At 71.9% G+C, this 57,671-nt stretch carries 46 protein-coding genes and 1 riboswitch (1 of these 47 running past the window's edge); of the genes, 22 read left to right on the top strand and 24 right to left on the bottom strand.

Annotated elements, in window-relative coordinates; translation table 11 throughout:
- The 5 genes in view from BMZ82_RS17405 to BMZ82_RS17385 are tightly spaced (at most 56 nt apart) and all read left to right on the top strand, a layout consistent with a single transcriptional unit that may run on beyond the window.
- A protein-coding gene (locus BMZ82_RS17405) for a chorismate-binding protein (RefSeq protein ID WP_093776704.1) crosses the window boundary here: on the top strand, positions 1-393 show its end. The gene continues 1,899 nt to the left of window position 1, outside the view; 393 of the gene's 2,292 nt are visible here — the last part of the coding sequence; the start codon falls outside the window, past its left edge; it ends in the stop codon at positions 391-393.
- Positions 390-1,997 (top strand): benzoate-CoA ligase family protein, encoded by a 1,608-nt coding sequence (locus tag BMZ82_RS17400; RefSeq protein WP_093776702.1) that lies wholly within the window; start codon positions 390-392, stop codon positions 1,995-1,997. The genes BMZ82_RS17405 and BMZ82_RS17400 overlap by 4 nt, the downstream gene beginning before the upstream one ends.
- Positions 1,998-2,053: 56 nt before the next feature.
- Positions 2,054-3,658: a class I adenylate-forming enzyme family protein gene (locus tag BMZ82_RS17395; RefSeq protein WP_093776700.1), complete on the top strand. Its 1,605-nt coding sequence runs from the start codon at positions 2,054-2,056 to the stop codon at positions 3,656-3,658.
- A complete protein-coding gene (locus BMZ82_RS17390) occupies positions 3,655-4,833 on the top strand; it encodes an FAD-dependent monooxygenase (protein ID WP_093776698.1) in 1,179 nt (392 codons plus the stop codon). The genes BMZ82_RS17395 and BMZ82_RS17390 overlap by 4 nt, the downstream gene beginning before the upstream one ends.
- Before the next feature lie 16 nt (positions 4,834-4,849).
- Entirely contained in the window at positions 4,850-5,668 is an 819-nt protein-coding gene (locus tag BMZ82_RS17385; protein ID WP_093776696.1) for an aminotransferase class IV, read from the top strand.
- Between the two features lie 65 nt (positions 5,669-5,733).
- Here BMZ82_RS17385 and BMZ82_RS17380 read toward each other — a convergent pair whose 3' ends face one another.
- From BMZ82_RS17380 to BMZ82_RS17355, 6 genes are all read right to left on the bottom strand, one after another.
- Positions 5,734-6,219, bottom strand: a complete 486-nt coding sequence (locus BMZ82_RS17380; RefSeq protein WP_093776694.1) for a carboxymuconolactone decarboxylase family protein — start codon at positions 6,217-6,219, stop codon at positions 5,734-5,736.
- A 7-nt stretch (positions 6,220-6,226) separates the two neighbouring features.
- The gene (locus BMZ82_RS17375) at positions 6,227-7,171 is read right to left on the bottom strand and encodes an ABC transporter substrate-binding protein (protein WP_093776692.1); all 945 of its coding nucleotides are present in this window, start codon (positions 7,169-7,171) and stop codon (positions 6,227-6,229) included.
- Between the two features lies 1 nt (position 7,172).
- Positions 7,173-9,137, bottom strand: a complete 1,965-nt coding sequence (locus BMZ82_RS17370) for an ABC transporter permease (RefSeq protein WP_093776690.1) — start codon at positions 9,135-9,137, stop codon at positions 7,173-7,175.
- Complete coding sequence (locus tag BMZ82_RS17365) at positions 9,137-10,309, bottom strand: quaternary amine ABC transporter ATP-binding protein (protein WP_093776688.1); 1,173 nt, start codon at positions 10,307-10,309, stop codon at positions 9,137-9,139. Before BMZ82_RS17365 ends, BMZ82_RS17370 begins: the two co-directional genes overlap by 1 nt.
- A complete protein-coding gene (locus BMZ82_RS17360) occupies positions 10,309-11,862 on the bottom strand; it encodes a GMC family oxidoreductase (protein WP_093776687.1) in 1,554 nt (517 codons plus the stop codon). The genes BMZ82_RS17365 and BMZ82_RS17360 overlap by 1 nt, the downstream gene beginning before the upstream one ends.
- Positions 11,863-11,938: 76 nt before the next feature.
- The gene (locus BMZ82_RS17355) at positions 11,939-13,474 is read right to left on the bottom strand and encodes an aldehyde dehydrogenase family protein (protein ID WP_093776686.1); all 1,536 of its coding nucleotides are present in this window, start codon (positions 13,472-13,474) and stop codon (positions 11,939-11,941) included.
- A 251-nt stretch (positions 13,475-13,725) separates the two neighbouring features.
- Between BMZ82_RS17355 and BMZ82_RS17350 the strand changes: the two genes are divergently transcribed.
- Entirely contained in the window at positions 13,726-14,286 is a 561-nt protein-coding gene (locus BMZ82_RS17350) for a hypothetical protein (RefSeq protein WP_093776684.1), read from the top strand.
- A 62-nt stretch (positions 14,287-14,348) separates the two neighbouring features.
- Here BMZ82_RS17350 and BMZ82_RS17345 read toward each other — a convergent pair whose 3' ends face one another.
- The 5 genes from BMZ82_RS17345 to BMZ82_RS17325 form a co-directional block, all read right to left on the bottom strand.
- On the bottom strand, positions 14,349-15,551 hold the full coding sequence (locus tag BMZ82_RS17345; RefSeq protein ID WP_256251960.1) for a DUF5954 family protein: 1,203 nt from the start codon (positions 15,549-15,551) through the stop codon (positions 14,349-14,351).
- Between the two features lie 184 nt (positions 15,552-15,735).
- On the bottom strand, positions 15,736-16,725 hold the full coding sequence (locus BMZ82_RS17340) for a malate dehydrogenase (RefSeq protein WP_093776682.1): 990 nt from the start codon (positions 16,723-16,725) through the stop codon (positions 15,736-15,738).
- A 331-nt stretch (positions 16,726-17,056) separates the two neighbouring features.
- Positions 17,057-17,995: a helix-turn-helix domain-containing protein gene (locus tag BMZ82_RS17335; RefSeq protein ID WP_093776680.1), complete on the bottom strand. Its 939-nt coding sequence runs from the start codon at positions 17,993-17,995 to the stop codon at positions 17,057-17,059.
- A 143-nt stretch (positions 17,996-18,138) separates the two neighbouring features.
- Positions 18,139-18,612, bottom strand: a complete 474-nt coding sequence (locus BMZ82_RS17330; protein WP_093776887.1) for a DUF3017 domain-containing protein — start codon at positions 18,610-18,612, stop codon at positions 18,139-18,141.
- 64 nt (positions 18,613-18,676) lie between these two features.
- Positions 18,677-19,534: a bifunctional methylenetetrahydrofolate dehydrogenase/methenyltetrahydrofolate cyclohydrolase gene (locus BMZ82_RS17325; RefSeq protein WP_093776678.1), complete on the bottom strand. Its 858-nt coding sequence runs from the start codon at positions 19,532-19,534 to the stop codon at positions 18,677-18,679.
- A gap of 266 nt (positions 19,535-19,800) precedes the next feature.
- Here BMZ82_RS17325 and BMZ82_RS42535 point away from each other — a divergent pair, with 266 nt between their 5' ends.
- The 5 genes from BMZ82_RS42535 (at position 19,801) to BMZ82_RS17305 (ending at position 24,559) form a co-directional block, all read left to right on the top strand.
- The gene (locus BMZ82_RS42535; RefSeq protein WP_093776676.1) at positions 19,801-20,448 is read left to right on the top strand and encodes a hypothetical protein; all 648 of its coding nucleotides are present in this window, start codon (positions 19,801-19,803) and stop codon (positions 20,446-20,448) included.
- A 169-nt stretch (positions 20,449-20,617) separates the two neighbouring features.
- Positions 20,618-21,397 carry an FHA domain-containing protein gene (locus tag BMZ82_RS41840; RefSeq protein ID WP_371271242.1) on the top strand — a complete coding sequence of 260 codons (780 nt, stop codon included), beginning with the start codon at positions 20,618-20,620 and terminating at the stop codon, positions 21,395-21,397.
- Positions 21,394-22,980 carry a protein kinase domain-containing protein gene (locus BMZ82_RS17315; RefSeq protein WP_256251958.1) on the top strand — a complete coding sequence of 529 codons (1,587 nt, stop codon included), beginning with the start codon at positions 21,394-21,396 and terminating at the stop codon, positions 22,978-22,980. The genes BMZ82_RS41840 and BMZ82_RS17315 overlap by 4 nt, the downstream gene beginning before the upstream one ends.
- A gap of 149 nt (positions 22,981-23,129) precedes the next feature.
- The gene (locus tag BMZ82_RS17310; protein ID WP_093776672.1) at positions 23,130-24,056 is read left to right on the top strand and encodes a hypothetical protein; all 927 of its coding nucleotides are present in this window, start codon (positions 23,130-23,132) and stop codon (positions 24,054-24,056) included.
- Positions 24,057-24,085: 29 nt separating this feature from the next.
- Positions 24,086-24,559 (top strand): hypothetical protein, encoded by a 474-nt coding sequence (locus tag BMZ82_RS17305; RefSeq protein WP_093776670.1) that lies wholly within the window; start codon positions 24,086-24,088, stop codon positions 24,557-24,559.
- A gap of 122 nt (positions 24,560-24,681) precedes the next feature.
- Here the strand turns inward: BMZ82_RS17305 and purH are convergent, their stop codons facing one another.
- On the bottom strand, positions 24,682-26,277 hold the full coding sequence (purH, locus tag BMZ82_RS17300) for a bifunctional phosphoribosylaminoimidazolecarboxamide formyltransferase/IMP cyclohydrolase (RefSeq protein WP_093776668.1): 1,596 nt from the start codon (positions 26,275-26,277) through the stop codon (positions 24,682-24,684).
- A complete protein-coding gene (gene purN / locus BMZ82_RS17295) occupies positions 26,274-26,939 on the bottom strand; it encodes a phosphoribosylglycinamide formyltransferase (RefSeq protein ID WP_093776885.1) in 666 nt (221 codons plus the stop codon). Before purN ends, purH begins: the two co-directional genes overlap by 4 nt.
- A 234-nt stretch (positions 26,940-27,173) precedes the next feature.
- Between purN and BMZ82_RS17290 the strand changes: the two genes are divergently transcribed.
- Entirely contained in the window at positions 27,174-27,935 is a 762-nt protein-coding gene (locus BMZ82_RS17290; protein ID WP_093776666.1) for a hypothetical protein, read from the top strand.
- Positions 27,936-28,190: 255 nt separating this feature from the next.
- Here BMZ82_RS17290 and BMZ82_RS17285 read toward each other — a convergent pair whose 3' ends face one another.
- Complete coding sequence (locus BMZ82_RS17285; protein ID WP_093776664.1) at positions 28,191-29,900, bottom strand: cell division protein PerM; 1,710 nt, start codon at positions 29,898-29,900, stop codon at positions 28,191-28,193.
- Between BMZ82_RS17285 and BMZ82_RS17280 the strand changes: the two genes are divergently transcribed.
- On the top strand, positions 29,883-30,980 hold the full coding sequence (locus BMZ82_RS17280) for an RNA polymerase sigma factor (protein ID WP_371271245.1): 1,098 nt from the start codon (positions 29,883-29,885) through the stop codon (positions 30,978-30,980). The genes BMZ82_RS17285 and BMZ82_RS17280 overlap by 18 nt on opposite strands.
- A gap of 108 nt (positions 30,981-31,088) precedes the next feature.
- On the opposite strand, the gene sucD is transcribed toward BMZ82_RS17280, so the two are convergent.
- From sucD to BMZ82_RS17250, 5 genes are all read right to left on the bottom strand, one after another.
- Positions 31,089-31,976: a succinate--CoA ligase subunit alpha gene (gene sucD / locus BMZ82_RS17275; protein WP_093776660.1), complete on the bottom strand. Its 888-nt coding sequence runs from the start codon at positions 31,974-31,976 to the stop codon at positions 31,089-31,091.
- Positions 31,977-31,997: 21 nt separating this feature from the next.
- Entirely contained in the window at positions 31,998-33,176 is a 1,179-nt protein-coding gene (gene sucC / locus BMZ82_RS17270; protein ID WP_093776658.1) for an ADP-forming succinate--CoA ligase subunit beta, read from the bottom strand.
- Positions 33,177-33,481: 305 nt separating this feature from the next.
- A complete protein-coding gene (locus tag BMZ82_RS17265) occupies positions 33,482-34,624 on the bottom strand; it encodes a VWA domain-containing protein (protein ID WP_093776883.1) in 1,143 nt (380 codons plus the stop codon).
- A gap of 17 nt (positions 34,625-34,641) precedes the next feature.
- Positions 34,642-37,464 carry a DUF5682 family protein gene (locus BMZ82_RS41835; protein WP_256251968.1) on the bottom strand — a complete coding sequence of 941 codons (2,823 nt, stop codon included), beginning with the start codon at positions 37,462-37,464 and terminating at the stop codon, positions 34,642-34,644.
- 103 nt (positions 37,465-37,567) lie between these two features.
- On the bottom strand, positions 37,568-38,668 hold the full coding sequence (locus tag BMZ82_RS17250; RefSeq protein WP_093776656.1) for an ATP-binding protein: 1,101 nt from the start codon (positions 38,666-38,668) through the stop codon (positions 37,568-37,570).
- A 165-nt stretch (positions 38,669-38,833) separates the two neighbouring features.
- On the opposite strand from BMZ82_RS17250, the gene BMZ82_RS17245 reads away from it, so the two are divergent.
- Together BMZ82_RS17245 and BMZ82_RS17240 are read left to right on the top strand one after the other, a co-directional pair.
- Entirely contained in the window at positions 38,834-40,546 is a 1,713-nt protein-coding gene (locus tag BMZ82_RS17245) for an SWIM zinc finger family protein (protein ID WP_371271240.1), read from the top strand.
- 67 nt (positions 40,547-40,613) lie between these two features.
- Positions 40,614-42,242 carry a DUF5691 domain-containing protein gene (locus tag BMZ82_RS17240; protein WP_093776654.1) on the top strand — a complete coding sequence of 543 codons (1,629 nt, stop codon included), beginning with the start codon at positions 40,614-40,616 and terminating at the stop codon, positions 42,240-42,242.
- Positions 42,243-42,330: 88 nt separating this feature from the next.
- On the opposite strand, the gene BMZ82_RS17235 is transcribed toward BMZ82_RS17240, so the two are convergent.
- Positions 42,331-42,750: a coenzyme B12-dependent isobutyryl CoA mutase small subunit gene (locus tag BMZ82_RS17235; protein ID WP_093776881.1), complete on the bottom strand. Its 420-nt coding sequence runs from the start codon at positions 42,748-42,750 to the stop codon at positions 42,331-42,333.
- Positions 42,751-43,176: 426 nt separating this feature from the next.
- On the opposite strand from BMZ82_RS17235, the gene BMZ82_RS17230 reads away from it, so the two are divergent.
- Positions 43,177-44,187, top strand: coding sequence for an esterase/lipase family protein (locus BMZ82_RS17230; RefSeq protein ID WP_093776652.1), 1,011 nt, complete (start codon positions 43,177-43,179; stop codon positions 44,185-44,187).
- A 206-nt stretch (positions 44,188-44,393) separates the two neighbouring features.
- A complete protein-coding gene (locus BMZ82_RS17225) occupies positions 44,394-45,896 on the top strand; it encodes a M23 family metallopeptidase (protein WP_093776650.1) in 1,503 nt (500 codons plus the stop codon).
- Between the two features lie 75 nt (positions 45,897-45,971).
- Here BMZ82_RS17225 and pcrA read toward each other — a convergent pair whose 3' ends face one another.
- Positions 45,972-48,509 carry a DNA helicase PcrA gene (pcrA, locus tag BMZ82_RS17220; protein WP_093776648.1) on the bottom strand — a complete coding sequence of 846 codons (2,538 nt, stop codon included), beginning with the start codon at positions 48,507-48,509 and terminating at the stop codon, positions 45,972-45,974.
- Between the two features lie 327 nt (positions 48,510-48,836).
- A riboswitch (cyclic di-AMP (ydaO/yuaA leader) is annotated at positions 48,837-48,994 on the top strand.
- Between the two features lie 7 nt (positions 48,995-49,001).
- Here pcrA and BMZ82_RS17215 point away from each other — a divergent pair.
- Positions 49,002-50,210, top strand: a complete 1,209-nt coding sequence (locus tag BMZ82_RS17215; RefSeq protein ID WP_093776646.1) for a C40 family peptidase — start codon at positions 49,002-49,004, stop codon at positions 50,208-50,210.
- A 154-nt stretch (positions 50,211-50,364) separates the two neighbouring features.
- On the top strand, positions 50,365-51,420 hold the full coding sequence (locus BMZ82_RS17210) for a tellurite resistance/C4-dicarboxylate transporter family protein (protein WP_093776644.1): 1,056 nt from the start codon (positions 50,365-50,367) through the stop codon (positions 51,418-51,420).
- Here BMZ82_RS17210 and BMZ82_RS17205 read toward each other — a convergent pair.
- Entirely contained in the window at positions 51,398-51,751 is a 354-nt protein-coding gene (locus tag BMZ82_RS17205; RefSeq protein WP_093776642.1) for a hypothetical protein, read from the bottom strand. The genes BMZ82_RS17210 and BMZ82_RS17205 overlap by 23 nt on opposite strands.
- Positions 51,752-52,244: 493 nt before the next feature.
- Between BMZ82_RS17205 and BMZ82_RS17200 the strand changes: the two genes are divergently transcribed.
- Entirely contained in the window at positions 52,245-53,324 is a 1,080-nt protein-coding gene (locus BMZ82_RS17200; protein ID WP_093776640.1) for a C40 family peptidase, read from the top strand.
- Positions 53,325-53,362: 38 nt separating this feature from the next.
- Here BMZ82_RS17200 and BMZ82_RS17195 read toward each other — a convergent pair whose 3' ends face one another.
- Together BMZ82_RS17195 and BMZ82_RS17190 are read right to left on the bottom strand one after the other, a co-directional pair.
- Positions 53,363-54,079, bottom strand: a complete 717-nt coding sequence (locus BMZ82_RS17195) for a LuxR C-terminal-related transcriptional regulator (RefSeq protein ID WP_093776879.1) — start codon at positions 54,077-54,079, stop codon at positions 53,363-53,365.
- A 188-nt stretch (positions 54,080-54,267) separates the two neighbouring features.
- On the bottom strand, positions 54,268-55,560 hold the full coding sequence (locus tag BMZ82_RS17190; protein WP_093776638.1) for an ATP-binding protein: 1,293 nt from the start codon (positions 55,558-55,560) through the stop codon (positions 54,268-54,270).
- A gap of 179 nt (positions 55,561-55,739) precedes the next feature.
- Here BMZ82_RS17190 and BMZ82_RS17185 point away from each other — a divergent pair, with 179 nt between their 5' ends.
- Both BMZ82_RS17185 and BMZ82_RS17180 read left to right on the top strand, forming a co-directional pair.
- Positions 55,740-57,338, top strand: coding sequence for a PspC domain-containing protein (locus BMZ82_RS17185; protein ID WP_093776636.1), 1,599 nt, complete (start codon positions 55,740-55,742; stop codon positions 57,336-57,338).
- Positions 57,325-57,570 (top strand): hypothetical protein, encoded by a 246-nt coding sequence (locus BMZ82_RS17180; RefSeq protein WP_093776634.1) that lies wholly within the window; start codon positions 57,325-57,327, stop codon positions 57,568-57,570. Before BMZ82_RS17185 ends, BMZ82_RS17180 begins: the two co-directional genes overlap by 14 nt.
- The last annotated feature ends 101 nt before the right edge of the window (positions 57,571-57,671 follow it).

Here is a 57,671-nt window from a genome sequence, read left to right as displayed (position 1 = left end):
GACTGTGTGCGCGCCTGCTTCCCCGGCGGCTCGATGACCGGCGCGCCGAAGCTGCGCACGCTCGAGATCATCGACGGGCTGGAGACCGAGGCGCGCGGCGTGTACTCGGGGGCCCTCGGCTACCTGGGGTGCAGCGGCGGCGCGGACCTCAACATCGTCATCCGCACCGCCGTCCTGGCCGACGGCCTGATGCAGTTGGGGGCCGGGGGCGCGATCGTCCTGGACTCCGACCCGGTCGCCGAGTACGACGAGATGCTCCTGAAGACGGCCGCCCAGATGCGCGCCCTGCACGAGCACACGACCCGCGAGGCGGCCTCGAAGCCGGGACGCCCCGCCACCCCCGTCCCGGGCCCGCTCCCCCTCCCGGCCACCGTCAAGGAGGCCACCCGATGACGACGCCTCAGCCGACGACCGCACAGCCCGCGACCGCACAGCCCTCGACCCCGACCGTGATCTCGACCACCGCGACCGTTCCGCAGCCCAGAGCGCCCCGGGACACCTCGGCGGCCGAGGCCCCCGGCAATCTCGCCGCGTACCTCGACGATCTCGCCGAGCGGCGCGGCTGGGCCGGGCGGGTGGCATTCCGGCAGGGGCATCAGGGCTGGACGCACGGTGAGGTGCACGCGCTCGGGGCGCGGGCCGCCGGAGTGCTCGCCGGGCACGGGGTGCGGCCCGGGGACCGGGTGCTGATCGCCCTGCCCGACGGGATCGCCTGGGTGGCGGCCTTCCTCGGAGTGGCCCGGCTGGGGGCGGTCGCCGTCCTCGTCAATCCCGAACTGCCCGCCGCCGAGCACGCGTTCATGGCCGAGGACACCGCCGCCGTACTGTGTCTGACCGGGCCGGGGCTGGAAGACGACCGGTTCGCCGGGCGATCGCGGCTGGGCGCGGACCAGTTGCTCGCGCTCGCCCCCGCCGCCGCGCCGGCCCCCGCCCACCCGGTCGACGCGGACACCCCCCTGTACGTGCAGTACACCTCCGGAACCACCGGTCGCCCCAAGGGAGTTGTGCACCGGCACGGCGACCCGAAGACGTACCACGACCTCATCGGCCGGCGGCTGCTGGGGATCACCGAGGACGACGTCACGCTGTCCGTGTCGAAGCTGTACTTCGCCTACGGGTTCGGCAACGCGTTCGCCTTCCCGCTCTTCTCGGGATCGTCCGCCGTGCTGGTGGACCGGCGTCCCACGCCCGCCGCCGTCGACGAACTGGTCGCCCGGCACCGGGTGACGCTGCTCTACTCGGTGCCGTCGGCGTACGCGGCGCTGGTCACCGACCGGGGCAGCGGGCACGCCGCCTGTTTCGCCTCGGTGCGGGCCGCCGTGTCGGCCGGTGAGGGGCTGCCGGACGGACTCGGCGAGCGCGTCGGCGAGTTGCTCGGCGCGCCGGTGCTGGAGCAGATCGGCTCCACCGAGGCCGGTCACGCGTTCTGCGCGAACGGTCTCGGCCACAACCACCCCGGCACCGTCGGGCGTCCCGTCCCCGGGTTCGAGGTGGAGCTGCGCGACCGCGCCGGACACCCCGTACCCGACGGCGAGGAGGGCGAGTTGTGGGTGCGCGGGCCGTCGGTGACGCCCGGGTATCTCAACCGGCCCGAGGAGACGGCGCGCACGCTCGTCGGCGGCTGGCTGGCCACCCACGACCGGGCGCGCCGTGAACCGGACGGCTCCTACCGGCACTTGGGCCGCACCGACGACATGGAGATGGTCGGCGGGATCACCGTCTCGCCGCTGGAGGTGGAGGCGGTACTGCGGACGCATCCGGCGGTGCGGGAGGTCGCCGTCGCGGCCGTCACCGACGGGCACGGCGTCAGCAGGCTGCGCGCCTTCGTCGTACCCGCAAAGCCCCTGTCGGACGGGCTGGCCGACGATCTCGTCGCACTGGTCCGCGACCGGCTCGCCGCCTTCAAGGTGCCCCGGAGCGTCAGTTTCGTGCCGTCCCTGCCGCGCACCTCCACCGGAAAGCTCCGCCGCCACCTCGTCCGCCAGGGTGCCTGGTGACCACGCCGGCCACCTGCCGTGCGTCCGACCGCCATACGTCCGAGAGGAACAGCCACATGTCGCAGCAACCCCTGCTCGCCGACCGCGGGTTCTATCTGGGCCCGCTGTTCCGCCGGGCGGCCGACCGCCACGGCGGCGTCTTCGTCACCCTGGACCGGCCGCTGGACACCCACCCCGCGCGCGGGGTCGACCTCGACTACCCGGCGCTGGCCGACATCGTCGAGGACCTGTCCGGACGGCTGTGGGCGGCCGGGGTACGGCCCTCGGAACAGGTCGTCGTCCACAAGACGGACAACGTCGACATCGTGCTGCTGACCTGCGCGGTCTCCCGTATCGGCGCGGTCCCCGTGCTCCTCTCCCCCGGCCTCGCCGGGCCGGTCGTCGGACAGCTCCTCGGGCGGCTGCGGCAGCCGTGGCTGGTCACCGACCGCGCCAAGCTGACCGGCCCGCTCGCGGACATCGGCCTCGCCGGGCTCGTCCGCCGCACGCTCACCGTCGACGACGCGCCGGGCACCGACGCCGACCCCCTGGCGCAGTACGCCGACGCCGAACCGCCGGCCCCCGTGCGGCTGCACCCCCGCGAACCCGCCCTGATCACCCACAGTTCGGGCACCACCGGCGTCCCCAAGCTCGCCGTGCACTGCCCGAACACCATGTGGAACCGGCTCGTCCCGCAGCAGGCGATGGGCTGGCCCACCCGGGGCGAGACGGCCGCGCTGCACATGTCGTTCGTGCACTCGCGCTTCTACCACCTGCTCGGCGTCCTGCTGCACTTCGGCAGCCCGCTCGTACTGATCACCGACCCCGAACCGGCGTCCGTGGGCCCGCTGTTGGTGCGTCACCGGCCAGGCATCGTCGAGACCCACCCCAACACCTTCGTCCTGTGGGAGGAGTTGGCCGACGCGCCCGGCGCTCCGCTGTCCCGGGTGAAGTCGTACGGCTCCACGTTCGACGCCATCCACCCGCGCACCGTACGGCGGTTGCTGGGCGCGTCGAAGCGCCGGGCCCCCTGGCTGATCCAGTTGTACGGGCAGAGCGAGACGGGGCCGGTCGCGTTCCAGTGGTTCACGCGGCGCAGCGTGGAACGGGCGGACGGGCGGCGGGTCGGGATCGGCATCCCGGGGTTCACCCGGGTCCGGATCGCGGACGCCGACGGCAGGCGGGTCGCGCCGGGCACGCCCGGCCGGATCGAGGCCCGCACCCGGGGCCGCATCCTCACCTACCTGGGCGCGCGGGCGCAGTACGACCGCCAACTCGACGGCGGGTGGTGGCAGATGGGCGACATGGGCTACATGAGCCGGCTGGGCGCCCTGCATCTGATCGACCGCGAGGTCGACCAGATCGACGCCGTGCACAGCAATCTGGCGGTCGAGGACGCGCTGATGGAGCGGCTGGAGGAACTCCGTGAGGTCGTCATCGTGCCGGGCGCGGACCGCGAACCGGTACCGGTGGTGTGCGTACGGGGTGAACAGCCACTGGACCGGGAGCGCTGGCGCGAGGCGACGGCCGATCTGCCCGCGATGGCCGAACCCCGGCAGTGGCGGTTCGAGGAGCTGCCGATGACGGCGACCTGGAAGGTGAAGCGGCTGGAGATCACCCGCATGCTGACCGAGCGGCTCGCCGAGAGCATCGCCGGGACGCGAGCGAGCGTGCGCGCGTGAACCCGGTGATCGTGGTGGGCGCGGGCCCGGTCGGCCTGTCGGCCGCGCTGGCCCTGCGCGCGCAAGGGCTGCCGGTCGTGCTCCTGGAGGCGGACCCCGAGGACCGTGAACGGCCGGGCAGCCGCGCCCTGTTCGTGCACCGCGAGACCCTGCGGACCCTCGACGACATGTGCCCGGGGCTGGCCGCCGAGATCACGTCGTACGGCCGGACCTGGCACACCCGGCGCACCCTCTACCGGGGCCGGGAGGTGTACGCGCGCACCTTCCCGCCGCCGTCCGGGCTGCCGCCGTTCACGAGTCTGCGGCAGGTGGACACCGAGCGGTTCCTGCGCGCCGCGTGCGAGCGGGCGGGGGTGGAGTTCGGGTGGGCGACGCGGATCGTGGGCGTCGACACGTCCCCGTCCGGGGTCACGCTCGTCGGCGAGGACGGGCAGGAGTGGAACGCCAAGTACGTCGTCGCCGCCGACGGCGCCCGCTCGACCGTCCGGCGCGCGCTGGACATCGCCATGGAGGGCGTACGCGGCGAGGGCTTCCACGTCGTCGTCGACGTGGCGGACGTACCCGACGCCGAACTGCCGCTGGAGCGCGTCTTCCACTACGAGCATCCGGGCGTCGGCGGCCGCAGCGTCATGCGGGTGCCGTTCACCGGCGGCTTCCAGGTCGACCTCCAGTGCCGCGACGACGACCCGGAGGAGGCCTACGGCACCGAGGACGCCGTACGGGAGTGGCTGCCCGGCGTCGTCGGCGAGGGGTACGCGGACCGCATCCTGTGGGTGTCGACGTACCGCTTCCTGCGCAAGGTCGCCGCCTCCTTCACCGATCCGCACAGGCGGGTTTTGCTCGTCGGCGAGGCGGCGCACCTGTTCCCGCCGTTCGGCGCGCGCGGCATGAACAGCGGCATCGCGGACGCGGCGGCGGCAGCGCAGGCCGTGGCGGCGGGGACGGCGGACGCGGTGGCCGGTTTCGCGGACGTACGGCGGGCCGCGGGTTTGTTCAACAGCGAGGCCGCCGGGGTCGCCCTGGACCATCTGCGGCCCCGGCGTCGGATCGTCCGGCTCAGACAGCGTGCGGCCGCCGCCCTCGCGCCCGTCCTGCCGTCGTGCGGCTCATGGCTGGAGCACGCGCCGTACGGACCCCGGGGCGGGGCACCGGCGGTGGCGGGCGGGAAGTACTGAAGGAGAAGGAGGCCGAGTGACTGGACAACTGACGCTGCGCGAAGGGTGGTTGACCTGGACGCCCGGTCGTGGGCTGACCGCCGAACCGGAACCCGTGCCGGACGGGCCGCTGCTGGTCGCCGACTCGTGGCTGGTGCGCGACGGCCGGGTGCGCGGGTACGGCCGGCACCGGGAGCGGTTTCTGCACGCCTGCGCGGAGAGCGGTGGGCCGGGGCCGCGTCGGCTCGTGCGGTTCTGGCAGGACGTGACCGCCGCGCTGCCGCGCACCGGCGCGTGGTTTCCGCGTGTCGAACTCACCGCCGAATCCCTGGAGTTGAGGCTGCGGCTGCGGCACGCCCCGCCGCTCGGCACGGAGATCCGCGTCTGGTCCGTCGGCCAGCCGGACCTGCGGACCGCGCCCCGCCGCAAGGGGCCGGACCTGGACATCCTGGCCCGGGTGCGGGGGCGGGCGGTCGAAGAAGGGGCGCAGGAAGGGGTGTTGGTCGATCCGTCCGGGGTGGTGCTGGAGTCGGCGACTGCGAGCGTGCTGTGGTGGGAGGGCGACACCTTGTGCCAGCCGCCGCCCCGGCTGCCGCTCCTGCCCGGGGTGACCGCCGCGCTCATCCAGGAACGCGCGCTCCACACCGGCATCCGCACCGCCCACCGCGAACGGACCCTGCCCGAACTGGCCGACCGCGAGGTATGGCTCGTGAACGCCCTGCACGGCATCCGGCCGGTGACGGGCTGGATCGGCGAGCAGACGACGACGGCCGGTCCTGCGGTACGAGCGGAGGAATGGCGGAAGTGGCTGGACGGATTGACGGAGCCGCTGCCGAATAATACGGGAAATAACTAGAACCCATAACGCGACGGGCACCGGCGAATATCGCCGATGCCCGAATTCTGCATTGCTTTTGATGACTACTTCTTCGCGGGCTGGTAAGCCCCCGGCACCATGCGCGTGGCGATCGCTATCCGGTTGTACGCGTTGATGACGGTAGCCGCCCAGATGAGCGCCGCGAGCTGTGCCTCGTCGAAGACCGCCGCCGCCTCGGTGTAGACGTCGTCCGGCACATGGCCGTCGGCGACGAAGGTCACCGCTTCCGTCAACGCCAGTGCGGCGCGCTCCCGTTCGGTAAAGAAAGGGGTCTCCCGCCAGGCGTTCAGGGCGTAGATGCGCTGCTCGGTCTCGTCCTGCGCGCGGGCGTCCTTCGTGTGCATGTCGAGGCAGAACGCGCAGCCGTTGAGCTGGGAGGCGCGGATCCTGACCAGTTCGAGGAGTTCCGGCTCGACCTTCGCGTCCGCCGCTGCGGAAACAGCGGCGACGTGCAGGGAACCCATCGCCTTGGAAACGTCGGGGGTGATTTTCTTCAGGGCCACACGGGATATCTGATCACTGTTGCTCATAGGCCGACTATAGCCACTTCCGCCAGGTGGACGCGTGCGAATCCACCCACTTTTCCGCCGCCTGTTCCGGCGTCAGTTTCTGGTCGGCGATCATCAGGGATACCTCGTTCTGGTCCTCCGTAGTCCACCGGAACTTCTTCAGGAAGGCCGCCGCCCTGCCGCCGTCCTTCGCGAAGTCGGCGTTGAGGTACTTCCGCAACGGGGTGTGCGGGTAGCCGCAGGCGACCTTCGCCGGGTCGGCGTCGCAGCCCTCCTGGTACGCCGGGAGCTTCACCTCCGTCATCGGGACCTTCTCGAACAGCCACTGCGGGGCGTACCAGTACGTCAGGAAGGGCTTCTTCTCCTTGGCGAACTGGCGGATCTGGGTGATCTGCGCGGCCTCCGAACCGGCGAACACGACCTGGTAGTCCAGGTTCAGGTTGGTCACCAGGGCCTTGTCGTTGGTGACGTAGGACGGGGAGCCGTCCATGAGCTGGCCCTTGCCTCCGCTCTCGGCGGTGCGGAACTGGGACGCGTACTTGTCGAGGTTCTTCCAGTTCGTGACGTCGGGGTGCTGCTTCGCGAAGTACGTGGGGACGTACCAGCCGATGTGTCCGGTGACGCCGAGGTCGCCGCCGCGCGCGATGGTCTTCTTGTCGTCGACGTACCGCTTCTCCTGGTCGGGGTGGCCCCAGTCCTCCAGGATCGCGTCGACCCGGCCCTGGCTCAGCGCGTCCCACGCGGGCACCTCGTCGACCTGCACGGTGTCGACGCGGTAGCCGAGCTTGTGTTCAAGGAGGTACTGGGCGACGGCGACGTTCGACTGCGCGCCCACCCAGGACTGGACGGAGAGGGTGATGGTCTTCGCGCCCTGGGCGTTCGCGAACGGGGACGCCTGCTTGGTCATGTCGGCGGCGCCGCAGCCGGTCAGCAGGACCAGCGACGCCACCACGGCGGTCGTACGAACTCGCATGTCACGCTCCCTTCTTGGTGCGCCGGTCGGCGGGCTGGGTCACCCGGTCGAGCATCAGGCCGAGACAGACGATCGCGGCGCCCGCCACCAGACCGGTCGCCAAGTCGCCCTGGGCGAGCCCGAAGACGGCCTCGTAGCCGAGCGCGCCGCCGCCGACCAGACCGCCGATGATGACGACGGCGAGGACGAGCACCACGCCCTGGTTCACGGCGAGCAGCAACGCCGGCCGGGCGAGCGGCAGTTGGACCTGGCGCAGTTGCTGCGCGCCGGTCGCGCCGAGGGACCGGGCCGACTCCAGCGCCGCCGGGTCGACCTGCCGCAGGCCCTGCGTGGTGATGCGGACGACGGCGGGCAGCGCGTACACGACGGCCGCCGCGACGGCGGGGGCGCGCCCGACGCCGAACAGGGCGACGACCGGGATCAGGTACACGAACTGCGGCATCGTCTGGAACACGTCCAGGGCGGGGCGCAGCAGCCGTTCGACGCGGTCGCTGCGGGCGGCGGCGATACCGGTCGCGAAGCCCAGGACGAGGGTGACGGCGACGGCGGCCAGCACCTGGGACAGGGTGTCCAGGGCCGGTTCCCACACGCCGAGCACACCGGTCGCGGCGAGCGCGAGGACGGCGGTCAGCGCGGTGCGCCAGGTGCCGATCGGCCAGGCGATCGCGGCGACCAGCAGCAGCACCGCCCACCAGGGCAGCCCCTGGAGGCCGTCCCGTACGGGGTCGAGGACCCAGGTGGTGAAGTGGCCGGCCCAGTCGGCGGTGCCGCCGACGACGGGCACCCCGGAGTAGAGGTGGTCGGTCATCCAGCCGACGGCGTCGTTGACCGGGGCGGCGATGGGCACCGTCCAGGCGTCGGGCCAGTCGAGCCGCCCGGCCACGCGCCCGGCGAGAGCCACGGCCACGGCGGCGGCACCCGCGTAGACCCAGGTGGTCCACCGGGCGGGGGTATCGCCAGCGTCGCCGCCGTCGCTGTCGTCACCGGCGGCGGCCGTGACGCGGTCCAGGACGACCGCGAGCAGCACGATCGGTATGCCGGCGGCGAGGGCCGCGCCCACGTCGACCGAGGCCAGCGCCTGGTAGACGCGGTCGCCGAGACCGCCCGCGCCGATCACCGACGCGATGACCGCCATCGACAGCGCCATCATGATCGTCTGGTTGAGGCCGAGCAGGAGTTCCTTGCGGGCCAGCGGGATCCGCGCGGTCAGCAGGCGCTGACGCGCGGTCGCGCCCAGCGAGTCGACGGCCTCCAGGACCTCTTGGTCGGCCCCGCGCAGCCCGAGCGCGGTGAGCCGGGCCATGGGCGGGGCGGCGTAGACGACGGTGGCCAGGACCGCCGCCGGGACGCCGATGCCGAAGACCAGCACGACCGGCAGCAGGTACGCGAAGGCGGGCAGCGCCTGCATGGTGTCCAGGACCGGGCGCAGGGCGCGGTCGAGGCGCGCGGAGAGCCCGCCGGCCAGGCCGAGCAGCACGCCCACGACGACCGACGCGAGGACGGCGACGACCATCAGGGCGAGCGTCTGCATCGTCGGCACCCACATGCCGAGCAGGCCGCAGGCCAGGAACGCGGCGGCCGTACCGAGCGCGAGCCGCACCCCGGCCACCCGCCAGGCGATCAGCGCGCCCGCCGCCGCGACACCGGCCCAGCCGACGCCGAGCAGCACCAGATAGACGGCGCGGACGGCGAGGACGACGCCGTTGCTGAGATGGCCGAAGAAGTAGAGGAACAGCGGGTGGCTGTCGCGGTTGTCGATGATCCAGTCGCTGGCGCCCGTGAGGGGTCTGGTGAGGTCGACGGTGAGCGTCGCGGGCCAACTCCCGCTGGACCAACGGGCGTTGGCCAACGGCACGAGGACGGCGGCGGCGACCGCGAGCAGCAGCAGCTTGCGGACCGCCTGGTGCCGGAGGAAGCCGGGCAGGGCGGCGAGCCGAAGCGCGGGGGCGGTGGTCAACGCGGCCATCAGACCGCCTCCTTGGGGAACTCCTCCGTGGGGAACTCCCTCTTGGGGAACTCCTTGGGCGGCTCGGTCCCGGCGTCGGCGGGCAGCTCCGTTCCGGCCACCACGTCGAGCAGTCGTTTCTGGTCGACGACGCCCAGACAGCGGCCGTCCGCCACGACACACGCGGGCCTGCCGCTGCGGGCGACGACCTTGATCGCCTCGGCGACCACCGCGTCCGCCGCGAGGGACCCGGGGTGCTCCGCGCCGCCGCAGCCACCGGGCCGCATGACCCTGCGCACCGTCAGCACCTGCTCGCGCGGTACGTCCCGGACGAACTCGCGGACGTAGTCGTCGGCCGGCGAGCCCACGATCTCCTCGGGGGTGCCCAACTGCACCACCCGCCCGTCGCGCATCAGGGCGATGCGGTCGCCCAGCTTCAGCGCCTCGCTGAGGTCGTGCGTGATGAAGACCATCGTGCGGCCCTCCTCGCGGTGCAGCCGCACCACCTCCTCCTGCATGTCACGCCGGATCAGCGGATCGAGCGCGCTGAACGGCTCGTCGAACAGCAGGACTTCGGGGTCGGCGGCCAACGCCCGCGCCAGGCCCACCCGTTGCCGCTGACCGCCGGAGAGCTGGGCGGGCCTGCGCTGCTCCATGCCCGCAAGGCCGACCTTCTCGACGACCTCCTTCGCGCGCGCCCGCCGCTCGGCGCGGCCGATGCCCTGGATCTCCAGGCCGTACGCCACGTTGTCGAGGACCGTGCGGTGCGGGAGGAGGCCGAAGTGCTGGAACACCATGGCGGCGCGGTGCCGGCGCAGTTCGCGCAGCCGGGTGCGGTCCATCGCGCGGACGTCCTCGCCGTCGACGGCGATCGCGCCGGCCGTCGGCTCGATCAGCCGGGTCAGACAGCGCACGAGGGTGGACTTGCCGGAACCGGACAGCCCCATCACGACGAACACCTCGCCCTTGCGGACGTCGAAGGAGACGTCCCGGACGGCGGCCGTGCAGCCGGTGCGTGAGCGCAGTTCGGCGGGGCCGAGCCCGGCCAACTCCGGGTTGGTAGGCACCTGTTCGGCCTTCGGCCCGAACACCTTCCAGAGCCCGTCGACGGAGAAGACGGGAGTACTGGAAGAACTGGGAGTGCGGGAAGTGCTGGCGGCACTGGGAGTACTGGGAGTACTGGGGATACTCATCACGCACCACTTCCGATCAGGTCCACGGCTCGCTCGCCGACCATCAGCACGCCGATCATCGGGTTCACGGCGGGCATGGTCGGGAAGACGGAGGCATCGGCGATCCGGATGCCGTCCAGGCCCCGGATGCGCAACGTCGGGTCGACGACGGCGAGTTGGTCGTCGGCGGCACCCATCCGGCAGGTCCCCGCCGGGTGGTACACGGTGTGCGCGACCTTGCGGGCGTACTCGCTCAGCTCGGCGTCGCCCGTGAGGTGCGGGCCGGGGGCCACCTCGCGCTTGAGCCAGCCGGCCAGCGGCTCGGTCCGCGCGATCTCGCGGGCGATCCGGATCCCGTCGACGAGGGTGCGGCCGTCGTGGTCGTCCTCGTCGGTGAAGTAACGGAAGTCGAGGGCGGGTTTCACGGCCGGGTCCGCGCTCTTCAGGTAAAGCCGCCCACGGGACTTTGGCTTGGGGATGTTGGGGGTCAACGAGACGCCGTGCGGCGGGCGTTCGTAGCCGAGGCGCTCCGGGTTGTCGGTGAAGGGGACCTGGTAGAAGTGGAACATCAGGTCGGGGCCCGCGTGTTCGGGGTCGCGGCGCACGAACAGACCGGCGTCGGAGTCCATCGCGGAGTTCTCCGGGAGCGGCCCGTGGGTCTCCCAGACGATGACCGACTCGGGGTGGTCGAGGAGGTTCTCGCCGACGCCGGGCAGGTCGTGGACGACGGGGATGCCTAGCGCGTCCAGATCGGCCTTCGGCCCGATGCCGGAGTGCAGGAGCAGCCGGGGCGAGTCGACGGCCCCCGCGCACAGCACGACCTCGCGGCGGGCCCGTACGAGGATCTCCTCGCCGTCCTTCGTGCGGACGTGCACGCCCCGTGCCCGGGTGCCGGCCAGCGCCAGCCGGTATGCCCAAGTCTCCAGCAGGATCGTCAGGTTGGGCCGCTCGTCCAGCACCGGGTGCAGGTAGGCCACCGACGCGCTGGAGCGCTTGTTGGTCTCGGGGTGGTAGGCGAGGTCGAAGAAGCCGACGCCGTCGGTGAACGGCTCCCGGTTGAACCCCTCGATCCGTGGCACCCCGATCGCCTCGTGCGCCGCCTCGACGAAGTCGCGGGCGATGGCGTTACGGTCCTTCTCGTCGACCGGGACGATGTTGTTCAGCAGGCGCGCGTAGTACGCCTCCATCGGAACCGCGCCCCAGCCCTCGGCGCCGGCCGCCTCCCACTCGTCGAAGTCGGAGGGCAGCGGCTTGAACGCGATGAGCGTGTTGTGGGAGGAGCAGCCGCCGAGGACGCGGGCGCGGCTGTGCCGGATGTGGGAGTTGCCGCGCGGCTGCTCGGTCGTCGGGTAGTCGTAGTCCAGCTCGCCGCCGAGCAGGCCCATCCAGCGGCGCAGCGTGAGGACGTCGTCCCGTCCGACGTCGCTGGGGCCGCCCTCGATGACGGCGACGGTGGTGCCGGGGTTCTCGGTCAGCCGCGAGGCGATGACGGAACCGGCGGTTCCACCTCCGACGACGACATAGTCGTACTCATGGTCGTACTCATAGTCGTGAATATGGGCGTTCTGGGACATGGGGGTACTCCAGAGGCGTGCGAAGTCTGAGGAACGGGCCGGAGTCTGGGAAACGGCCGGAGGCGACAGCGGGGGTTCAACCGGCGAACCAGCGCACCGGCCTCGGTGCGAGGTTCTGGTAGACGTGCTTGGTCTCGCGGTACTCGGCGAGTCCGGCGGGGCCGAGTTCGCGGCCCACCCCGCTCTTCCCGAAGCCGCCCCACTCCGCCTGCGGCAGGTAGGGGTGGAAGTCGTTGATCCAGACTGTGCCGTGGCGCAGCCGCCCGGCGACCCGCCGCGCCCGGCCCGCGTCGGCGGTCCAGACGGCGCCCGCGAGGCCGTACTCGGTGTCGTTGGCGAGCGCGACGGCCTCGTCCTCGGTGCGGAAGGTCTCGACGGTGAGGACCGGCCCGAAGACCTCCTCCCGCACGACCCGCATCTCGCGGTGGCAGTGGTCGAGGACGGTCGGCTCGTAGAAGTAGCCGGACTCCGGCCGGTGCGGGGCGGGCCGCGGCCGCTTGCCGCCGGTGCGCAGCACCGCGCCCTCCGCGAGCGCGGAGGCGACGTACGTTTCGGTCCTGGCGCGCTGCTGTTCGGAGACGAGCGGCCCGCACTCGACGCCGTCCTCGGTGCCGCGCCCGAGCCTGATCAGGCTTGCCCGGCGGGCGAGTTCGGCGACGAAGCGGTCGCGTACGGACTCCTCGACGATGAGCCGGGAGCCCGCCGAGCAGACCTGGCCGCTGTGGATGAAGGCCGCGTTGAGGGCCTGGTCGACGGCGGTGTCGAAGCCGTCGTCGGTGGCGCAGGCGTCGGCGAAGACCACGTTGGGGTTCTTGCCGCCGAGTTCGAGCGCGACCTTCTTGACGGTGGGGGCGGCGGCCCGCGCGACCTTCGTGCCGCTGGCCAGACCGCCGGTGAAGGAGACGAGGTCGACGTCCGGATGCTCGGCCAGCCGCGCCCCGACCGTGTGCCCGGGCCCGGTGACGATGCCCGCCACCCCGGCGGGCAGCCCGGCCTCGGCGAGCAGGTCGATGAGCGCGATCGTCGTCAGCGGGGTGATCTCGCTCGGCTTGACGACGAAGGTGTTCCCGGCGGCGAGAGCGGGCGCGATCTTCCAACTGGCTTGCAGCAGCGGGTAGTTCCAGGGCGTGATCAGCGCACAGACGCCGACCGGCTCATGGACGACGACGCTGTGGACGTCGGCCGTGCCCGCGTCCACGACCCGCCCCGGGGCCTCGGCGGCCACGAGCCCGGCGAAATAGCGGAAGGCGTCGGCGACGCAGTCGATGTCCACCCGGCCCTCTTCGACCGTCTTGCCCGCGTCCCGGCTCTCCAGCAGCCCGAGCCGTTCGCGATCGCGTACGAGGAGGTCGGCGACGCGGTGCAGCAGGGCGGCGCGTTCGGCGACCGGGGTGCGCGGCCAGGCCCCCGCGCCGCCGTCGAAGGCGGCCCGGGCGGCCGCGACCGCCAGATCGGCGTCCTTCTCGTCGCCCTCCGCGACCACGGCGAAGGGACGCCCGTCGGCGGGGTCGAGAATCTCCCGGCTGCCACCGGAGACGGCTTCCAGCCACTCGCCGTCCACATGAATCGTCCGCTGCTCGCGCTGCCGCTGCTGTTCCGTCCTGTCGACCATGGGCGACCACCTGCCCCCACCCTCCGGTTGCATGCGCAATCCATGGCCGAAAGTGCGCTACGTCACTGAGAATGCCGCGTCGCCGAAAGGGCTGTTTTAGACATATGGGTGATCTATATGATCACGATGTTCGCAGTAAGCGCATAAATGAAAGGACGGCTTCCGTCCACATGAAACCCCCCACGAATCCCCCCACGGTTTCCCTCACGAATCCCCTCCCGAATGCCCCCGCCAAGAGGCTCGGGAAGTCGGTGCGCGGCGCGCTCGCCGTCACCGTCGCCGCGCTGGCCGCCGTGCTGCCCATGGCCGGCACCGCGAGCGCCTCGCCGTGGTCCGGCCACGCCCACCGTACGGTCGTCACGGCCGACGGCGAGAGCTTCCGGCTGCGGCTGGCCGCCACCCCCACGGTGCTCCCCGCCGCCGGCGGCACGGTGCACGTCAAGGGCGCCGGGTACAACCGGGCGCAGGGCGTCTTCCTGGCGTTCTGCGTGATCCCCGACGGCGTCCGGGTCGGCGACCCGCGCACGTACACCACGCTGCCCACCCCCTGCCTCGGCGGTCGCGCGGCCGAGGACGGGTCCTCGCGCCGGATCACCGACACCGGCACCGGCACGCCCGGGATCACGATTCCCTACGGGACCGGCGGCTCGTTCGACACGACGCTGAACATCAAGCCCGAGATCGCGGAGGGCGTCGTCTGCGGCGAGACCGTGCGCTGCGCGATCGTCACGCGCGCCGACTTCACGGCCACCGCCGACCGGTCCTACGACCAGTACATCCCGGTCGACTTCAAGCCCGCCGCCGGTTACTAGGCGCACAGCGGCCCGGCCCACACCAGGACCGGGCCGCCCCACCCGCACAACGACGGCAACGGCTAATGCCCCTGATCCTGCTGTTGCTGCTGCTGTTGCTGTTGCTGTTGGAGCTCTTTGCGCCGCTGCTCCTTCTGCTCTCGCTGCTCTTTCTGCTGCTGTTTCTGCTTCTCGCGCCGTTCCCGCTCCGCTTCGAAGAGGCGCAGGTACTCCTGGGCCCGTTCGCTGAGTGGGGTGGGCCCGTCGTCCTCCTCGTCGTCATCCTCCAGCCCCTGGTCCCTGAGCTGCTGGTTCTGGACCTCGATGGGCGGCTCGGGGTCGTAGTCGGAGGGACGGGGCCCCTCGGGGCCGTCGGGGCCGATGCGGATGAGCCGTTCGACGCGGCTGACGCGGTAGCGGATGCCGTCCACGGTGAGGACGTTGGAGCGGGTCTCGTCGAGCCGGTCGGCCAGCCGCGCGTACTCCGCCTTCCGCTCCTCGTCGAGCCGGAGTTTGAACGGGCCCTGCACCCGCAGCCACCCCGCGAGGGAGTCACGGGCCCCCTGCGGAGTGGTGTAGGAGCAACCGGGGTTGAAGGACAGCCACTGCCCGTTCTCCCGCTCGGAGATCATGAAGACCGCCGGGAGGAGCACCCCGCCGGGGTACTCGATCCTGGCCCGCCGGGAGTCCGCCACGACGTCCTCCGTGGAGTCGCTCAACACGCTGGCGAACTCCAGGAGTTGCAGCTTCAGCAGACTGTCCGAAAGCCCTGAACTCGTGTACGGGTCGACGATGAACCCCTCGTCCTTCGCCCCCTCCATGTCCGCGTCGCCCACCTCCAGCGCGTCCCGGTCGGAGGGACGGGGCGGCTCGGGCCCGTTCGGCCCCATCCGCAGGAAGCGGCAGGTCCGGATGATCCGGAAGCGCTCGCCGCGCACCCGGATCTCGTTCACCACCTCGCGGTCCATCCGCAGCGCCGCCGCCATCCACTTGCGCCGCCCGGTCTCGTCACCGGCCTTCCCCGCCTCGACCGAGCGCAGCCGGAAGAGCGAGCCGAGCGAGTCCCGGGAGTCCTGCGGGGTGGCGCTGCCGAAGCCGAGGATCTCCCAGCCGCCCGTCTCGCACTCGCGCGCGTAGAAGAACTCCGGCAGGCCGAGGCCCATCACCTGCGGATACCGCTGCGTCGCCTCCCACGCCTCCTGCTCGGCGAAGGCCGCGATGGGACCCTCCTGGGCCGTCACGCGGAACGTGAGATAGGACGGCGTCACGTCTCGGTAATCGGTCACGTACGGACCGTGCCCAGACCGGGCCCCGGATAGACCAGCGGCAACCATCCGATTTCCCTATGACGGATTTCCTACGACGGACCACCCACGCCGAACGCACCGATCCCCGGGGGGCCACGACCAAGGCCCCCCGGGGATCAGGGAGTTACCACTGCACTGCTACTGAACTCGGATGCTGCTGAACTCAGATGAGGCCGAGCGCGCGGACCGCGTCCCGCTCCTCCGCCAGCTCCGCCACCGACGCGTCGATACGGGCGCGGGAGAACTCGTTGACGTCCAGGCCCTGGACGATCTCGTAGACGCCGTCCTTGGTGGTGACCGGGAAGGACGAGATGAGGCCCTCGGGGACGCCGTACGAACCGTCCGACGGGATGCCCATGGAGGCCCAGTCGCCGTCCGCCGTGCCGTTGACCCACGTGTACACGTGGTCGATGGCGGCGTTGGCGGCGGAGGCGGCCGAGGACGCGCCGCGCGCCTCGATGATGGCCGCGCCGCGCTTGGCGACGGTCGGGATGAAGTCCTCGGCGAGCCACTTCTCGTCGCTGACGACCTCGGCCGCGTTCTTGCCGGCGATCGTGGCGTGGAAGATGTCCGGGTACTGGGTCGCCGAGTGGTTGCCCCAGATGGTCAGCCGCTTGATGTCGGCGACCGTCGAGCCCGTCTTCTTCGCGAGCTGGGTCAGCGCGCGGTTGTGGTCGAGGCGGGTCATCGCGGTGAAACGCTCGGCCGGTACGTCGGGCGCGGCGGCCTGCGCGATGAGCGCGTTGGTGTTGGCCGGGTTGCCGACGACGAGGACCTTGATGTCGTCCGCCGCGTTGTCGTTGATGGCCTTGCCCTGCGGCTTGAAGATGCCGCCGTTGGCCTCCAGGAGGTCACCGCGCTCCATGCCCTTGGTGCGGGGGCGCGCGCCGACGAGGAGGGCGACGTTGGTGCCGTCGAAGGCGACGTTCGGGTCGTCCGTGATGTCGATGCCCGCAAGGAGCGGGAAGGCGCAGTCGTCGAGCTCCATCGCGGTGCCCTCAGCGGCCTTCAGCGCCGGGGTGATCTCCAGCAGGCGCAGCTTGACCGGCACGTCCGCGCCGAGCAACTGGCCGGAGGCGATGCGGAACAGCAGGGCGTAACCGATCTGGCCGGCCGCGCCGGTGACGGTGACGTTCACGGGAGTGCGGGTCATGGCGTTCTCCGTATGACAGCGGTCGGTGGGGCGTCCCTGCCCCGGGTGGGACGTACAGATGATCGATCTCTTGGTATCAAGAGATCCATCCAGCGGTCAGGCTATCGCGCCTCCGGGATGCCGGACGTCCGGGGTTGTGTGGCCCGCCCCACAGAGCGGCGGCCGCCCGGTCCTGGAGGGGGGGAGAAGGACCGAACGGCCGCCATGGTGGGGGACCGACCGCGCCGGACTCCCGTGGGGATACGGTTCGCGTGCCCCGACCGGACAGGCCTATTCCTGACCCGCCCCCACTTTTTTCTCCGGGCTACGGCGTACGGGTTTTTCACCCGGGCTACGGCGTACAGCCCTGCCGTCCGGACGCCAGCACCGCGCACGCCGTCGCGTCCGCCGCGTCGCGCACCGCCACCATCGGGGTGTACGCGATCGTGTCGCCGGCGACGGTGATGGCGCCGGTCTGCCGCACCGACCCGGCGGTCACCCGCACCCCGTCCCCCGGCGCGGCCTGTGTGATACGGCCCCAGGCGGCCCCGCATGTCTCGCTGTAGCGGACCTCGACCAGGACCGCCCCGACCGTCGCGCTCCGCACCGTCTCCACGAGGTCGCCGCTGCACCCCATCTCCTCCGCGTCCTTGCCCGTGCAGCCCGCGCCGCCGCACCGCGCCCCGGACGGCAGGACGGTCATAGAGGTCGCCGAACCGGCCGACGGGGACGGCGACTTGACGGTGCCCACCGCCTGCTGCGGATCCCCGCCGTCGGTCAGCAGGAACGCCCCCACGACGACGATCACGACCCCCACCACCCCGGCGAGAAACAACGCCACCCGCCCCGAACCGGAGCCGCCGTCGGACACCCCCGCAGGTCCGGCGACGCCCGGAGTCACCGCGACCCGCGCCTCGGCCGGCTCCTCCCGCACCTCGGGCGGCGGCGGCCCGAACTCCCCGAGCGCGGCCCGCGCCTGGGCGATCCGGCCGGCCTCCATGGTCCGGTCGTGCCGCATCTCCGAACGGCTCCAGGCGCGTTCGGCCAGCTCCCACATGGTGGTCAGATGGATCGGCGGCGTGCCGGTGACCTCGGCCAGCGCGACGATCGCGCCCTTGGGCGCGAGCAGCCGCCCGTCGAGATACCGCTCCCAGGACGTCCTGCTGTAGCCGGTACGGTCGGCGACCGCCGCCAGACTCAGTCCCGTACGGTCCACGACCCGCCGCAACTGCTCGGCGAACTCCCGTACCTGCGGGTCGAGTTCATCCGGCAAGGCCCTCCACCGAGGCATCGATCCCCCCTCCCTCCGCCAAGTCCCCCGCGGCCACGTTAGACCCGATACGAAGACGATTCAGGACACATACCCGAATCATCGACGTATCGACACAACGAGGGAGGAGGGATACGGGAGGAGGAAAGGGGGATGAGCGAGGTTCAGCCGCTGACTGTGAAGTGCAGGGTGTCCTTGAGGATCGGGATCTGGAGCAACGGGTGGGGCTGGGCCATCAGCGACAGCAGGACGATCGCGGTGCCCAGCACGCCGTAGGTCGCGATGTCGGTGAAGCGGGAGCGGACGGCGAGCATGCCGACGCCGGGCAGCAGCCAGCGCAGCACCGCGCCGACCAGCAGTCCGACGCCGATCAGGACCGTGCCGACCCGCACCACGTCGAGCGCGGTCAGCAGCAAGCCGAGCGCGACGACGCCCAGGACGGCGATGATCGGCCACTGCCGGGAGGCGAAGGCGTCGCCGGGTCCGGCCCGGCCGGCGCCCTCGGGGCGCGCGGTGTCCCGGGTGAACTTCGGGAAGCGGCGGGTGGTGCGACGCGGCACACCGCGCACGTCCGGCGCACTGACCGGATCCCGCACCTCGGTCTCGCCCTTGTCCGCCACGTCGCCCATGTCGCCCATGTCGCCCACACCGTCCCTGTCAGCCACGTCGCCGTCCCTGTCCCCGGCGTTGCCGGAGGCCCCCTCAGACGGCGACACTGCGCTCCGCCGCCTCGACCACGTTGACGAGCAGTTGGGCGCGGGTCATGGGGCCGACGCCGCCCGGGTTGGGGGAGATCCAGCCGGCCACCTCGCGGACGTCCGGGTGGACGTCGCCGACGATCTTCCCCTCCGCGTTGCGCGAGACGCCGATGTCGAGGACGGCCGCCCCCGGCTTGACGTCCTCGGCCCGGACCAGATGGGCGGAACCGGCGGCGGCGACGATCACGTCGGCCCGCTTCAGGTGCGCCGAGAGGTCCCGGGTGCCGGTGTGGCACTGGGTGACCGTCGCGTTCTCGCTGCGCCGGGTCAGCAGCAGCGGCATCGGACGCCCGATGGTCACTCCACGGCCGACGACCACGACCTCCGCGCCCTTGATCTCGACGCCGTACCGGCGCAGCAGCGTGAGCACGCCGTTGGGGGTGCAGGGCAGCGGCGCGGGCTCGTTGAGGACGAGCCGGCCGAGGTTCATCGGGTGCAGGCCGTCGGCGTCCTTGGCCGGGTCCATCAGCTCCAGGATCCGGTTCTCGTCGATGCCCGCGGGCAGCGGGAGCTGGACGAGGTAGCCGGTGCAGGCGGGGTCGTCGTTCAGCTCGCGGACGACCGCCTCGATCTCCTCCTGGGTGGCCGTGGCGGGCAGCTCGCGCTGGATGGACGCGATGCCGACCTGGGCGCAGTCGCGGTGCTTGCCGGCGACGTACTTCTGGCTGCCGGGGTCGGCGCCGACGAGGATCGTGCCGAGGCCGGGCGTCACGCCCTTCTCCTTCAGCGCCGCCACGCGGGCGGTCAGATCGGACTTGATCTCGGCTGCGGTGGCCTTGCCATCGAGAATCTGGGCGGTCATGCTCCCATTCTCCCGGATGACGGCCCCGCGGTTCCAATCCGGATCACATCCGGTTTTACTCCGGTTCCAGTCCCGGATGATGTTGCACTTGCACAACACCTCGGGAATGCCGCGGAATGCGGCTGGACAACAAACCGGCCATTGCAGAACGATTGAGGCCACAGTGCCGCGGGCAGTACCGGGGGGACGACCGCATCTGTAGACCTTCCTCCACAACCGGTCGCCCGTCGTCCCCGCACTCGAATGCACACGGAGGAAGGACCGCCATGAGTTTCGGCGACCCGAACAACCCTTACGGCCCCCCGCCCCAGCAGCCGCAGCAACCCCCGGCCGCACCGGGCTACGGCTACCCCCAGCAGCCCCCCACGGCTCCGGGGTACGGCTTCCCGCAGCAGCCCGGCTACCCCCAGCAGCAGCCCGGCTACCCCGGCTACCCGGGGGGCAACGCGCTGCCGCAGACCATGCCCGGCCTGATGGTCACGGCCCGCGTCCTGCTGTACATCGTGGCGGGCGTCCAGGTCCTCGCCGGCCTCTTCGCCGCCTTCGGCGCGGCCACGATCAACGACGTGTCCAACTCGGGCGAGGACACCTTCGGCAGCAACGGCTTCTCCGACATCGGCCACGCCGGGGCCGGCATCATCTTCTTCATCGCGGTGCTGTTCCTCGGCCTCTCCGCGCTGTCGATCACGCTGGGCGTCAAGTTCACCCGCGGCGGCCAGGGCATCCGCATCACCACCATGATCTACGGCATCCTCGGCGCCCTCTTCGGCGTCATCATCCTGATCAGCGCGGCCACCGCCGGCTCCTCGGCCGCCCTGGTCTCGGCACTCCTGTGGATGGGCTTCGGCGGCACCATGGCAGCAGCGATGATCGCCCCGTCCGGCGCGGCCTGGTTCAACCGCCCGCGGTACTGACGGCGGGTACCGACGGCGGTACTGACAGCGGTACTGACAGCGGTACTGAGCCTGCCGGAAGGGCGCATTCTCGCCATTCCTCGCCGGGGTCGTGTCACGGCGTGACACGGCCCCGTCCCGTCGCCCACCCTGATGCCGTAAAGGGCGGGTGAGGACGGGGTGACACACCGTGTACAGCATCATCGTCGTACCTCCGGTATCGCCGGTATCTCTCGTGTCTCCGGTGCCGCCGGTGGCTCGGGAGGACGGGCGCGGTGGGCAGGAGTGTGGGCGGCGAGTGCGGCTCGCGCCTGGTGAGCGGCTGACCTTCGGGCGGTCGGCGCAGGCCAACGACCTGGAGATTCCGCACGAGGGCGTCTCCCGGCGGGCCGGTGAGATCACCGCGCAGGGCGCGTTCTGGATACTGAGCAATTTCAGCCGCGACCAGACCTACGTGGTGGAGAACCCGGAGGGCGCCGGCGAGCACATCAAGGTCGCGCCCGGCCGGCTGGACGCGCCCGTCCCCTTCGAGTTCGCCCGGATCGTGCTGCCCGCGGCGGGCGACCTGCTGACGTTCGAGGTGTGGGCCCCGCGCCACGACTACCTGGGCACGGCCTCGGGCCTGGACGGCGCGCCCACGGCCCCCGCCTTCTCCCTGGACCGCGGCAAGCGGTACTTCGCGGTCCTGGCCGCCCTGTGCGAACCCCGGCTGCGCGGCGAACCGCACGCCCCGCTGCCCACCGTCGACCAGGTCGTCGCACGGCTGCGGCCCGGCTGGCCCGCCGCGTCCCGTACGTCCGTGCAGTGGAACATCGACTACCTCGCCGTGAAACTGCGCCTCAAGCCCGGCCCCGACACCGCGGAACCGGGACCGCGCCTCAACGGCAAGAAGGAGTCCCTGGTGTCCATGGCGCTCCGCTTCGACCTGGTGCGCGAGGACGACCTCGCCGTCCTGGCGGCGGTGCGGTGACCGAGCCCGAGCCGTACGCCGTCCGGGTGCCCAAGGGGTACCGGGTGGGCGACTGGGAGGTGCGGGAACCGATCGCGACCGGCGCGTTCGGCAGTGTGTACGCGGCCCGACGGGACGTTTCCGAAAGCGACGCCCGCGCAGACGTAACGGACGTCCCCGATACCGCCGCCCTCAAGTTCCTGCCCACCGGCACCCACACCCCCCGCCAGCTCACCCATCTGCGCGAACTCGCGGAGCGGGAAGTGGAGTTGCTGAGCCGGCTCAGCAGCCCGCGTCTCATCCGCCTCTACGACACCCTCACCGTCGACGACCCGTCCCGCCCCGAACTCGACGGCGCGACCGTGCTGGTGCTGGAGAAGGCCGAGGACTCGCTGTCGGCGCTGCTGAAACGCGCCGCCGCGCCCACGGCCGGTCCGGCGCTGCTCGCCCAAGTGTGCGCCGGGCTGGCCCAGTTGCACCGGGCGGGCTGGGTGCACGGGGACCTCAAGCCTGCCAACGTCCTGCTGATGAAAGACGGTTCGGCCCGGCTCGCGGACTTCAACATGGCCGCCGAACTCGAAGGCACCCACGCCTACACGCCCGCCTTCTCCACCCCCGACTACACCCCGCCCGAGCTGCTGTGGGCCGAGATCGGCGAACGGGGCCGCCGGATCCGCCCGTCCGCCGACGTGTGGGCGTTCGGCGTCCTCGCCCACCTCGTCCTCACCGGCTCCTTCCCGCTGCCCGGCGGCACCCCGACGGCCCGCCGCGACGCGGCCGTCGCCTACGCGCGCGGCACCGCCGAACTGCGCCTGTCGCCCGAACTCCCGTCCCCCTGGCGGGAGATCGTCGCCGCCTGCCTGGCCCGTACGCACGCCGACCGCATCGACACCGAAGCCCTGCTGCGCCGGGTGGAGACGCTCACCGGCACGACGACGCCGTCCACCGGCCGCCGGTCCCGCCGTCGTACGGCCGTCCTGGCGGGCGCGCTCGCGACCGTCGCCGCGCTGTCGGCCGTCGGCTACGGCATCAGCGCCTGGACCGGCGACGGAAACTCCGGTGACTCCGGCGACGGTAAAACGGCCGGTGCGGGCGTCACCGCGGAGACCGCCGCGCAGTACGGCGCGGTGGACCTGCGCACCGACAGGGGCGTACCGGCCGCGTACCGGCTGCTGATCGTCGAGACGGCGCGGGACTGCCGTCACGCGTCCGTCACGCCGTCCCTGATCGCCGCCATGCTGAAGGTGGAGAGCGACTTCGATCCGGCCCTCTCGGACCCCGCCAAGAACGAGTACGGCATCGCCCGGTGGACCCCGAGCGTGCTGCGCTGGTGGATGAACGCCGACGGCACCCCCGGCGAGACCGTCCCGTCGCCGCCCTTCCCGCCGGCCGAGTCCATCCCGGCGATGGGCCGCTACCTGTGCTGGATCGCACCGCGCCTTAACGCCCGACTCCCGGGCGACCGGCGGGTGTTGGTCGCCGTCGCCTACCGCACCTCGTGGGACACGGTGAACAAGGCGGACGGCGTCCCGGCGAAAAACCGCGACTACGCGACGCGGATCGCCCACTACCTCAAGGAGTACACGCCCCCCGGCCGGACGTGACCCTGAGAAGTCCGAGGTACCGCCGCCCGCCGTTTCCCGCGACCGTGGTTGCACGCCGCGCGGTGTCCGGCCCCCTCGGGGGTGGGCCGGACACCGCCCGGTCTCCACCCACGAGAACACGGGACCACGGGCACGACGGGGGTACGACCATGAAGCGGGCGCTCGCCGCACGGTGCACGATCGCGGCGCTCACGGCGGTCACGGCGATGGCCGGCTGCGGGCGGGACACCGCGCCGCCCTCCCGCCCGCAGGCGCTGACCTGGCAGCAGGAACTCCGTCTCACCGACGCCGAACAGCGCCTCACCTCCCAGTGCATGAAGCGGCACGGCTTCACGTACGCGGAGGACCGCGGCCTGACCCTGCGCGAGAGCATGCCGGTGCGGTTCGTGCAGGACGACGTGGCGTGGGCGCGGACGTACGGGTACGGCGGCCGGATCGACGCCGAGCAGGAGCAGGTACGGCTGCACAACCCCGTCGCCGCCTACCGCCAGACCCTGTCCGCCGCCCGCCGTACCGCCTTCGACCAGGCACTCGACGGCGGCAGCGGGAATGGGAGTGGGAGCGCCGTCCAGGTGGTCTCGGCCGAACTGCCCGGCAGCGGCCGGGAGGTGCGCAAACGCCTCGGCGGCTGTACGGCGGAGGCGGAGAAGGCCCTGTACGGCGACCCCGGCGACTGGTTCCGCGCCTCCAAGACCGCCACCGGCCTCAACGCGCTGTACGCCGCCGACCTGATGCGCGACCGGCAACTGACCACCGCCGTCGCCGCCTGGTCCCGGTGCATGAAGAAGTCCGGGCTGACCTACCCGGACCCGCAGGCGGCCCGTGACGCGACGCGCGAGAACACCGCGCGACTGGGGACGGCCGCCGCCGACAAGGCGTTCGCGACCGAGCGGAGGATCGCGGTCGCCGACGCGACGTGCGCCCGAGCGACGTCCCTGAAGTCGGTGGCCACGGCCCGCGAAACCCACTACGTCGACCGGCTTCCGACCCGGTACGGCAAGGCGCTCGACACCTATCGGCGCCTCCAGCACCAGGCGTACGACCGAGCGGTGCGGATCGTGCCGCAACGCGCCTGACGCAACCAACCAAAACGAGGGGAATCATCATGCGCAAGTTCGCCATCACGGCGGCCGTCATCGGCCTGACCGCGCTCGGGCTGACCGTGCCCGCGACGACCGCCCAGGCGGCCGACGCGAGCGTCCAGGCCACGGGCTGCAACAACAAGTGGCCGGGCCGCAACGGCAACGTCTACGCCTGGGACGGCTACGACTGCCAGGGCGCGCTGCTGGGCCAGACCGCCGGCAACGACCCGGACTGGAACGCCGCGGGCGGCGGTTTCGCGGGGGCCTGGGACCGGGCGTCGTCCGTCATGAACGCGGGCTACACCGGTGGCCGGGACGTCGTCCAGTTCTGGTTCTGGCAGAACTACGAGGAGACGTACACCTGTCTCGCGCCGAACGAGTACTTCGCGGACAACCTGTCCGACAACTCGTTCAACGGCGGCCACCCGATCGTCGACAACAACATCCGCTCCCACCGCTGGGTGACCGCAGGCGAGTGCGCGACCTGGCTGACCTGAGCCGCCCCTGCTCCTGCACACCTGAAAGGGGCGGCGGCCGACAACCGGCCACCGCCCCCGACGACGTACACGTCAACTCAGCGCAATGCAGTGCACTGTGGTGTGGTGTGGTGTGGTGTGTGTCAGTGGAAGAAGTGGCGCGTGCCCGTGAAGTACATCGTGACGCCCGCCTTCTTCGCGGCCTCGACGACGAGTTCGTCGCGGACCGAACCGCCGGGCTGGACCACGGCCTTTACGCCTGCCTCGACGAGCACTTCGAGCCCGTCGGGGAAGGGGAAGAAGGCGTCGGAGGCGGCGTACGCGCCGCGCGCCCGCTCCGCGCCGGCGCGCTCGACGGCCAGCTTCGCGCTGTCGACGCGGTTGACCTGGCCCATGCCGACGCCGACCGAAGCGCCGTCCTTGGCGATCAGGATGGCGTTGGACTTGACGGCCCGGCAGGCCTTCCAGGCGAAGGAGAGTTCGGCCAGTTCGGCCGGGCTGAGGGCCTCGCCGGTGGCGAGGGTCCAGTTGGCCGGGTCGTCGCCGTCGGCCTGGAGGCGGTCGGCGACCTGGAGCAGCGCGCCGCCGCCGATGGGCTTCAGCTCGACCGTGCTGGACGGACCGGCGGGGGCCTTCAGCACGCGGATGTTCTTCTTCTTGGCGAGGGCCTCGAGGGCCCCCTCCTCGTAGTCCGGCGCGACGATGACCTCGGTGAAGATCTCCGCGACCTGCTCCGCCAGCTCCTTGCTGACCGGCCGGTTCACGGCGATGACGCCGCCGAAGGCCGACAGCGGGTCGCACGCGTGCGCCTTGCGGTGCGCCTCCGCGACGTCCGCGCCGACGGCGATCCCGCACGGGTTGGCGTGCTTGATGATCGCGACGGCCGGCTCGGCGTGGTCGTACGCGGCACGGTGCGCGGCGTCCGTGTCCGTGTAGTTGTTGTACGACATCTCCTTGCCGTGCAACTGCTCGGCCTGCGCGAGACCGGCGCCGTCGGCGTCGACGTAGAGCGCGGCGGGCTGGTGCGGGTTCTCGCCGTAGCGGAGGGTGCTCTTGCGCTCCCAGGTGCCGCCGAGGAAGTCGGGGAACTGCGACTCGTCGACGGGCGCGTAGGAGGAGGCGAACCAGGAGGCGACGGCCACGTCGTAGGCGGCGGTGTGCTGGAAGGCCTCGGCGGCGAGCCGCTTGCGGGCGGCGAGGTCGAACCCGCCGTCACGGACGGCGGCGAGGATGTCGCCGTAGCGCGCCGGGCTGGTGACCACGGCCACCGACGGGTGGTTCTTGGCGGCGGCGCGCACCATGGACGGGCCGCCGATGTCGATCTGCTCGACGCACTCGTCCGGCGACGCGCCCGAGGCGACGGTCTCGCGGAACGGGTAGAGGTTGACGACGACCAGGTCGAACGGCTCGACGCCCAGCTCGGCGAGCTGCTCGCGGTGGCTCTCCAGCCGCAGGTCGGCGAGGATGCCGGCGTGCACCTTGGGGTGCAGGGTCTTGACCCGGCCGTCCAGGCACTCGGGGAAGCCGGTCAGCTCCTCGACCTTGGTGACGGGGACGCCGGCGGCGGCGATCCGGGAGGCGGTGGAGCCGGTGGAGACGAGCTCGACGCCGCCTTCGTGCAGCCCGCGCGCGAGGTCTTCCAGACCGGTCTTGTCGTAGACGCTGACGAGCGCGCGACGGATGCCCCGCTTGCTGCTCGCAGCCGTGACAGTGCTGTTGCTGTCGCTGTCGGCGGTCACTGGATAACTACCTTTCGTCCCTCAATGCGATAGCCGTTGCGGGCGAGCCGCCCCACGACCTCGACGAGCAGCCTTCGCTCGATGTCCTTGATGCGCTCGTGCAGAGCGCTCTCGTCGTCCTCGTCCCGGATCTCGACGACGCCCTGGGCGATGATCGGTCCGGTGTCGACACCGTCGTCGACGAAGTGGACGGTGCAGCCGGTGACCCGAGCGCCGTACGCGAGCGCGTCCCGCACCCCGTGGGCCCCGGGGAAACTGGGCAGCAGCGCGGGGTGGGTGTTGACGACCCGCCCGCCGAACCGCGCCAGGAATTCCTTCCCCACGATCTTCATGAACCCGGCGGAGACGACGAGGTCGGGCTCGTGAGCGGCCACCGCCTCGGTGAGCGCCGCGTCCCACTCGTCGCGGGTGCCGAAGTCCTTGACCCGGCGGACGAACGTGGGAATCCCGGCCCGCTCGGCACGGGCGAGGCCCTCGATGCCGTCCCGGTCGGCCCCGACGGCCACGATCTCGGCGCCGTAGGCCTCGACTCCGACGGCCGCGACGGCGTCGAGGAGTGCCTGCAGATTCGTACCGGATCCGGAGACCAGCACGACAAGGCGCTTGGCCACGGTGAGGCCCTTTCTACGGAGCAGCGTTCTTGTACGTTCATACGAATGCATCGAGCCCCCGGATACGGGGAAGCCTACGAAGCAGCCGACCGCCAGCAACGATACCGGCACACCGGACGGCCCCCACGGGACGGGGGCGTGGCCGGAAGGTAGCGTCTGGGGCGAGCGGGCTCGGGAACGCGATGGTGATGCGGTGCGTTCCGGAAGTAACAGCTCACGCCAGACAGCTCGTACCAGACAGTCAGATCACCTAAGCCAGATCACCTAGGGGAAGACGCTCTCTTGATGCCGGACCGCAGTCTGCGACTCCTCACGCTCCTCCCGCAGTCACCGCAGGGAGGGGAGCGCGACGCCGTGCTGCTACGGGAGCGCCCACAGTCCCCTCCGGAAGCCCCGGAGAACGAGAACACCGGCAAGCCGGATGATGCGAGCAAACCCGATAATCCGTTCGCGCCGCCGGCGGAAGGCACGCCGGACAGCCCGTGGCAGCCCCGGCGCCCGGCGGGCGGCGCCCCCGAGGGCGGGCGTCCGCCGTGGGGCGGCCAGTGGAGCGACCAGCAGCCCGGCCGCTCCCCCGGCGGCTTCGGCGATCGCTCCGGCGGCGGCAACAACCCCGAGGGCGGCGGCACGGACCCCGGCAAGCGCTGGGACCCCACGGACCCCGGCCAGCGCCGTGCGCGCTACGCGCTGCTGTGCGGCATGTGGGCCTTCTTCTTCGCCCTCTTCGGCTGGCCGTACGTGGCCCTGCTGCTCGGCGCGCTGGCCCTGAACTGGGGCATCAGCGCCCTACGCACCAAGCCCCGCACCCCCGACCCGGACACCCCGGCCACCCCCGAGACCACCGGCCGCCCACAGCGCACGGCCGCCATCACCGGCCTGGTCACCGCCTCCCTGGCCCTGGCCCTCGTCGCCGCCACCTTCACCGCCCAACTGGCCTACAGCGACTACTACACCTGCACAAACGACGCCCTGACCCAACAGTCAAAGCAGGCCTGCAACGACTTGCTGCCCAAGCAACTCAAGGGGATTTTGGGGGGTAATGCGTGAGGGGTGACGCATGGGGGTCAGGGGCACCTCCTCGACACCGGCCCGCACATTCCAGCCCGTCCGGCGCTTGAGGACGAGGCAGACGCCATCCCGAACCCCCACCCACCCGCTGGGGGCGCCAGTCGGTGCTTTCAGCCCGTCCGGCGTTTGAGGACGAGGCCCCTTAAGGGCCGACAGCGGGGGTCTGGGGGCGGCAGCCCCCAGGGCAGGGATGGGAATGGGTAGGGGCGGCGGGGGCGAGAAACACCGCACCGTTCACGCCCCGTCCTCCCCCGCCTCCCTCAACGCAGCCCACCGAGCCTCCCGAGCCGCATCCTCATGCCACACCGGCTCCACCAACTCAGCCACGCCAGTCTCAACAGCCCCAACAGGCATGACCGTCTCAACGGGCTCAACAGGCGCGACAGGGGCGACAGGCTCAACAGGAGCAGCGGGCGCGACAGAGGCAACGAGGCCGACAGACTCGACCGGCGAGAAGTCGTACAGCTCCGACTCCAGCACCTCCACCTCCACCTGCACCTCCACCTGCACCTCCACCTCCGCCTCCGCCACGCCACCCCGCCGCCCCCGCCCCTTCCACACCCGCACCCCTCTCCACGCCCCCCAAACCCCCCACTCCCGACGCCCCCGCCACCCCCGCACCCCCACAGCCACCGGCACCCCCACCCCCACGACCCACAACACCACCGCACCCCCCACCTGCCACCACACCGGCCCGAACCGAGCCAACGCGGCACCCCCCAACGGCCCCCCGGCCACCCCCGCAAGCCCGCCCAACAGCACCCCGCACCCCACCCCCGCCAGCACCACAACCCCCACAGTCCGCCCCCGAGACCAACCACCCCCGACAGAACCCCCCGCCGCCCGAGCCACAAAAACCCCCACCGCCGCCCCGCCCACCACCGGCACCAACCCCGCCGCCCAGTTCCACCACGTCCCGACCCCCACCTCCGGCACCGCCGCCAGCAACGGAAACGGCGGCAACAAGGGCGCCGGATCCGAGGACAACGGCGCCACCACATGCCCGGCACCAAGGACGTACCCCGGCCCCAGCGCATACGCCGCCCCCCACACCGCCGCGTTCGGCACCAGCGCCACACACAGCAACAACACCGCGAACCGCCCCGACCACCCCTCCGTGAGCTGCAAAAACGCCTCCCGAGCCGCACCGGCGTGCCACACCGAGGACACCGCCACCAACAACGCCCCGCCCCCCACCAGCACCGCCGCCCCGACCCCCGCGGCCCGCCCGGCAACCCCGAGCCGCTCCCGCTCCTCCGCCCCGAGGAACAACCTCCGCACCTCGCGAGGCAGCACGAACAGCACGCTGTCCACAGGCCCGTGCGGACGACCGTGAGCCGACCACACCCCCGCCCCGGCGGCCAGCACGGCGACCACCGGCACGCACACCGCCGTCCACACCCACGAGGGCCGCAAAGCGCCACCGGCACCGGCATAAAAAGCCGCACCCGCCCCGACGCCGAGATACCCGACCACGACACCCACCCACGCGGTACGCCCACTCACGAACAAAGCACCCTCACCACCGCCCCCGCCACCACCGCCGCCACCGTCCTCACCACGGTCACGACGGTCGCCACCCCCCTCCACCGCGTCCCGCGCAGCGCGCCGCACCAGCCACACCGGCAACGCGAGCAACAGCAGCGGCGTGACACCGACCGGCGCCGGCACCCCGGACAGCGTGTCGACGCGCACCAGTTCCGCGCCATGCGCCAACAGCCACAGCGCGGCGGCGACATGGAGCGCACCCCCCGGCCCGCTGTCGGGATACGGCGAACTGATCCACAGCACCATCACGAGCACGGCGAACGAACCGAGCCCCAGCCCGGCCGCGAGGGCACCACCCAGGAGGCTGGCGGCCAGTCCGGGAGTTCGGTCGCGCATCCGGGTGAGCAGGGGCGACAACGGCAGTCGGCGAGCGGTCATCTGGATCACGACCGTCATGCTCCCAACGACACGCGCTTTCCCGTCGTAACAGGCGAACTACCGTTGTGTCGCTCAATATGCGCTTATGTACTTTTTCGGGCGAAGGGGCATCCTGTGACACAGAGCCCTGCCACTCGGGACGCGAACAACCTGCCGGCATCGCTGACCAAGGCGGACAAGGTGACGAACACCCAGGAGGCAGCGCCTCGACCCCAGGTGACGGTGCGCCCGACAAAGAAGCCCGCACCGACCACCACCCCGCCCGCCGTCTCCCCCTCCCCCTCCCCTTCTCCCCCCTCCCCCCTGACCCCCGCTCAGGCCTTCGACGCCCTCTACGGGTTCTGCGCCCCCGCCCTCGTCCGCCAGACCTACCTGCTCTGCGGCCGCCGCGAACTCGCGCGCGAGTCGGTCGAGCAGGCTTTCCAACTGGCCTGGCAGCGCTGGCCCGAGGTCGCCGTGGACCGCGACCCGGCGGGCTGGGTACGGGCGACGGCGTACGAGTACGCGCTCTCCCCCTGGCACCGGTTCCGCCCCCGTTTCCGCCACCCGGAACCGCCCCCGGCGCACGCGCCCGACCGCGCGCTGCTGGACGTACTCCTCACGCTCCCGGCCCCGTACCGCCGCACGCTCCTCCTCTACGACGGCGTCGGCCTCGACCTGCCGGAGACGGCGGCGGAGACGGAGGCGAGCACGCCCGCCACCGCGAACCGGCTGCTGCACGCGCGGGAGGCGATCGCCGCACGGCTGCCCGCCCTGGCGAGCCCCGCCGAACTGCACCGCCGCCTCGCGGAGGTGGCGTCCGCCGAACGGCTGCGCGCGGCGAAACCACCCACCGTCCGGATGGCCGGCGAACGCCGGGCCCGCTTCTGGACCAGGGCGGCGATCGCGTTCACGGTCGCGATCATCGGCGCGACCGCACTGACCGTACGCACCGCCCCCACCCAGTACGAGCCCCCGGTGCCCCCCGGCGAGACGGTGCAGGGCGTCCCCCCACGGGCCGCCCCGGGCCCACTCTCGGGCAAGGAGCTGAAGCTCCGCGCAAAGCTGCGCTCGCAAACGGCGAACGGCCCGGAAAGGCTGCTCCCGCAGTCGAGATGACGGACCCCGCCACACACTGCCGACCAACGCGAGTGGGCCCGCCCCCACCAAGGGGACGGGCCCATCACCGTTCAGCTAAGCAACCGATCGGAAACGATCAGGAAGCGATCAGCTCGCGGAGAGGATCTCGCGGGCCAGCTTCGCCGTCTCGGTCGGCGTCTTGCCGACCTTGACGCCGGCGGCCTCGAGGGCCTCCTGCTTCGCGGCGGCCGTACCGGACGAACCGGACACGATCGCACCCGCGTGGCCCATCGTCTTGCCCTCGGGGGCGGTGAAGCCCGCGACGTAGCCGACGACCGGCTTCTTCACGTTCTCCTTGATGAAGGCCGCCGCCCGCTCCTCGGCGTCGCCGCCGATCTCACCGATCATCACGATCAGGTCGGTGTCGGGGTCGGCCTCGAACGCGGCGAGCGCGTCGATGTGCGTCGTACCGATGACCGGGTCGCCACCGATGCCGACGGCGGACGAGAAGCCGATGTCGCGCAGCTCGTACATCATCTGGTAGGTCAGCGTGCCGGACTTCGAGACCAGGCCGATGCGGCCCGGCTTCGTGATGTCGCCCGGGATGATGCCGGCGTTGGACTGGCCCGGGGTGATGAGACCGGGGCAGTTCGGGCCGATGATCCGGGTCTTGTCGCCCTTGGCCACGGCGTACGCGTAGAACGCGGCCGAGTCGTGGACGGCGATGCCCTCGGTGATGACGACCGCGAGCGGAATCTCCGCGTCGATCGCCTCGACGACGGCGGCCTTGGCGAACGCCGGCGGCACGAAGAGGACGGACACGTTCGCGCCCGTCTTCTCGATCGCCTCGGCGACCGTGCCGAAGACCGGGATCTCGGTGCCGTCGATGTCGACGGACGTGCCCGCCTTGCGCGGGTTCACGCCACCGACGATGTTGGTGCCGTCCGCCAGCATGAGCTTGGTGTGCTTCATGCCCGTGGCACCGGTCATGCCCTGGACGATGACCTTGCTGTCCTTGGTGAGGAAGATAGCCATGGCTGTTTTGTCCCTCGTCCCTTACTTCGCAGCCGCGAGCTCGGCGGCCTTGTCGGCCGCGCCGTCCATGGTGTCCACGCGCTGGACCAGCGGGTGGTTGGCGTCGGAGAGGATCTTGCGACCCAGCTCGGCGTTGTTGCCGTCGAGACGGACGACGAGGGGCTTGGTGACTTCCTCGCCCTTGTCCTTCAGCAACTGGAGCGCCTGGACGATGCCGTTGGCGACCTCGTCGCACGCGGTGATGCCGCCGAAGACGTTGACGAACACGGACTTGACGTCCGGGTCGCCGAGGATGATCTCCAGGCCGTTCGCCATCACGGCCGCGGACGCGCCGCCGCCGATGTCGAGGAAGTTGGCCGGCTTCACGCCACCGTGGTTCTCACCGGCGTACGCGACGACGTCCAGGGTGCTCATGACGAGACCCGCGCCGTTGCCGATGATGCCGACCTCGCCGTCGAGCTTGACGTAGTTGAGGTTCTTGGCCTTGGCCGCCGCCTCGAGCGGGTTGGCGGAGTCCTTGTCCTCGAGCGCCTCGTGCTCCGGCTGGCGGAACTCGGCGTTCTCGTCGAGCGACACCTTGCCGTCAAGGGCGATGACCTTGCCGGACGCGACCTTGGCGAGCGGGTTGACCTCGACGAGGAGGGCGTCCTCCTTGACGAAGGTGTCCCACAGCGTCACCAGGATCTCGGCGACCTGCTCGGCGACGTCGGCCGGGAACTTCGCCTGGGCGACGATCTCGCGGGCCTTCTCGATCGAGACGCCCTCGTTGGCGTCGACCGGGACCTTCGCGAGGGCCTCGGGGTTCTCCTCCGCGACGACCTCGATCTCCACGCCGCCCTGGACGGACGCCATGGCGAGGAAGGTGCGGTTGGTGCGGTCGAGAAGGTACGAGACGTAGTACTCCTCGACGATCTCGGGCGCGGTCTCGGCGATCATCACCTTGTGGACCGTGTGGCCCTTGATGTCCATGCCGAGGATGTCCGTCGCGCGGGCGACGGCCTCGTCCGGGGTGGCGGCGAGCTTCACGCCGCCGGCCTTGCCACGGCCGCCGACCTTCACCTGGGCCTTGACTACGGACTTGCCACCGAGACGCTCGGTGGCTGCGCGGGCCGCCTCAGGCGTGTCGATGACTTCACCGGCCAGCACCGGTACATCGTGCTTGGCGAAGAGGTCCCTCGCCTGGTACTCGAACAGGTCCACGCGCTTCCGTCCCTATCAGTGATCTCGCGGTTCGTTGGATGCGTGGGCGTGCCGCGAAGGGCAACGTGACGTCCGCTAGTCACAGGGGAGGCGCACACGGTGTCCGAGCGCGCGGCATGTCCGCCTCGCAGGTTAGCGCTGCTTGCGGGAGGCCTCTAAATCGCGAGTCCCACCTGAGCGGTGATACCTGTCACATGATGCCGCCCTCACTGGCACCGAGTGCCGCCGGTGAGGAGGCGGGGAGGGCGTAGGCAGGGGGTGAGGAGGTGGCGGGGAGGGGGGTGGCCAGGAGGTGGGGGCGGTCCTCAGGCGGTGTCCGGGACGGGCAGCGGGCGCTTCTCCAACGCCGCCGCCATGATCTCCGGGAACAGCTCGGGGGTGCAGGCGAACGCCGGTACGCCCAGCGCCGCGAGCGCTGCCGCGTGCTCCCGGTCGTAGGCCGGCGCCCCTTCGTCTGACAGCGCGAGCAGCGCGACGAACTGCACGCCCGACGCCTTCATCGCCGCGACCCGCTTGAGCATCTCGTTGCGTATCCCGCCCTCGTACAGGTCGCTGATCAGCACCACCACCGTGTCCGCCGGGCGGGTGATCTGCTTCTGGCAGTACGCGAGCGCCCGGTTGATGTCCGTGCCGCCGCCGAGCCGGGTGCCGAACACGACGTCCACCGGGTCGTCGAGCAGGTCGGTGAGGTCGGCGACCGCCGTGTCGAAGACGACGAGCCGGGTCGCGATCGACCGCATCGACGCCAGCACCGCCCCGAACACCGACGCGTACACCACCGACGGCGCCATCGACCCCGACTGGTCGACGCAGAGGATCACCTCCTTCCGCACGGACCGCGACGCCCGCCCGTACCCGACGAGCCGCTCGGGCACGACCGTCCCGTACTCGGGCAGGTAGTGCTTGAGGTTGGCGGCGATCGTGCGGTTCCAGTCGATGTCGTGGTGGCGCGGCCGGCTGACCCGCGCGCCCCGGTCGAGGGCGCCGGTGAGCGCGGCCCGGGTGCGGGTGGCGAGCCGCGCCTCCAGTTCGTCGACGACCTTGCGGACGACCGCCCGCGCCGTCTCCTTCGTCGTCTCCGGCATCGCCTGGTTGAGGGCGAGCAGCGTGCCGACGAGATGCACGTCGGCCTCCACCGCCTCCAGCATCTCCGGCTCCAGCAGCAGCGCGGACAGCCCGAGCCGGTCGATGGCGTCGCGCTGCATGACCTGCACGACGGAGGACGGGAAGTACCTACGGATGTCCCCGAGCCAGCGGGCCACGGACGGCGCCGACGCCCCGAGCCCCGCCGCCCGGTCGCCCGCCCCGTAGAGCGCGCCGAGCGCCCCGTCCATCGCAACATCCCGCCCGGTCAACCCCTGCCCGGTACCGTCCGCCGCATCACCCCCAAGCACCAACCGCCAACGCCGCAACCGCTCCGGCCCAGCGTCGTCCATGCCCACCGCCATCGTGACGTCGGTCGTGGTCACGCCCTCACCTCCGCAAGCTGGTCGACATCACCGGCACTGTTGGCACCACTGGGCCCTCTGGCACCTCTGGCAGCACCGGCACCTCTGGCACTACTGGCATCACCGGCACCACAGACACCACTGCCATCACGGGCACCGCTGGCATCACCGGCGCTGCTGGCACCACTGGCACCGCCGGCAGCCAGTCCCAGCAGCAGCCGCACCACCGGCAGGACGGCGTCCGCGCGCCCCGTGTCGAGCCCGGCTGCGAACCCGGGCGTCCCGGTCCCCGCCCCCGGCCCGCTCTTCCGCTCCCCCGGACCACGCCGGACCAGCTCCCCGAGCGTTCTGCGCACCCCCGGCTCGTACGCCGAGAACGTCCGCCGCAGCAACGGCAGCACATCCGTGAACGCCGCCGCCGGCACCGCCGTGAGCCACCCGTCGACCAGCGCGAGCAGCCGTTCGTCATGCACGAGCAGCAGCCCGCCCCCGGAGCCGCCGCCGACGAAGCCCTCGATCCAGGCGGCCGCCTCCGACGGCGGCGTCCCCGGCGACAGGGCGAGCCCCATGAGCCGCGCCGCCTCGTCCGGCTCCAACTCCCCGCCGTCCAACAGCAACCGCACGGCCCGCCCCCGAACAACACCGGCCACACTCCCCCGCCCACCCAGCACCCGCAACACCCCCCGCCAGCGGACGGCCAGAGCAGCGGGCTCACCGGGATCACTGGACCCCGTGGCCCCACTGGCCTCAGTGAGATCACCGGACTCATCAGACCCGAAGGGCTCACCCGATTCACCAGGCCCACCAGGCCCACCAGGCCCACCAGGCCCACCAGGCTCAGTGACACCACCGGGCTCAGCAACCTCGGCGGCTTCACCAGACTCACTGGACCCACCGGACCCAGTGGCCTCACCAGGCCAACCGGGCTCAGCACCCTCACCAAACCCGCCGAACTCAACGGGATCACCGGGCTCGGCGACCTCACCAGACCCGCCGAGCTCAACGGGATCAACCGACTGGCCGAGCTCACCGGGATCAGCAACCCCGGCGGCCTCACCACACTCACTCGCCTCGGCAAGCATCCGCACCGCCCCGTGTACGGCGTCAATGTGGCGTCGCATCTCTTCCGCCGCGTCCGTGCCGAGTGAGGTGCAGGCCGGGGGGAGGCCGACGAAGATCCGTTCGGCGAGGCCCGCGGCCACTTCCGCCAGGGCGCGGGTGTCGGTGCCGCGTACGTCGCCGTAGCGGAGGGAGCGGACGAGCGCGGGCAGGGCCTGGGCGAGGTGGCCGACGTCCGTGTCGAGGGCCGCCCGGTCGGCCAGGACCCGCATCACCGTCGGCAGCGCGTCCGGCAGCCCGGCCAGGAGGCAGCGCTCGGCGAGCCCGGTCACCTCGGCGAGACCGCCCGCGCCGACGGCGTCCGCCTCCGCCTTGGCGGTGGCCGCGGCGAGCACGGTCGTCCCCCACACCCCCGCCTCGGCGACCCGCACGGACAGCTCTGGCTCCCACCGCAGCCGCCACGTCTCCCGGAAGGTCCCCGTGCTGCCGTGCGAGGCGGCCGGCTCGCCCCAGTCGACGCGCAGCAGCCGCAGCCGGTGCAGCAGCCTGCCGCGCTCGGCGTCGTTCTCCTTGCGCAGATCGAGCGAGAGCTCCCTCTCCGCCGCCTCCGGCTTGAGCCGCAGCCGGCGCTGGAGCCGGTCGAGGTCACGCTGCAACGGCACGGCGGGCGCGCCGACCGGGACCTCGCCCAACACGTCCCCGACCACCAGGCGGTCGCGCACCAGCGCCAGCGGGACGTCCGACCCCTCGCACAGCACCGCGCGCACGGCGTCGGTCGTCTCGCCGAGACCGGGCAGCGGCCGGCCGCGCAGCGCGGCGAGCGTCTCGGCCAGCCGGACCGCCTCGATGACGTGCGCGGGGGACACGATCCGGTCCTCCGCGCGCAGCAGGACCGCCACCTTCGTCAGCCAGCGCTCGACCGGCCGGTCCGGCGCGCCGAACAGATGCGCGTACCAGCCCGGCGAGTCGATGCCCGCGCCGTACCCGCCGGCCCGGGCCAGCCTGCGGTGCGTCCACGGCACCCAGGTCAGGTCGGCCTTGACCTTGGGCAGCCCCTTGAGCAGCGCCCGGTCGGCGGCGACGGACCCCTTCCGGCGCAGCGCGGGCACATGCCACGCCCCGCACACCACGGCCACCCCGTCCGCCCCGAACTCCCGCTGCGCCGCCCGCACCTGGCCCCGCATGTGAGCCTCCCTCACCAGGTCCCGGCCGCGCCCTGCCAGGCCGTCCCCGTACGCCTCCCGCAACACCCCCATGGCCTCCTCGAGCACAGCGAACGGAGCGAACGGATCCGCCTCGGCCCCGCCGGTCCGATGCTCGACGACGTCCTCCCACCACCGCTCGACATCGTCATGTCCGGCGAGCCCGGCCAACACCCCTAGGGGGTCCCCGCACACCCCATCACCGCCGGGCACACCACCGGCTCCGGGTGCCTCCTCCCCCTCCCACGCCAGCGAGTGTGTGGCCGGGAGGTCGATGAAGCGGGCCGGAACCCCGTGTTCCAGGGCCCAGCGGAGTGCGACCCACTCCGGGGAGAACTCGGCGAACGGCCAGAAGGCCGACCGGCCGGGCTCGTCGACGGCGTGGGCGAGCAGCGCGACCGGCGGTCGCATGTCCTCGTCGGCTACGAGCGGGATCAGCGCGTCGGCCTCGGGCGGCCCCTCGATCAGCACGGTCCGGGGCCGGGCGGCCGCCAGAGCCGCCCGCACCGCCCGCGCCGACCCCGGCCCGTGATGCCGTACCCCGAGCAGCAACGGCCACCCCGCCGCCGCGCCCGTCATCCCGCCCCCCGACACCTGCGCGGCCACTTCGTGTCGTCGTACACAGCCACCCTCCCCGTTCCCCAAACCGAGACCGACACCCTGTTCTCCCTGCTCTGCCTGTTCACGCGCTCACCTCCCGGCACGCGCGGTAGAAGTCCGCCCAGCCCGCGCGCTCCCGTACGACCGCCTCCAGGTACTCCTGCCAGACGACCCGGTCGGCCGCCGGATCGCGGACGACCGCGCCGAGGACGCCCGCGGCGACGTCCCCCGACCGCAGCACGCCGTCCCCGAAGTGGGCGGCCAGCGCGAGCCCCCCGGTGACGACGGAGATGGCCTCGGCGGTGGACAGCGTGCCGCTCGGCGACTTCACCTTCGTACGGCCGTCGGTGGTGACGCCGTCGCGCAGTTCGCGGAAGACGGTCACCACGCGGCGGATCTCGTCGATGCCGTCGGGTGCGGCCGGCAGGTCGAGGGAGCGGCCGATCTGCTCGACGCGCCGCGCGACGATGCCGACCTCGGCCTCGACGCTCCCCGGCAGCGGCAGCACCACCGTGTTGAAACGCCGACGCAGAGCGCTGGACAGCTCGTTGATCCCCCGATCTCGGTCGTTCGCCGTGGCGATGACGTTGAAGCCGCGGACGGCCTGCACCTCCTGCCCCAACTCCGGTATCGGCAGCGTCTTCTCGGACAAAATCGTGATGAGCGAGTCCTGCACGTCGGCCGGAATACGCGTCAGCTCCTCCACCCGTACCGTCGCCCCCTCCGCCATGGCCCGCATGACGGGACTGGGCACCAGCGCCTCCCGGCTCGGCCCCTGCGCGAGCAACTGCGCGTAGTTCCAGCCGTAGCGGATCGCCTCCTCCGGTGTGCCGGCGGTGCCCTGCACGAGCAGCGTCGAGTCACCGCTGACCGCCGCCGCCAGGTGCTCGGAGACCCACGTCTTGGCCGTGCCCGGGACGCCGAGCAGGAGCAGGGCGCGATCGGTGGCGAGGGTGCTGACGGCGACCTCGACGATGCGGCGCGGCCCCACGTACTTCGGCGAGATCACCGCGCCGTCCGGCAGGACGCCGCCGAGGAGGTACGTCGCCACGGCCCACGGCGACAGCTTCCAGCGGGCCGGACGCGGCCGGTCGTCCTGCGCGGCCAGCGCGGCGAGTTCAGCGGCGAAGGCGTCCTCGGCGTGCGGACGCAGAACGGACGTCGGATCTACGGACACAGACATGGCTGAGGCCCCCTCCAGCTCGGCAGGTTCTGCCGGTTCGGATCTGGTGTCCACCCTGCACCACCCCACTGACAACGCGATCTGACCTGCGAAAACGTCCTCGCGGCCGGGCCCGCCGGACGCTCGGCGGACCGATTGTCAGTGGTGGCGTCTACCTTCGATGTCATGACTGAGCAGGGGGTGCGCTGGACCGCGGATCAGGTGCTGGCACTGGCGCCTGACTCCGCGTCACGCGAAGCGGCAAGGCAACTCGGCGCGTCCGACCGCTGGTCTGGCACAGGCCGCCCGAAAGAGGGGGAGGGCGAGGAGGTGGGGGTGAGAGTGGGGGTGGGAGTGATGTGGGGACTGTGCGCGGGCAGCGGCAGCACGCCGTACCGGACGGTCGTGGACGCCACGAACACATCGCCCGCGCCCGCAACCTCCGCAACCTCCGCGCCCACGACCTCCGTATCCGCCTCCGGCCTGGCGTACCTGTGCAGTTGCCCAAGCCGCAAGTCCCCGTGCAAGCACGTGCTCGGGCTGCTGCTGCTCTGGTCGACCGAGGGGGAGGCATCGGTGCCGACGGGGCGGCCCCCGGCCTGGGCGGAGCGGTGGATCGCAGGTCGCGGGCACGCGCAGGGGATACGGGAAGCAGGACCGGCGGGTTCGGCGAGTTCAGCGGGCCCAGCTAGTTCGGGGGGCTCGGCGAGTTCGGCGGGCTCGGCGGGCTCGGCGAGTTCAGCGGGCTCGACGGGCTCAGCGAGTTCAGCAGGCTCAACGAGTTCGGCAGGCCCAGCAGGCCCGGCAGGCCCGGCGAGTTCAGCAGGCTCAACCAGTTCGGCAGGCCCGGCGAGTTCAGCAGGCTCAACCAGTTCGGCAGACCCTGCGAGTTCAGCGGACTCACCGGATTCCGCAGGCTCCGCGTCCGGCGGTCCCGCCGACCCGGAGGGCGTGCGCCGTCGTGCGGAGCGGCGCGCCGAGCGGATCACCGCCGGGGCGACGGAACTGGAGGAGCGCCTCGCCGACCTCCTGCGCTCCGGCCTGGCCACGGCCGAGCAGGCGGGATACGCGCTGTGGGAGGAGACAGCGGCCCGCATGGTCGACGCCCAGGCACCCGGACTCGCCGCATGCGTACGGGAGTTGGGGTCGATCCCGGCATCCGGTCCGGGCTGGCCGGAACGGCTGCTGGAGGAGTGCGCGCTGCTCCACCTCCTCGACCAGGGCTGGCTGCACCGCGAGCGGCTGCCGGCCGCCCTCGCGGCCACGGTCCGCACCCGCGTGGGCCTGGCCTCCACCCCGGAGGGTCCAACGGTCCGGGACGACTGGCTGGTCCTCGCCCAGTACGACACGCCCGACCCGAAACTGACGACCCGCCGCATCTGGCTCCACGGCACCACCACAGGCCGCACCGCACTCCTCCTCTCCTACGGTGCCGCAGGCCGCGCCCCGGAACTGACCCTGCCCGTCGGCCTCACCATCGACGCCGAACTGTCCGCCCACCCAGGCACCGGACAGCAACGGGCGTCGCTCGCCAAGCAGTTCGCCCCGCCCACACCCACCAGCGCCCGCCCCTCAGGCATGACGACGACCGAGGCGATCGCCCGCTACGGCGAGACCCTGCGCGACGACCCCTGGCTGGAGTCGGTCCCGACAACCCTGACCGACGTCATCCCTACCCCCGCCTCCACCCCCGCCGGCGACTCCTGGCAACTGGCGGACGCCGACGGCGACACGGCCCTGCCCCTCACCCCCGCAGCGGTCTCCCGCCCCGCTCTGTGGCGTTTGGTCGCCCTCTCGGGCGGTGCCCCCGTCACGGTCTTCGGCGAGTGCGGCCACCGCGGCTTCACCCCGCTGACGGCCTGGCCGACCGGCCCGGGAGAGGCGGTACGCCTGTGCTGAACCCACCCCCCGCAACGACAGCAACTACATCGGCAACCGCGACGACAACGGCAAAGAAGGGAGTCTCATGAACGCCACCCCGCCCGTCCCCCCACCGCCCACCTGGGAGGACCTGCTCACCGCGGCCCTCCTCGGCACGGACCGCCGTACGCCCCCGGGAACACCCCCCGGCCGGACCGCGCCGGCCGCCCTGCTGGACGCGGCGGCCGCGGAGACCGTACGCCGACGCGCCGGCCTGCGACCGGGCCGCGCCGCGCCCCTCCCGGAACCGGCCGCCGACGACCCCCGCCCGGAGCTGCCCACGGCCGCGGCCCGCCGGCTCGCCCTGCTCCTTGCCGACCGCCCCGGCACCGGCACCGGCGGTCGCCGAGGCACGGCACCGGACCTGAGGGAGCTGCTGCCCCAGTGGCTGACAGTGGTGAACGCGCGCGGGTTCGCGGCACCCGCCGAGTCCCTCCCCGCACTGCTCGACGCGGCACGCGGGCGTACCGATCTGCGGCCCGCCGCGCTGGAGTTCGCCGGCCCGCGCGCCCTGTGGCTGGCCCGGCTGAACCCGGACTGGCGGTTCGCCCTGCGCGCGACCCCGGGCGGCCACACCGTGCCGCCGGGCCCGGAGGACGCCCGACGCACCGAAAAGCTGTGGCAGGAAGGCCTGTTCGCCGAGCGGATCGGCCTTCTGGCGGCGATCCGCTCCCGTACCCCCGACGCGGCCCGTGAACTGCTGGCGGCCACCTGGCCGACGGAGCGCGCCGAGGACCGGCTGATGTTCCTCGACTCGCTGCGCACCGGCCTCGGCCCGCGCGACGAACCGTTCCTGGAACAGGCGTTGGCGGACCGCAGCCGCAACGTGCGGGCGACGGCCGCCGAGTTGCTGTCGGCACTGCCCGGTTCGGCACTCGCCGCGCGGATGGCCGTCCGGGCCGGCGCGTGCGTGGCCGTCGACCACACCCGCAACACCCCGACGCTCCTGGTCGAGGCACCCCACGAGTGCGACGCGGCCATGGAACGCGACGGCGTGTCGGCCAAGGCACCGCCCGGCCGGGGAGAACGGTCCTGGTGGCTCGGCCAGTTGGTGGAGGCGGCCCCGCTCGCCACCTGGCCGACGCGACTGGGCGGCCGTACGCCGGAACAGATCGTGGCGCTGCCGGTGGCCGACGACTGGCTGGACGAACTGCACGCGGCCTGGTGCCGGGCCGCCGTGCGACAGCGGGACGCCGACTGGTCGCGAGCGCTGCTCGGCGCGCCGTCGGCACCCGGCGCGGGCGGTCCGGGCGCGGTCTCCCTCGCCGAACGGTCAAAGCTGCTGAGCACGCTGCCGGCGGGCGAACGGGCCGAGTGGGTCGCCGGTTTCATCGCGATGCACGGCCTGTCGGAGGCGTTCCAACTCCTCGGCGTCTGCGCGGTGCCCTGGGCCGCGCCCCTCGGCAGGGCCGTGGTCGACGCGCTCAACATCGCGCGGGACGCGGGCAGTTACCCCTGGAGCTTCAGCGGCGTCATGGGCCTGGCCGAACGCTGTCTGCACCCCTCCGAAGCGGCCCGCCTTGACGGCCTCCTCTCCGTCCCCGACGAACCGGAGGACGCCTCACCCGGCGCCGGCGGCTACTGGGCGGAGGCATTCCAACGCCTGGGCACGACACTGCGACTGAGGGCACTCATGACAGAGGAGTTGGGAAATTTCAGCCCGTCCGGCGTTTGAGGACGAGGCCCCTTCAGGGCCGACGGGGGCCTGGGGGCAGAGCCCCCAGAAGACGATCACCCCAACACACGATCACCCCAACACACACTCACCCGAGATCCACCGGCTCCCGAACATTCGCGCGCACCCACTCCACGATCGCCCCCGTAGTCGCCCCCGGAGTGAAAATCTCCGCGACCCCGATCTCCTTCAACGCCGCGATGTCCCCCTCCGGAATGATCCCCCCGCCGAACACCAGGATGTCCGCCGCATCCCGCTCCTTCAGCAGCGCGATCACCGCGGCGAAAAGCGTGTTGTGGGCCCCGGACAGAATGGACAGCCCGATCGCGTCGGCGTCCTCCTGGATCGCCGTGGCCACGATCTGCTCGGGCGTCTGATGCAACCCGGTGTAGATGACCTCCATACCGGCGTCGCGCAGCGCGCGAGCGATCACCTTGGCCCCACGGTCGTGGCCGTCGAGCCCCGGCTTGGCCACCACCACACGGATCGGACCGGCTGCCACACCCATCACTGCCTCCATGCCTTCACGGTTCACGGCTTCACCTCATCACGGCTTCACCTCATCACGGCTTCACCGCTTCGCGCGAAAGTGAACGAACGTTATCTCCAGCATCCCGCAAGCAGGCAGTTTCACGAGGCCGGCCGAGGGGGAAATCACACGGAGAGACACACCGGGAGCCGCTCGAGGTCGCCGTACCGCCGCGTCACAGGCCGCGTGGCGTGGCGGTACGGCGCATCGGCAGGCACGATGGGCACGTAGGGCAGGCACGGCACGACAACACTGTGAGCAGTACACGACCCGCACCACACAGCCACAGCCGACAGCCGCACCCGCCCCGCACCCTCTCGTGCCCGCCCGACCTCCTCCACCGCGACTTCCACGAGGGCACACGGGGGACAGCGAAGTCCTCAGCGTGCCGACAGGAGGTCGGCCATGAAGGTCACCTGGGCACTGCAGCCCTTTCTCCCGCTGTACCGGCGCCTGCTGCCGGACATGCCGACCCTTCCGAGCTTCCCGAACATCCCCAGCCTCCCCAGCAGACTGGCCGGTCTCTCCCTGACCCTCCTCAAGGCGACCGCGCTGGACCTCGCGATCCTCGCGGGCCATCTGCTCCTCTACCCCTCCGGCATCGCCCAGGAGCGCCGCGCCACAACCCACCCCGCGCTCCCCTGCGGGTCCAGCGGGTCCGGCGGATCCGGCGGATCCGGCGGCGGGTCGGACCCCGCCCGGTTGCCGACCCAGGCCCCGCCCCCGGTCGTCCTGCTGCACGGGTTCATCGACAACCGTTCCGTGTTCGTCCTGCTGCGCCGCAGCCTCGCCCAGCACGGCAGGCACCGGGTGGAGTCGCTCAACTACTCGCCGCTGACCTGCGACATCCGTACGGCGGCCGAGCTGCTCGGCCGACACGTAGAGGAGATCTGCGAGCGCACCGGCAGCCGGCAGGTCGACGTGGTCGGGCACAGCCTGGGCGGCCTGATCGCCCGCTATTACGTGCAGCGACTGGGCGGTGACGTCCGGGTCCGGACGCTGGTCACGCTGGGCACCCCGCACTCCGGCACCCGGGTGGCCCCGCTGGCGAACGCGCACCCGATCGTGCGCCAGATGCGCCCCGGCTCGGCGGTCATCGAGGAGCTCGCCCGGCCCGCGCCGGGCTGCCGTACGCACTTCGTCAGCTTCTGGAGCGACCTCGACCACCTGATGGACCCGCTCGAGACCGCCTGCGTCGACCACCCCGACCTGCTGGCGCTGAACGTCCGGGTCACCGGCATCGGCCACCTCGCCCTGCCCGTGCACCCCGCCGTCGCGACCGGCATCCGCCAGGCCCTCGACACGGCGCACACGGGAACACTCACCGACACCGACACGCACACCCACACCGACGCGCACACGCACACCCACACCGGCCCGCACGACGCACAGACCGACGGCCTCACAGTCGCCTGACCGCGCCCCCACAGGCATTCTGAGACACCCGACATCGAACGCCATTCGAACGTAGGGCCAAACCCGCGCCCGCCGTCCCCCGAAAGACGGCCGAATGCCCCTTTCCTGTGAGCGCGAAACCAGCAGAAGATTGTCGTGCCCGCGTACTGCCGGGTACAGTCGCCGCACTGCTCTGGCAGCCCCTGTTGTCGGCGAAAGAGAAGTTGGTGAACGACCGTCACCCGTCGGGGAACATGACCACCCCGGCCCCGGCTTCCGACGCCGTCGCGGCGCACTACGCGTCGCCGTACGGCACCCAGGAAGCCCAGTACGACGGCTTCACCCCGTACCACGGCCATGAGACCGGCGCCTTCGCCGGGACCGACCCCCTCTTCGGCGACTTCCCGGGCGACGGTACGAACGCCGCGACCGGCGCGTACGACAGCACCCAGTGGAACTCCGGCGGCCACGAAACCCTGGACACGGGCGCCCACCAGACCCCGCATTACGACGGGTACGCGGCCCAGCATCACGCCGCCTACGACTCGGGCGTCTACGACGCGACCGCCTGGTCCACCGACCAGCACCAACACCAACAGCAGCACCACCAGCAGACCCTGATCAGCCTCCCGACGCAGGCGACGGCGCCCGATGCCGGCGGTCAGTGGGACGCGAGCGCCTGGCAGCAGGCCGACCAGTCCGCGAGCCCCGCCGACCAGACCCAGCAGTGGGAATGGGGCACGCAGGCCTTCGACACCGGCGCGTACGACGCCACGCAGTGGAACTCCGACGGCGACGAGACCGCCCGGAGCGCCCACGCCGACGACGAGTACGAGCAGCCGGCCGAGGTCCCGTTCGACCAGCTTGCCACCGCCACCTTCCAGCACCTCGGGTCCGACGAACTCACCCCGGCCGAAAGCGAGTTGCTCGACGACCAGGAGGAAGCCGCGCCCGCCCCGCTCGGCCGGGCGGCCACCCGCAACGCGAACCGCTCCCGGCGCCGGGTGCCCGCGAAGCGCTCCGCGCTGATGACCGTGGCCGTCCCCTCGGCCTGTGTGATGGGCGTCGCCGGGATCGCCGCGGCCTCGGTCGGCACGCTGACCGGCGGCGACGAGAAGAACACGACGGCGGCGTCCACCCCGGACGCGCAGCCGGTGAAACCGTCCGCCGCCAACAACAAGCTGGACGCCCAGCTCGCGACCCTCAGCGCCGGGGCCGACGACTTCGCCGACCGGGCCAGCCGTACGCAGGAACGTATCGACCTCAAGACACAGCAGGAAGCCGAGAAGAAGAAGGCGGCGGCGGAAGCGGCCCGCAAGGAGCGGCTGCGCCCCAAGTACGTCCTTCCGGTCACACAGCGCGGCCTCAGCGCCTACTTCGGCCAGGCCGGCATCAACTGGATGTCCCAGCACACCGGCATCGACTTCCCCGTCTCGTACGGCACGACGGTGATGTCGGCGACCGACGGCACCGTACGGACGCAGTGGAACAACGCCTACGGCAACATGATGATCATCACCGCGATGGACGGCACGGAGACCTGGTACTGCCACCTCTCCAGCTACCGCGTCCCCTCCGGTACGACCGTCAAGGCCGGCGACCCGGTCGCGTACTCCGGCAACTCCGGCAACTCCACCGGCCCGCACCTGCACTTCGAGGTCCGGCCCGCGGGCGGCTCCGCGATCGACCCGCTGCCGTGGCTGCGCAGCCACGGCCTCAACCCGACGTAAACCGGTCGACTCCGGTCAACTGATGTGCAGGCCCCCGCCGTTGCGGCGGGGGCCCTACTCACTTCATGCGCGTGGCTACAGCTTCTCCACCGGCGCGTACCGCAGCAGCAGCCGCTTCGGCTTGACGTCGCCGAAGTCGACCGTGGCCTCCGCGTTCGAGCCCGTGCCCTGGACGCCGACGACCGTGCCGAGTCCGAACTGGTCGTGCGTGACGCGGTCGCCGACGGACAGCGCGACCACCGGCTTCTCCGCCCCGCCCCGGCGCGTGGCGAAACCGGACGCGCCGGCGGCCGAGGAACGCGAGCGGGACGAGAGCATCGAGGCCGGCGACGACGCCACCCGGGACACCGGACCGGAGGACACGGGCGCGGTCGCCCCCGTCCGCTTCCAGTCGACATGCGTCGCCGGGATCTCCTCCAGGAACCGGGAGGGCGGGTTGTACGACGGCTGCCCCCACGCGCTGCGCAGCGACGACCGCGTGAGATACAGCCGTTCACGCGCGCGCGTGATGCCCACGTACGCGAGCCGGCGCTCCTCCTCCAGCTCCTTGGGCTGGCCGAGGGCGCGCAGATGCGGGAAGACGCCGTCCTCCATGCCGGTGAGGAAGACGACCGGGAACTCCAGGCCCTTGGCGGTGTGCAGGGTCATCAGGGTGATGACGCCGGAGCCGTCGTCGTCCTCGTCGGGGATCTGGTCGGAGTCGGCGACCAGGGCGACCCGCTCCAGGAACCCGGAGAGCCCGGCCGGCGCCGCGACCGCGGCCTCACCCTCACCGGCCTCGCCCGCCTCGCCTGCCGCACCGGCCTCCTGCTCGAACTCCAGGGCCACGGCGGCGAGTTCCTGAAGGTTCTCGATACGCGTCTCGTCCTGCGGGTCGGTGGAGGCCTGCAACTCGGCGAGGTAGCCGGTGCGTTCGAGCACCGCCTCCAGGACCGTCGCGGGCCCCGCGCCCGACTCGACGATCGTACGGAGCTCGTCCATCAGCACGTTGAACCGCTTCACGGCGTTCGTCGACCGCGAGGCCATGCCGTACGCCTCGTCGACGCGCTTCAGCGCCTGCGAGAAGCTGATCTTCTCGCGCTGGGAGAGGGCGTCGATCATCGCCTCGGCGCGCTCGCCAATGCCCCGCTTGGGCACGTTGAGGATCCGGCGCAGCGGCACCGAGTCCTCCGGGTTGGCCAGCACACGCAGGTAGGCCAGGACGTCCCGGACCTCCTTGCGCTCGTAGAAGCGGACGCCACCGACGACCTTGTAGGGCAGGCCGACCCGGATGAAGATCTCTTCGAAGACGCGGGACTGGGCGTTGGTGCGGTAGAACACGGCGACGTCACCGGCCTTCGCATCGCCCGCGTCCGTCAGTCGGTCTATCTCGTCGGCGACGAACTGCGCCTCGTCGTGCTCGGTGTCGGCGACGTAGCCGGTGATGCGCGCGCCCGCGCCCGCGTTGGTCCACAGGTTCTTGGGGCGGCGGGACTCGTTGCGCTCGATGACCGCGTTGGCGGCGGACAGGATCGTCTGCGTGGAGCGGTAGTTCTGCTCCAGGAGGATCGTCGTCGCGTCCGGGTAGTCCTCCTCGAACTGGAGGATGTTGCGGATCGTCGCGCCCCGGAAGGCGTAGATCGACTGGTCGGCGTCACCGACGACGCAGAGCTCGGCGGGCGGCACGTCGAACTCGTTCGGCGGTACGTCGACCGGGTGGTCCGAGGTGCCGACCAACTCCCTGACCAGGGCGTACTGGGCGTGGTTGGTGTCCTGGTACTCGTCGACGAGGACGTGCCGGAAGCGGCGGCGGTAGTGCTCGGCGACGTCGGGGAAGGCGCGCAGCAGGTTGACCGTCGTCATGATCAGGTCGTCGAAGTCGAGGGCGTTCGCCTCGCGCAGGCGCGACTGGTACATGGCGTAGGCCTGGGCGAGGGTCTTCTCGAAACCGTCGGTGGCCTGGGCGGCGAAGTCCTCCTCGTCGATCAGCTCGTTCTTCAAATTGCTGATCTTGGCGCTGAAGGACTTCGGCGGGTAGCGCTTGGGGTCGAGGTCCAGATCGCGGCAGACCAGGGCCATCAGGCGCTTGGAGTCGGCGGCGTCATAGATCGAGAACGACGACGTGAAGCCGAGCCGCTTGCTCTCCCGGCGCAGGATGCGCACGCACGAGCTGTGGAACGTCATCACCCACATCGCGTTGGCGCGCGGCCCGACGAGGTGCTCGACGCGCTCCTTCATCTCACCCGCGGCCTTGTTGGTGAAGGTGATCGCGAGGATCTGGCCCGGGTGGACGTGCCGCTCGGCGAGGAGGTGGGCGATGCGGTGGGTGAGCACGCGCGTCTTGCCGGAGCCGGCGCCGGCCACGATGAGCAGGGGGGTGCCGGCGTGGGCGACGGCCGCGCGCTGGTTGTCGTTCAGCCCCTCCAGCAGCGCCGCCGCGTCCAGCACCGGGCGCGGGGCGCCGTCGCGGTAATAGGCGTCCCGGTCCGGAGGCACGTCGAACTTCCCGCCGAACAGATCGTCGGGAACCGACTCCGGTCCGTGATCGTCCTCGGGCGGTGGCGGGGGTTCCCCCTCGTGGGCACGGGGGCCCTGGAGGTCCGCCAGGAAGCTGTCGTCAAAGAGGCTGCTCATCGCTCTCCGAGTCTAGAGGCCACCACTGACAACCGACCGCCGTCCCGGAAACATCCCCCACACTCACCTCCGATCGCCCTCCACACGTACCCCTGGCCACCCCCCTTCCCCCCGGACACTCTCCGGACACCCTCCGGAATTCCGCGGTCACGATCCGCGATCGACGCGGCTGCGGTACGAGACCACGACCCCGGGTCACGAAAACGTATCGGGCATATCACCCATCAAACTTCACACGACCCACACGAGTTGGCTACCGTTCCGACAGGCCGCAGGACCCCCGCCGGCGAACGACGCCGGGCCGCGCGGCCTCCGCCGGGTCCGGCGCGCCCGCTCGCGCCGGCCGGAGCCGGGGACCCCGAAGCCTCGAGGTGAATCGGCCCAACTCCCGTACGGGAGACGGCCGTAGGGCAAGCCTTCCGACCTTCCGAGCCACCTGCCCGAGCCCGACAGCCGACCCGGTGGGCGGAGTTTTGGAAGGAGTCGCCTCCCTTGGCGTCGCAGCACCGCAAGCCGCGCTCCACGGGCCCGCGCGTGGCAGGCGTCCGTACGCCCGCCCTCGCCACCGCCGCCCTCACGTCCGTGGCCCTGCTCTCCCAGTCGGCGGACGCGGCCCCGTCGGACGACGGGGCGCCGAGCCTGGAGGAGGTCGAGAAGAAGGTCGACGACCTCTATCGCAAGGCGGAGTCGTCGACCGAGAAGTACAGCTCCGCCAAGGAGAAGACGCCCAAGCAGCGCAAGCAGGCCGACAGCCGCCCGGCCGAAGCCAGGCCCACCGCCACCCGCGCCTCCGCGCGCGGTACGACAGCCTTCCCGCGCGCGGACACCCCGCAGGGCTACTTCGACCAGGACCAGTTGATGAGCCGGCTGGCCGACCGCCGCAAGAGCACGGCCGATGCCCGCGCCACCGAGACCCCCGCGACGCTCACCGCCACGACCGGCCCGACCAACCCGACCGACACAACTGACACGACTGACACGACTGACACGACTGACACGACTGACACGACTGACACGCAGAGCGACCTCAAGACGGCCAAGGCCACCGTCCAGAAGAAGCTCGGCGACGCGCGCGAACTGCTGTCCCAACTGACGGCCCAGGAAGCGGCCCGCAAGGCGGCGGAGCAGGAGGCAGCGCAGGCGGCGGCACAGACGGCGGCGCAGGCCGCTCAACAGGCCGCAGCAGCACAGATTGCGGCACAGGCGGCTGCACAGACGGCGGCGCAGGCTGCTGCGCAACAGGAGAGCACAGCCGTCTCATCGGACACGGAACCCTCGCCCACCACCCCCTCTGCGTTCCCTTCCGCCTCCGCCTCCCCCTCGCCTACGGACGCCGCGTACGCCACCAAGGCCAACAAGGCGCTCACCTTCGCCCGCGCACAGGTCGGCAAACCGTACGTCTGGGGCGCGACCGGCCCCGACTCCTACGACGGCGCCGGCCTCACCCAGGCCGTCTGGCGGGCCGCCGGCGTCACCCTCCCGCGCACCACCTACGACCAGGCCGACGCCGGCACCACCGTCGCCCTCGCGGAAGCACAGCCCGGCGACCTGATCCTCTTCTACGACGACGTCAGCCACGTCGGCGTCTACATAGGCAACGGCATGCTGATCCACGCCCCGAAGCCGGGCACCTACGTCCGCGAGGAGTCGATCTACTACGACGGCGAGCCGGCCATCCACAGCGTGCTCCGCCCGGCCTGAGAGCACGCACGCGCGCGTGGGCGCATGTTCGGAGGCGTGAAGCGTAAGGCGGAGGCGGGCGGTGGGGCCGCTCGGGGCGTCGGCCGCGCGTATTTCTGCCCGCACGCGCGCGTGCCCCGCCCGCAGGGCACAGCGTGCTCCCTAGCATCGGCGCATGCCCGGCTCCGCTGCTCCTCCCTCCCCCACGCCCCCTCCCACGCCCCCTCCTGGCGGCTCCCCGCTCCGTCTCTGGTGGGTGCGGAGGCCGCCGGCGGCCGGGGCGGCGGTGATGGCGACCGGGATCGTGTCGGTCGGGCTGCACCTCACGGGGTACGAGGTGCTGTTCCGCGTCACGCTGGCCATGACGGGCGCCGCCTGGCTGGCGCTGGCGGCGGACTTCGTCGTCCGGCTGCTGTGGGCGCGCGAGCGGTGGCTGGCGGCGGCCGGCACGCCGGGGGCGCTGACCGCCGTGGCGGCGACGACCGTGCTCGGCGTGGGCGTCTCTGCGCTCGGCAGGCAGCCCCTGGCCGAGGCGCTGCTGGCGCTGGCGGCGGCGCTGTGGCCCGTACTGCTCGTGACCGTAACAGTGACCGTGGTGACCCTGACCGGGCCCGTCGTCCGACAGTGGCAGCGAAGCATGCCAGGGACGGTGTTCCTGTGCTGCGTGGCCACGCAGGGCCTCGCCGTGCTCGCCGCGGTCCTCGCCGAGGCGGAATCGGTGGCCTGGCCGGCACACACCGCGCTCGTACTGTTCTGGCTCGGCATCCTGTTCTACGGCGTCGCCCTGGCCCTTTTCGACCCGCGCCAGGTGGCCGAGGGCGCCGGGGACCAGTGGATCGCGGGCGGCGCCCTCGCCGTCTCGGCGCTCGCCGGGGCGAAACTCCTCGCGGCCGACGACGGCGGCCTGTACCTGTGGAACGCCGACGACACAGGCGTCCTGCGCGCGACGACCGTCGCCCTGCTGGTGCTCGGCCTGGCCTGGTACGCCGTCCTGCTCGTCGCCGAGGCACGCTGGCCGCGGCCGCGCTACGACGTGCGCCGCTGGGCGACGGTGTTCCCGATGGCGATGACCGCGGCGGCGACCCTGTCCGTGGCCGCCGCCGTCGACGTCCCGTCGCTGAAGGGGCCGGGGCAGGTGCTGCTGTGGGTGGCGGTGGCGGCGTGGCTGACCGTGGCCGCGGCGGCGCTGGCCGCAGCCCTGGCAGCCGTCAGGTCCAGAGCACCGCGATGAAGATGTTCGCGATGGTCAGCAGTCCGACCAGGCCGAACAGGGGCTTCTCCACCGTCTCGTCGTCCCGCTTCACATAGACGAGGCCGAGGATCACGATCAGCAGGGCCAGCTTCACGCCGATCTTCACGGCGTTGACGGGCTGGTCGTCCGCCTGGTTGAGGCCGACCAGGATCATGCCGGTGACCAGCATCGTCGCCGCGCCGTGCAGCATCGCGGGAACGAAACGGGCCGTTCCCTGGCCCATCACCTTCATCTGTGTGAGGAAGCCGCCCAGGAGCGCGGCGATGCCGATGATGTGCAGGCCGACGAAAAGGTGGATGAGTACGCCCATAAGGCCGGATGCTAATCAGCCCCCTCCACCTCACCCGACACCGGCCCTCCCTCATCCCTTACGTGACAGCCCCGCGAAAGGGGGCCGCCCGGCGGCACTTAGATATATGCGCTCCATAGCACCCGCCCCACGGCGATGTCCCGAAATCACCGCTTCGGTCAGCGCCGTGCGAACCCGACGCGCCCGGCCCGGATTGTCGAACACATCCGGTCACCCGGCAGTCCGCTCGCGTCACTTCCGTACTTCGCGTTACCGACCCGACATAACCGGGCCTAGCGTCCTCCCCCAGGTGACCGGCTCCCCACCGCCGCCCGGACCAGGGGCGGCAGTCGGCCACCACCGCCGAGAAGTCCGGCGGCGGCCCGCCTCCCCTGTGCGGGCCGCCGCCGGACGCGTCAGCCGCTCCCCCAGGCCGCCCGCCCGCTCCCCCGGCGGTCACCCGGCAGGCCTGCGGACGGACAAGGCGGTCGTACGAAAGGACGTGCAGTCCCACGTGGCAGCGCACCGCAAGCCCCGACAGCGCTCGCTCGGCGGCCAGACGGCCCGTACGGCGTTCACGCTCGCCCTCGCGGGAGCGGCAACGGCGACGGCCTTCGACGGGACCGGACAGGCCGAGCCGAACCTGACTCCGGCCCAGGTCAAGGCCAAGGTCGCCAAGCTGTACCAGGAGGCGGAGGAAGCCACCGAGAAGTACAACGGCGCCCAGGAGAAGGCGACGGCTGCCGAGCAGCGGCTGAAGAACCTGCGCGACGAGGCGGCCCGCAAGGAGGAGAAGCTGAACTCGGCGCGGGAGGCGCTGGGTTCGATGGCGGCGGCGCAGTACCGCAGCAGCGGACTCGACCCCTCTGTGCAGTTGGCGCTCTCCGACGACCCCGACCAGTACCTCGACGGCGCCGCCTTCGCCGAACGGGCCGGCGACCGCCAGTCCGCCGCCGTCACCCGGTTCCGCGGACAACTGCGCGAGATCGAGCAGTTGCGCGGCGCCGCCCACGTCGAGCTGGCCTCTCTCAGGACACGTCAGGCCGAACTGAACGCGCACAAGAAAACGATCACCGGCAAACTGGACGCGGCCCGCCGCCTGCTGTCCCGGCTGACGGCGGCGGAACGCTCCCGGATCGGCGAGGGAGACGTCGCCACCCCCACGGGCGACCGCGCCTCACGCGCTTCGACAGACGGCCGCACCGGCCTCCCCGCACCCGGCTCCGCCACCGCCGACGCCCCCAACTCCCGTGCGGCGGCCGCCGTTTCCTATGCCTACTCCAAGCTCGGCAGCCCCTATGTGTGGGGCGCGACCGGGCCGAACGCCTTCGACTGCTCGGGGCTCGTCCTGGCCTCGTACCGCTCCGCCGGCGTCTCCCTCCCCCGCACCACCTACGCCCAGATCGGCGCCGGCCAGCGCGTCTCCCGCTCCGAACTCCTCCCGGGCGACCTGGTGTTCTTCTACTCCGGCATCACCCATGTCGGCCTCTACATCGGCAACGGCCAGATGATCCACGCCCCGAACCCGTCGGCTCCGGTGCGCGTGGCGCCGATCGACGAGATGCCGTTCGCCGGCGCGACCCGGGTGGTGTGAACCCGGTGGCGTGAACCCGGCTGCTGCGAGGCCCCCGTTCACACCAGCCGCCGTGCCGTCGCCCACCGGGTCAGTTCGTGACGGTTGGACAGTTGGAGCTTGCGCAGCACCGCCGAGACATGCGACTCGACCGTCTTGACGGAGATGAAGAGCTGCTTGGCGATCTCCTTGTAGGCATAGCCACGGGCGATGAGCCGCAGAACCTCGCGCTCGCGCTGGGTGAGACGGTCGAGGTCCTCGTCGACCGGCGGGGCGTCGGTCGAGGCGAAGGCGTCGAGGACGAACCCGGCGAGGCGAGGCGAGAACACCGCGTCGCCCTCCTGCACCCGGAAGATGGAGTCGACCAGGTCGGTGCCGGTGATCGTCTTGGTGACATAGCCCCGGGCGCCGCCCCGGATCACCCCGATGACGTCCTCCGCCGCGTCCGACACGGACAGTGCGAGGAAACGCACCGGCTGCTCGGCGTCGGCCATCAACGGGGCGCAGCGCCGCAGCACTTCGACCCCGCCGCCGCCCGGCAGATGGACGTCGAGCAGGACGACCTCGGGCCGGGTCGCGGTGATGACCGTGACCGCCTGGTCGACGTCCGCCGCCTCCCCGACGACCTCGACGCCGGTCTGCTCGGTCTGGCCGATCTCGGCCTGCACGCCCGTACGGAACATACGGTGGTCGTCGACAAGGACCACACGCACCTGGCGCCCACCGCTGCCACCGCTGCCACCGCCGAGACCCTTCGCCGCCTCGGCCGACTCCACAACTCCCCCCGCTCCGGCTGCTCCCACCGCGCCCTTCGCACCGTGCGCGTCGGTCGCCTCGTGCGTGTCAGTCGTGTCGGTCGTCTCAGTCGGATCGTTCGTGTCGGTCTGATCGTTCGTGTCGGTCGTCTCGGTCGGATCGTTCGTGTCGGTCTGATCGTTCGTGTCGGTCGTCTCGGTCGGATCGCTCATGACGTCTTCTCCGCCCTCTCCATCTCCAGCTCGACCTCCGTGCCGCCGCCGGGGACCGCCCGCAGCCGCGCCGTGCCGCCGTGGCGCTCCATGCGGCCGATGATCGATTCTCTAACGCCCATGCGGTCGGCGGGTATCGACTCGAAGTCGAAGCCGGGCCCACGGTCCCGGACGGACACGAAGACCGTCCTGCCCTCGACTTCGGCGTAGACCTGCACGGCGCCGCCGTCGCCACCGTACTTGGCCGCGTTCACCATCGCTTCACGCGCGGCCTGCATCTGTGCGCCGATCCGTTCGTCGAGCGGGCAGTCCCCGACGACCACGACCTCGATGGGGACGCCGTGCTTGTCCTCGACCTCGGCGGCGTTGCGCCGCACCGCGTCGGCGACCGTGGTCGGCTCGTCGGCCTCCTCCTTTCCGGTGCCCTCGGGTTTGTAGAGCCAGGTGCGCAGGTCGCGCTCCTGGGCGCGGGCGAGGCGGCGCACCTCGCCGGCGTTCTCCGCGTTGCGCTGGATCAGGGTCAGGGTGTGCAGCACCGAGTCGTGGACATGGGCGGCGACCTCCGCGCGTTCCTGAGCGCGGATGCGCATCAGGCGCTCCTCGGAGAGATCCTGCGTCATGCGCACCAGGTAGGGACCGGCGAGGAGCGTGATGCCGACGATCACGGCGAGGGCCGCCTGCAGTACGGAACCGAGGTGGGCGGCGGAGCCCTGTAGGACGAAGGTGCCGGAGACCCCGGCGGTGACCAGCAGGACTCCGGCGCCCGCGCGCAGGAGCGTGAGCGTACGACGTCTGCGGCCGGCCTCGACCCAGCGGGCCCGGCGCGCGTTGTCCGCCTGGCGCCAGACGAGGGCGACGCCCGCGCCGACGAGAACGGCGGGCAGCAGATACGCCTTGGCACCGCTGCCCAGATTCACGTTGCCCACGAAGACCATGGCAACGACGACCATGAGGAGCAGGGCGACGATCTGCCCCTTGTCCGGCTTGCGGGCGACGAGTCTGCGACGGCCGTCGGGAGCCGTCTCGGTGGCGACGAACGCCGGCGGCTTCTGGTCGCCGACACCGCCGATCCCGAGCGGCACGAAGAACCAGAAGGCCGCGTAGAGCAGGGCACCGAGGCCGTCCGCCATGAACAGGCCGGCGAAGACGAGCCGCACCCACACGACGGGCAGCCCGAGATGCCCGGCGAGCCCCCGCGCCACGCCACCCAGCCAGCGTCCATCGCTGCTGCGGTAGAGCTTGCGCGGCGGCCGCGGTTCGACGAGTGGCGCTGCTACGGCTTCCGGCATGTCAACGATGGTTCCACGGGGTCCGGTGCCGGGCATCAGGGTTCGTCCCCGAGACGCCCCTGATCTTCGGAGCCCTTCCAGGTCGAACACCTCCCCGGCCCCGGGTCAGGGCCGATATCAGGGTCCGACCAGGGTCATCCCGACTGCCGCGAGGGCGGCTCGCCCGCCACCATGGAGTCATGACAGATCACCAGCACGCCGCGGACGCCGTGCCCGACGGGGGCACCGCGCCCGACGCGGCCGCCCCGTCCCCCGGCGCCCAGGGTGCCGCGGGTGAGAAGCCGTGCGCGCACGAGCGGGCGGGCGCGCACGGAGAACAGGGAGGCCACGCAGAAGGGGAAGGCGGCCCATCTGAGCAAGCGGACGCCAAGACATACGACAGGACAGCAGCCGAGGCGGCCGTCGAGGCCGCGACAGCCGCCGGGGCCTGGGCCGGGAACAGGACAGCGGAAGAGGAAGGAGCGGGGACAGGGAACAAGTCGGCCGCCGGTACCGAAGCGGGCGGTCCACCGCCCAGATTCCGGCGGGATCGTGAGCACAAGATGCTCGCCGGCGTGTGCGCGGGCCTCGGGCGGCAGTGCGACATGGACCCGGTGATCTTCCGGATCACGCTCGCCGTGCTCTCCGCGACCGGCGGCATCGGCCTCATCTTCTACGGCTTCGCCTGGCTCTTCGTCCCGTACGCGGACGACGGGCAGAACGAGGTGCGCAAGCTTCTGACCGGCCGGGTCGACGGCCAGGCCCTCGCGGCCGTGCTGTTCGCGCTGGTCGGCTGCGGGGTGTTCCTGTCGATGCTGAACAACGGCAGCGTGCTGACCTTCGCCGTCGTCGTCTCCCTGCTCCTCGCGGGCGCCGGGTACTGGTCGCGGCACCGGGACTCCTCCGATGCCGACCCGCTGGCCGCCCAGGCCGTGGCCGACGCCCCGCCGGAGGCCCAGGCGCCGCCGGTTCCGGCCGCCTACCCCTCCTGGTGGCGCGACCCCATCGTCAAGGACGGCACGCACGACGGCGGCACGGGCTACCTGTGGGGCCCGTGGCCGTCCGGCAGCCGGGACATCACGGCGACCATCAACGTCGATCTGACCGGCCACACGCGCCGCCCCGAGGACATACGCACGCGGCGCGAGCCGTACGCCGAACCGCGCGGGCCACGCTGGGTAGGCGGCTGGATCTTCCTGCTCGCCCTGCTCGCCGGCGGCCTCGTCACCCGGCTCGCCTGGGACGAGCACCCGCTCGGCACCAGTCTGCAGGCCGGCCTGGCGGCAGCGCTCATCGTGCTCGGCGTGGGCATCGCGGTCAGCTCGTTCCTCGGGCGTACGGGCGCGGGGTCGGTGTTCCTGGCGATCGTCACGGCGGGCCTGCTGGCCGGCACGGCCGTCCTGCCGAAGGACATCGGCACGCACTGGAGGGACACGACGTGGCGGCCCACGGCGGTGGCGGACGTACGGCCGGCCTACGACCTGGGCACCGGCGCAGGCACCCTGGACCTGTCCCGGCTGGCCCTGGCCAAGGGGCAGACGGTGACCACCAACGCCGAGGTGGGGGCGGGCCGACTGCGGGTGATCGTGCCGTCGGACGTGACCGTGAAGGTGAGGATCGATGTGGGGCTGGGAGACATCCAGCTCCCGGGCGACGACAAGAAGGACGTGGATGTGGAGCCGGGCAAGCACAAGGAAGTGACACTGTCGCCGCTCCCGGGCAAGGCGGACGCCGGGACCATCGACCTCGACCTCCAGGTCGGCGTCGGACAGGCGGAGGTGGCCCGTGCTGCGTCATGAGTTCCGGCCCGGCAGGCTGGTCGCCGGCGCCTGCTTCACCCTCGCGGGCGTCATCTACGCAGGCGACGCGGGCGGCCTCTGGGAAACGCCGTGGTTCGTGATGATCCCCGTCATCCTGGCCGGCCTCTGCCTGGCAGGCGCGACGGGCGTGGCGGCCCGGACCATACGCAGACGAAGCGCCCCGTCCCACCACACCTCCACAACCAAGCCCGGCCCCGACACGGCCCCCTGAGGACACGGCCGCAGGGCCGCAGGGCCGCAGGGCCGCAGGGCCGCAGGGCCGCAGGGCCGCAGGGCCGCAGGGCCGCAGGGCCGCAGGGCCGCAGGGCCGCA

The sequence above is a fragment of the Streptomyces sp. yr375 genome, assembly GCF_900110755.1.
Lineage (GTDB): Bacteria > Actinomycetota > Actinomycetes > Streptomycetales > Streptomycetaceae > Streptomyces.
The sequence above is the reverse complement of the archived record's forward strand: the minus strand, read 5'-3'. Positions and strand labels throughout refer to the sequence as shown.

Excerpts from the sequence above, each read along its gene's own strand:
- BMZ82_RS17400 (WP_093776702.1), top strand. The coding sequence starts at position 390 with ATGACGACGCCTCAGCCGACGACCGCACAGCCCGCGACCGCACAGCCC.
- BMZ82_RS17395 (WP_093776700.1), top strand. The coding sequence starts at position 2,054 with ATGTCGCAGCAACCCCTGCTCGCCGACCGCGGGTTCTATCTGGGCCCG.
- BMZ82_RS17380 (WP_093776694.1), bottom strand. The coding sequence starts at position 6,219 with ATGAGCAACAGTGATCAGATATCCCGTGTGGCCCTGAAGAAAATCACC.
- BMZ82_RS17375 (WP_093776692.1), bottom strand. The coding sequence starts at position 7,171 with ATGCGAGTTCGTACGACCGCCGTGGTGGCGTCGCTGGTCCTGCTGACC.
- BMZ82_RS17370 (WP_093776690.1), bottom strand. The coding sequence starts at position 9,137 with ATGGCCGCGTTGACCACCGCCCCCGCGCTTCGGCTCGCCGCCCTGCCC.
- BMZ82_RS17365 (WP_093776688.1), bottom strand. The coding sequence starts at position 10,309 with ATGAGTATCCCCAGTACTCCCAGTACTCCCAGTGCCGCCAGCACTTCC.
- BMZ82_RS17360 (WP_093776687.1), bottom strand. The coding sequence starts at position 11,862 with ATGTCCCAGAACGCCCATATTCACGACTATGAGTACGACCATGAGTAC.
- BMZ82_RS17355 (WP_093776686.1), bottom strand. The coding sequence starts at position 13,474 with ATGGTCGACAGGACGGAACAGCAGCGGCAGCGCGAGCAGCGGACGATT.
- BMZ82_RS17340 (WP_093776682.1), bottom strand. The coding sequence starts at position 16,725 with ATGACCCGCACTCCCGTGAACGTCACCGTCACCGGCGCGGCCGGCCAG.
- BMZ82_RS17335 (WP_093776680.1), bottom strand. The coding sequence starts at position 17,995 with ATGCCTCGGTGGAGGGCCTTGCCGGATGAACTCGACCCGCAGGTACGG.
- BMZ82_RS17330 (WP_093776887.1), bottom strand. The coding sequence starts at position 18,612 with ATGGGCGACATGGGCGACGTGGCGGACAAGGGCGAGACCGAGGTGCGG.
- BMZ82_RS17325 (WP_093776678.1), bottom strand. The coding sequence starts at position 19,534 with ATGACCGCCCAGATTCTCGATGGCAAGGCCACCGCAGCCGAGATCAAG.
- BMZ82_RS42535 (WP_093776676.1), top strand. The coding sequence starts at position 19,801 with ATGAGTTTCGGCGACCCGAACAACCCTTACGGCCCCCCGCCCCAGCAG.
- BMZ82_RS17310 (WP_093776672.1), top strand. The coding sequence starts at position 23,130 with ATGAAGCGGGCGCTCGCCGCACGGTGCACGATCGCGGCGCTCACGGCG.
- BMZ82_RS17305 (WP_093776670.1), top strand. The coding sequence starts at position 24,086 with ATGCGCAAGTTCGCCATCACGGCGGCCGTCATCGGCCTGACCGCGCTC.
- purN (WP_093776885.1), bottom strand. The coding sequence starts at position 26,939 with ATGCATTCGTATGAACGTACAAGAACGCTGCTCCGTAGAAAGGGCCTC.
- BMZ82_RS17290 (WP_093776666.1), top strand. The coding sequence starts at position 27,174 with ATGCCGGACCGCAGTCTGCGACTCCTCACGCTCCTCCCGCAGTCACCG.
- BMZ82_RS17285 (WP_093776664.1), bottom strand. The coding sequence starts at position 29,900 with ATGACGGTCGTGATCCAGATGACCGCTCGCCGACTGCCGTTGTCGCCC.
- sucD (WP_093776660.1), bottom strand. The coding sequence starts at position 31,976 with ATGGCTATCTTCCTCACCAAGGACAGCAAGGTCATCGTCCAGGGCATG.
- BMZ82_RS17265 (WP_093776883.1), bottom strand. The coding sequence starts at position 34,624 with ATGGCGGTGGGCATGGACGACGCTGGGCCGGAGCGGTTGCGGCGTTGG.
- BMZ82_RS41835 (WP_256251968.1), bottom strand. The coding sequence starts at position 37,464 with ATGACGGGCGCGGCGGCGGGGTGGCCGTTGCTGCTCGGGGTACGGCAT.
- BMZ82_RS17250 (WP_093776656.1), bottom strand. The coding sequence starts at position 38,668 with ATGTCTGTGTCCGTAGATCCGACGTCCGTTCTGCGTCCGCACGCCGAG.
- BMZ82_RS17245 (WP_371271240.1), top strand. The coding sequence starts at position 38,834 with ATGACTGAGCAGGGGGTGCGCTGGACCGCGGATCAGGTGCTGGCACTG.
- BMZ82_RS17240 (WP_093776654.1), top strand. The coding sequence starts at position 40,614 with ATGAACGCCACCCCGCCCGTCCCCCCACCGCCCACCTGGGAGGACCTG.
- BMZ82_RS17235 (WP_093776881.1), bottom strand. The coding sequence starts at position 42,750 with ATGGGTGTGGCAGCCGGTCCGATCCGTGTGGTGGTGGCCAAGCCGGGG.
- BMZ82_RS17230 (WP_093776652.1), top strand. The coding sequence starts at position 43,177 with ATGAAGGTCACCTGGGCACTGCAGCCCTTTCTCCCGCTGTACCGGCGC.
- pcrA (WP_093776648.1), bottom strand. The coding sequence starts at position 48,509 with ATGAGCAGCCTCTTTGACGACAGCTTCCTGGCGGACCTCCAGGGCCCC.
- BMZ82_RS17210 (WP_093776644.1), top strand. The coding sequence starts at position 50,365 with ATGCCCGGCTCCGCTGCTCCTCCCTCCCCCACGCCCCCTCCCACGCCC.
- BMZ82_RS17205 (WP_093776642.1), bottom strand. The coding sequence starts at position 51,751 with ATGGGCGTACTCATCCACCTTTTCGTCGGCCTGCACATCATCGGCATC.
- BMZ82_RS17190 (WP_093776638.1), bottom strand. The coding sequence starts at position 55,560 with ATGCCGGAAGCCGTAGCAGCGCCACTCGTCGAACCGCGGCCGCCGCGC.
- BMZ82_RS17185 (WP_093776636.1), top strand. The coding sequence starts at position 55,740 with ATGACAGATCACCAGCACGCCGCGGACGCCGTGCCCGACGGGGGCACC.